Genomic DNA, 57,671 nt, shown 5'->3' on the forward strand with positions numbered 1-57,671 from the left:
GGGTAATCGTTCTGTACGTACACATCTTTGTACAGTTCCTCAACCTCAGGATAGGGGGATTCTTCAGCGAATTTGACACATTCATCAATGGTCTTTTTCACGCCGGCTTCCACCTCTGCAAACCAGTCCTCATCGGCATATTTCTTTTCAACGATGGCGGCCTTTGTGGTGATGAGCGGGTCGCGCCCTTTGTATTCTTCCAATTCTTCTTTGGTACGATACTTGGCCGGATCAGACATGGAATGGCCTTTATAGCGGTAGGTGCGCATTTCCAAAAAGGTAGGGCCTTCACCGCTGCGTGCACGTTGGACAGCTTCATCCATGGCATTATGTACAGCGATGACATCCATGCCGTCTACCGGTGCACTGGGCATGTCGAAGCCGAGGCCCATTTTATAGATATCGATCATGTTGGTGGTCCGCGCTACGGATGTGCCCATTGCATAGCCGTTGTTTTCGCAGACGAATATCACGGGCAGTTTCCACAACATAGCCATATTTAGGGCTTCATTGAACGCTCCTTGTCGCACAGCACCATCGCCCATGTAACAGATGCAGACATTATCTGTGCCGTTATATTTCTCGGCAAACGCAATGCCAGCACCAAGGGGGATTTGGCCGCCGACGATGCCGTGTCCACCCATAAATTTATGCTCCTTGCTAAAAAAGTGCATAGATCCCCCCTTACCTTTGGAGCACCCCGTCGCCTTACCGTAAAGCTCGGCCATCGCTTCGTTGGCTGATACGCCCTTGGCAATGGCATGCGCATGGTCGCGATAAGCAGTGATCATCGAATCTTCCGGACGCAGTACCGACATGGCTCCCGCTACAACAGCTTCTTGGCCGATATAAAGATGACAGAATCCCCTAATCTTTTGCTGCCCGTACAATTGTCCGGCCTTCTCTTCAAATTTACGCATGAGCAGCATAGACTTATACCACTCCAAGTAAGTCTCTTTCGTTATAGGTGTCGAACTCATTTCAAAGTTTTAAATAGCAAATTTTTGGAAGGCAAACTTAGATAAAATTGTTGTTATATGCAATTTACAGAAACCGCATATCTCATAAATATGTAAGTATTTAGATGAGATTGACCTTTTTCCGAAGGTTGGTTCTTGATATTCGTTACAATTTATTTTAACTTTATTTGTTTTTTGATTTTGACAGACCACAAATGAATTATCACAAACACTTGTTAAGCGCGAAGCGCTTTACTGCCTTAGCTGTGACTTTACTGTTTTTTTCTGCATTCGCTGCGGTCAACGATGATTTGTTTCTCATCAGTAAGAACCTGGATATTTTTTCTGCAGTATATCGGCAAATCAGCCTCAACTATGTGGACGAAACCGATCCCAATACGTTGATAAAGACAGCGGTAGATGCCATGCTGGGCGATCTTGATCCGTATACGGAATATGTGCAGGAAACCGATATTGAAGATTATCGGCTGAAATATGTGGATACACGATACGGGGGTATAGGAGCTGCCATTTTAGTGCGGGGCGGACATATTTATATCTCAGAGCTATACGCCGGGCAGCCAGCCGACCAAGCGGGTATACAGACCGGTGACGAATTGGTAAGCATTAATGGTGTACTGCTTAAAGGTAAAACCACAGCTGAAGTGAGCCATTTGTTGAGGGGGGCAGAGCATAGCAACATCCGGCTTCAGATACGGAAACCCGGGCAAGACAAACCCGAGGAACTCGCCATTACCCGTAGCGTCATACGGCAACCGAATGTAAGTCATATCGCCTTGTTGGATGGAGGGATTGGTTATATCAAACTGGATAAATTCCTCGAACAATCGGCTAATGAAGTGGAAAAGGCATTGCACGGATTGCAGCAAAAGGGAAAAATGAATGGGCTGATTATCGATTTACGCAACAACGGCGGCGGCATCTTACAGGAGGCTGTTAAGATAGTCAATCTGTTTGTGCCTGAAGGGGAGCTTGTGGTGAGCCAAAAAGGAAAGAACGCTTCTAAAACGTACAGCTATCGGACCATGGCCAAACCTGTAGCATCAGAAATTCCGTTGACGGTGCTTGTCAACGGCTATTCTGCTTCTGCAGCAGAGATTGTCGCCGGTGCATTGCAAGACTTGGACAGGGCGGTGATCGTGGGCGAACGGAGCTTTGGAAAGGGGCTAGTGCAGCAAACCTTCAATCTTCCTTATAACAATTTGGTGAAAGTCACTGTCGCGAAATACTATACCCCATCGGGAAGATGTATACAGGCGGTAGACTTTATCCATCGCGATAGTAATGGCGATTATACCCGGGTATCCGATTCGTTGATTAATGCTTTTTATACGAAAAAAGGAAGGGTGGTATACGACGGGAGTGGTATTTATCCCGATATTACGGTGGAGAAAATACCTTATAATGCTATTACGCAAACGTTGCTGAGCCGTTATTTAATTTTTGATTATGCAACGGCATTTAAGCAACAGCATCCACAAATACCCAATGCAAGCACGTATACAGTGAATGACGCCCAGTATAAAGATTTCATTCAATTTCTGGAAGGTAAAGACTATGATTATTTTACCGAAATCGAGGCACTGCTACAACAGCTGAAGATAAAGGCAGAAGTGGAAAAGAAGCCCGAAGAAATCCTTAATGAGTTAGCTTCACTGGCGCGTAAGGTGTATGTTGGCAAACAGCATGATCTGACCAACTATCAGGAAGAAATTAAGGAAGCATTGGGCAGCGAAATCGTTTCTCGGTATTACTATAAAGATGGGCGGACGACATTTTCATTGAAGTACGATGCCCAATTGCAGCGTGCCCGTTCCTTATTGATAGCGCCCACCAATGAGTATTACAGTATTCTCGCCGGTGAAGGGGAATACAAGACAATAGGAGGCCCTGAAACGCTTTTAGCCGTAGCGGAAATTAACCAATAAAAAGATCTCTCCGCATTTACTCGCCGATAGCATAATACTGGAACCCTAAATCCGGGAGCCTGTTTGCGGCGAGCAGTTTCCTTCCGTCGAAGAGGAAAGCGGGCTTCATCATGCCTTCCTTGATGCGTGGCCAGTCATAGGCTTTGAACTCGTCCCATTCGGTGAGCACGGCGACGGCGTGTGCGCTTCCGGTGGCTTCGTAGGGGTCGTTTACCACGGCCACCAGCCTGCGGTTTTCTTCCGGGCTTCGGGTGCCGAGGTAGTCCAGGTCGGCATAGACCTGCCCGGCGGACACCTTGGGGTCATAGACCACGATGCGGGCTTCCTCGCTGAGCAGGGCATCGGCCACGTAGATGGCGGCCGACTCGCGGGTATCGTTGGTGTCCTTCTTGAAGGCCCATCCCAGGAAGGCGATTTTCTTTCCGGAGACGGTGTTGTACATGGTCTGCACGATGTTGTCGGCGAATCGGCGCTTCTGGTGGTCGTTCATGGCGATGACCTGTTCCCAGTAGTGTGCCACCTCGTGCAGGCCATAGCTGCGCGCGATGTAGACCAGGTTGAGGATGTCCTTCTGGAAGCAGGAGCCGCCGAATCCGACGGAGGCCCTGAGGAACTTGCCGCCGATGCGGCTGTCGGTTCCGATGGCGCGTGCCACCTCGTCCACGTTTGCACCGGTGCGTTCGCAGAGCTCGGAGATGGCGTTGATGGACGACACGCGCTGGGCGAGGAAGGCGTTCGCGGTGAGCTTGGAAAGCTCGGAGGACCAGAGGTTGGTGGTGAGGATGCGCTCGCGGGGCACCCAGGAGGCATAGACGTCCACCAGCGCCTGCACGGCTTCGGGGTTTTCCCCGCCGATGAGCACGCGGTCGGGGTCATGGAGGTCCTGGATTGCGGTTCCCTCGGCGAGGAATTCGGGGTTGGAGAGGATATGGAAGCTGACGCCGTTTCCGGTGTTGTGCAGGATGCTCTTGAGGGCCTCGGCGGTGCGGACGGGGAGCGTTGATTTCTCCACGATAATCTTGTCGGAGTTGGCGGCGGCGGCAATCTGGCGTGCGCAGAGCTCGATGTACTTGAGGTCGGCGGCCATGCCCTTTCCCTTGCCGTAGGTCTTGGTGGGGGTGTTCACGGAGATGAAGACCATGTCGGCCTCGGCGATGGCGCCGTCCACGTCGGTGGAGAAGAAGAGGTTCCTTCCGCGTGCCTCGGTGACGACCTCGGCCAGCCCGGGTTCGTATACGGGCAGCCTGGCGGGGTCGGGGTCGTTCCAGGCGGCGATGCGTTTTTCGTTGATGTCTACGATGGTGACGGTGATGTGCGGGCATTTCTGGGCGATGACGGACATGGTGGGGCCACCGACGTATCCCGCACCGATACAGCAGATTTTAGAAATCTTCATTCGTAATTAAAAAATAAGATGATGAACGCAAATTTGTGGAGCAAATGTAATGAAACCATCATGATTTTGCAAAAGCTCACAGCAATGGATAAATCATGATAGCTTCATTGCCTTTAAAAAACAACTTATGCTAATGAAAATAATCATTTTTGAGGCAAAGTTTTGTAAGCGTTCATTTGGAAAATCGCAATATCTTCTTGTTACTTCTCCCTTATTCCTTAATTTTACCTTGCCAAAACAGATAGTGTGTGATTAAGCAAGAGGTTATCGATAAAATAATAGATGCTGCCCGGATTGAAGAGGTAGTGGGCGATTTCGTGGATTTGAAGAAGCGCGGTACGTCACTTATTGGTTTGTGCCCATTCCATAACGAGAAAACCCCGTCCTTCAATGTATCGGTGAGCAAAGGTATTTACAAATGTTTCGGCTGTGGAGCTGGGGGAGACTCCGTAAGGTTCGTCATGGAACACGAGAAGTACTCTTATCCGGAAGCCCTCAAGTACCTCGCGCAGAAATACCACATTGAAGTAGAAGAGTCCGAGCGGACGCCCGAGCAGCTTATCGCACAAAATAAGCGCGAAAGCCTGTTTATTGTGACCAATTGGGCGGGCAAGTTTTTTAAAGAGACCCTGTGGGATACGGAAGAAGGCCGGGCGATAGGCCTCAATTACTTCAAAGAGCGCGGCTATCGGGAAGATATTATCCAGAAGTTTGAACTCGGCTATTCGCCGGAAGCGTGGACGGCGCTCTATACCAAGGCCAGGGCGGAAGGATATAATGACGAATTTCTGGAGGCCACGGGATTGGTTATCCGCAAAGATGACGGCAGTGTATACGACCGTTTCCGTGGGCGGGTGATGTTTCCTATCCACAACCTCACAGGAAGGATTCTGGGTTTCGGTGGCCGTACCTTGAAGACCGATAAGAAAACCCCCAAATACGTCAACTCTCCCGAAAGTGAGGTCTATCACAAATCGGATGTGTTGTATGGCCTCTATTTCGCAAAAAAGCCGATTCTGGATGCCGATAATTGTTATTTGGTAGAAGGCTACGCCGATGTGCTATCCATGCACCAAGCCGGTGTGGAGAATGTCGTGGCATCGTCAGGCACCTCGCTCACCAGTGGCCAAATTCGGCTCATTGCCCGCTATACAAAAAATGTGACCATCCTTTACGATGGCGATGAAGCCGGCATTAAGGCGTCGCTGCGGGGTACCGATATGCTGCTGGAAGAAGGGCTCAATGTGAAGGTGCTGCTCTTTCCGGATGGCAATGATCCGGATTCCTATGTGCAGCGGTTTGGATCTGCTGCATTCAAAAATTATATCGCTGAGCACCAGCGGGATTTTATCTTTTACAAAACCCAAGTGCTCCTTCGTGACGCCGGCAACGACCCTGTAAAACGCGCGGCAGTCATCCATGACGTAGTTGATAGCATTGCATTGATTCCTGATGCCATCAAGGCATCGGTATTTGTGCGCGAGTGCAGTACACTGCTTGATATCGAGGAACGTATCCTGATAGCCGAGCTCAACAAAATCCGCATTAGTCAGGCACGGAAAGCCGACCGTAAACCCGAACCGCTGGCTACACCAGCGGATACTTCGGGGCCTTCTCCCAAGATGGCACCAATAGGCGAACCAGAAATGGGCGCTTCATCGGATGTATTGCAAGAACGAGAAATCATACGCATCCTACTCCACTATGGAGATAAACTGGCAGCCTGGGAAGTCGATAGCGACATCCCCATCGCTCCGCTGCTGCTTAGCGGGTTGAGCGATCTTTCTTTTGATGACCCCGTATGCCTGGCCGTCATCAACATCTATAAGGATTACATTGCACATAACGAACTTCCTGAAGAACGGGTGTTTGTGGGACATGCCGATCGGCGCATTGCAGACCTGGCTGTAGACCTGCTTGCTACCAAATATAGCCTTAGCCCCAATTGGAACGATGAAAAGCGCAAGATATATGTTTCGCATGAATCAGAGCGCTTGGAAGACTTGGTATACGGCGCGATTTACCGCATTAAAAAGCGGAAAGTGGAACAACAGATTTACCGGATCAGGGAAGAGCTGAAAATAGAAACCGACTCCGCCAATATGGAATTGATGTTGGCTAATTATCAAAAACTGAAAGATATTTCAAAATTGATAGCGGATAAATTAGGCACGATAGTCATCAAATAACATGCTGACCCACCTTCAGAAAGGAAAAAATGGAGAAGATATGGCCATCCAATTGCTGAAGCGGCGGGGCTATCGCATTCGCTGCCAAAACTGGCGTCATAAAAACCTTGAGGTGGATATTGTCGCCGAGGATGGCAACATTCTCGTTTTCGTGGAGGTCAAAACCCGTACAAGCCCCGCTTATGGGATGCCTTACGAGTTTGTCGATGTCGCGAAGCAGGCCAAACTCGTACGGGCAGCCAACCACTATATCGCCACTAATCAATACGGTGGTGAAATCCGGTTTGACGTGGTATCTATCCTGTACTCCGAAGAAAACAAAACGTATGATACACGGTTGATAAAGGACGCATTTTGGCCGGATTGAATGGAGATAAAATAATAACTAAGTTTGCAATTATGAACAAATTCATTTACTGCTCCATGGTGCTGTTCGCTTTTATCGCGTCGTGCAATACGCAGAAGCAAGCATCTAAATTCCGCTTTGCTATACCCGAAGCAGGCACTGTTGTCAAAATCGGGGAATCTGTTTCATTGAAGCTGGTGTTTCCTACTGAAGTTTCATCTTTTGATTCGGTCGTATATGCTATGGATGGCGAAGTACTGGCACGGAGGACAGACAGTATCCCGGTGACGCTTGATACGGAGAAAGCCGCGTTTGGTAGCCGCACGCTGAGTGCTAAACTCTACCATGGTGGCGAAGAGCAGGTGGCCTATAGCAATATCGTGGTGGTACCCCCTCCTCCTAAGCACTACAGCTTCAAGGTCATCAACGAATATCCCCATGATCCAAAAGCTTACACGCAAGGACTTGAGTTTGATGAAAACAATGCGCTGTATGAGAGTACCGGATATGAAAGTTCAGGCCAGAATGGCAAATCTTCATTACGGAAGGTCAATTACCAGAATGGCGAAATACTGCAGCGGATCGATTTGGATGAGCGTTATTTTGGCGAAGGGCTTACCCTTGCCGGAGACAAAATCGTTCAGCTGACCTGGCGCGAAAAGGTGGGCTTCGTGTACAATAAAAATACCTTTGCCAAAATCGGGGAGTTTTCATACGGGCAAAGCCCGGAGGGCTGGGGACTATGCTATGACGGCAAGCGCTTCATCAAGTCAGATGGAACCAGCCGCCTCTATTTCCTTAACAAAGACACTTACGCCGAGGAAGGTTTTATTGATGTATATAATGATAAAGGGCCTGTAGATAGTATCAATGAATTGGAGTATATCAATGGCAAGGTATATGCCAATGTATATACAAAGGACATTATCGTAATCATCGATCCGCAGACGGGAGGCATTGAAGGCGAAATCAACCTTATCGGTATCTACCCTGATAAAAAAGATTTTAATAACGAGCTCAATGGTATCGCTTACGATCGGCAGGGTGATCGGCTTTTTATTACCGGCAAGTTGTGGAGCAAGCTGTATCATATTGAGTTAGTAGAACGCTAACAATGGCGACATGCTAAGCAGTGTCAAGTACATTGTCAAATACCGGGAAAAAACGGTAGACCGGGTGATGTTGTATATCAGTTTGCTCTGTGCGCTGGCGGTACTTTTCCATTTGGGCTACAATACCGACAAGGCGACCGCCCAACAGTTTGCACGGATCACGACCTGGCTGTTTTATGGCTTGGCTGTATTAAGCGCCCTGCGTACAGCGTTATCCATTTGGGTAGCAAAGCGTATAGCGCCAGCACATTATGGCGGGGCTATCCTGCTGTTGTATTTTGTGGTGGTCGTGTTGGCAAGACAAACCGGGCTAGGCGTGTTGTCGTTTTTGCAACAAGCGGAATGGCTGTATTTTGGGATCTTGATTGTATTTCTCACCGAGCTATCCAAGAGCAGCCTCTTTTTTGACAATTTCTACTTCAATCCTACAATTCTCTTCGTCATCAGTTTCTTGGCGCTTATCTTTATCGGTGCACTGCTGCTCATGCTACCCCGCACCACGCCGGGCCAACCCTTGAATTTTGTTGATGCCTTATTTATGGCCACAAGCGGTGTGTGCATCACCGGGCTTTCGGTCATTGATGTCGCCACCAGGCTTACCGGGTTCGGGCAGATGGTGTTGCTGGTACTTATCCAATTGGGTGGATTGGGTATCATGACCTTTACCGGCTTCTTCGGCTATTTTTTTTCAGGTGGGTTTTCCTATAAAAACCAACTCATGTACAGTGAAATCCTTGGTGACAATAAGGTGGGGTCGGTCATTAATACGTTGTTCAAGATCATCTTTATCACACTTTTTTTTGAGGCCGTCGGTGCGGTATTGATTTATTTCAGCGTAGAAGCCAGTGATTTCAGGTCGCATGGGGATCGCCTGTTTTTTGCCGTATTTCATGCTGTATCTGCATTTTGTAATGCGGGGTTCTCCACGATGGCAGAGGGGATGTACCATCCGATCCTTCGGTTCAATTACAATTTGCAGCTCATCATCGCCCTGTTGTTTATCATGGGGGGTCTCGGCTTTGCCATTGTATTGAATACTTATACATTTATTAAGCGGTGGTCCATTAATGTCTTTAGGCGGATTTTTTATGGCCGGTCGTTTGTGTACCGGGCTTGGGTGATCAGTTTCAATTCGCGGTTGATTGCATGGGCCACCGGCATACTGATTGTCTTCGGTACGTTGGCCATTTTCCTGTTGGAGTATGACCATACACTTGCCGAGCATGAAGGCATATGGGCGAAATGGGTGTCGGCATTCTTTACCGCTACGTCTTCCCGAACTGCAGGATTTACGATTTCATCGATGCCGGGTTTTACGTTTCCTACCCTTATGCTTATCATGTTGCTGATGTGGATAGGCGCATCCCCGGGATCTACGGGCGGCGGTATCAAGACCACTACCTTTGCTATCGCATTCTTGAATATCATCAGCTTGGCGAGGGGGAAGGATGATTTGGAGCTTTTTAAACGGAAGATTTCAAACGATACGGTCAACAAAGCGTTTGCCATCATCATGTTATCTTTGTTGGCTATGGGAGTTTCCGTTTTTGCACTCACGATTACCGATGGCGACAAGAGTTTACTGGACATCGCCTTTGAGTGCTTTTCGGCGTATGCAACCTGTGGGCTTAGCCTGGGAATCACACCGCACCTTAGTGATGGCGGCAAAGTGATTATTACCTTTACGATGTTTATCGGACGGGTAGGGATGCTGACGTTGCTTGTGGCATTGATCAAGAACACTAAAAATAGAAACATTACCTATCCGCAGGAAAAGGTCTTGTTTTAGGGAGAAAGCTGCTGATTATGAAATACATTGTTATGGGCCTGGGAAATTTTGGCAAATCATTGGCCATCCGGCTTACCGAATTGGGGCATGAGGTCATCGGTGTAGACAACCACATGGCCAAAGTGGAGCAACTCAAGGAAAAAATCACGCACACCGTATGCATGGATAGCACCGATATCGACGCGGTGAGTGCCTTGCCATTGAAAGATGCCCATGCGGTGATCGTGGCCATTGGCGAAGATGAAGGGGCCTCGCTGTTGACTACGGCATTGCTGAAGCAACTGCCGGTGAAGCGCATCATTGGCCGGATCGTGTCAGACCTGCAGCGGACGGTGCTGGAGGCGATGGATATTGACGAATACATTATGCCGGAAGAAGAATCGGCCGATCGATTGGCTATGCGCCTGGACAACATTGACATCGTAGATTCTTTCAAAGTATCGGATAGATACAGCATTATTGAGACCAAGGTACCTAATAAGTATGTGGGGATGACCTTGAAAGAGGCCAACCTGACCAACAAATATAAGGTCATCGTACTGACGACCATTAAATCTACCGAGGCACTGAAAAACGGCAAACCCAAGATCAATAAAGAGGCGACGGGTATTGCTCATTCAGATACGGTATTGGAGGCAAATGACATCCTGGTACTATTCGGCGAGCTCAAGGATATCAACCGCTTGATCCAGAAGGGAGATTAGTGGGCTAGCCTAAACCCGCAACACCCCGCGAAACCCCCTGGCGGCGTAGTAAGAGTCTGCCCCATTATGGTACGTGAAAACCTGGTTGTAGCGGCGGTCACAGAAGATAGCCCCGCCGAGTTTTCTTACATTGGCGGGCGTTTTTATCCAGCTTGATGTCTTTGTGTCGAATTTGCCCAATTGCTGTAGGGTGCGGTATTGTTCTTCCGTTAGCAATTCGATGCCCATGTCTGCTGCCATATCCATGGCGCTATTGGCCGGTTTATGCATTTTGCGTGCATCCAGCGCTTCACGGTCATAGCAGATGCTTCTGCGGCCCTTAGGGCTTTCGGCAGCGCAATCAACGAAAAGATACTCCCCGGTCTTTTGGTCATAACCAACGACATCCGGTTCGCCCTCCGTTTTTTCCATTTCGCTGAGCGACCATAGTTTTTCAGCGTCTGTCTCCAGCTTTGCTTGTACATCCGCCCATTCAATACCTTGGTGGCGGGGTTTATTTTTCTCAAAACGCGCTTTCAACACGCCTAATAGCTCTTCGCGGTGTGCGGGCGGCAGTTCCTTTTTATTGTACTTCATATTGTTCATGTTTACCTCATTGCTATTGGATCACTGGGCGGGTTTTCCGGCTTTCCGGTCTGAAATACCACGATGCCACCGTCAGGGCCAGCAACAATGATGGACCGAATAGCTCGTTTGCCGGACTGCCCGATACGATATGCGAAAATATCGCTCCAGACATAGCAAGGAAAAAGCCTGCGTAAGCCCATTCTTTCAATAAGGCAAATTTAGGGATAAGTACCGCTACAACCCCCAAAATTTTCCACATACCGAGTATGGTCAGCAAGTAAGGTGGATAACCCAAATTTCTCATTACAGCCACCTCTTCATCCGTTTTTAGGAGCTGTACGATTCCCGTTGAAAGCATTCCCAATGCCAGCCAAACGGTAGCAATCCAATACGTGATTTTTCCTGCTCTGCCCACAGGTTGGTTTTGTGTTGTCGTCATGTCTGCATTCGTTTTAAAATGATTTTCTTTTCCGTATCGGTTTTTGCAAGGGCTAATGCACGTTGAAAATTTTCGGTTGCCTTTTTGTTATCCACATCTTTGTAAAGTTCGCCAAGTAAAACAAAGTAAAAATGATTGTTGGCAAGGTTTAGTTTCTTTGCTTCCCGTAATGCCTCTTCTTTTCCATTTGCTTTGTATAATGCATACGTGCGGTTGAGTGCGACGGCAGGCGAATAATTGACCAGGAGCAATTGATTATAGAGTTGCAGCACTTCTTCCCATTTTTCGTTGGTATCCGCTTTGGTGCAGTGGCAGTAGGCGATTTTAGCTTCAAGATGGTATGAAGTGATTTCATCCCCCGCTGCCGAACAATGGAGAAAATACATCCCTTGACGGATGAGGTCGTTGTCCCAATCGCTTTCATCCTGATTTTCATACAGCACAAAATCCGCTTCATCGGTTTGTCGTGCCTTGAACCGCGATGCATGAAAACACATCAGTGCCATGAGTGCATTTGTTTTAGGCATGTTGGTGTGTTCGTTTTCAATCAGTAAGACACCCAATCGCATGGCCTCATAGCACAATTCTTTCCGCAAAATTTGATTTTGCGTTTTGGAATAATATCCCTCGTTGAAAAGCAGGTAGATAATGTGCAGTGCATTGTCCAGGCGGTCGCTGATTTCGCTGTCAGGCGGAAACTCCATGTTGATTTTTTCCGTCCGCAATCTTTCTTTTGCCCTGAATAGCCTTTTGTTGATGGCTTCTTTATTAGTGAGAAATGCCTCGGCGATCTCCTCAATACGGAAACCACACAATATTCGCAATGCCAAGCTTATTTGTGCTTCGCTTGCAATGGCCGCATTGCAGACGGCAAAGAGCATTTGCAATTGGCTATCTTTGATGTGCCGCGTTGAAAAAGTTACGTCAGCCATTTCTATTGCAGTTTCCTGTCCGGTTTGCAACTGCGGGATGACCTTGTCTGTTAAGATTTTATTCCTTCGGAAGTGATGAAGTGTCTTTTGCTTGGCAACGGTATAAAGCCATGCAACGGGATTCGGCGGGATTCCTTTCTGATTCCAGGATTCAGTAGCCGTCAAAAATGTTTCGCTGACGATGTCTTCCGCCGTTTCTATGTATTGCAGGCCATACCGTTTGCTGATCACGGCAACCATTTTAGCGAATTCCTCGCGGAACAAGGTGGATATAATTCCGGCTTCGTTGCTCATCATCAAATGCGAAAACCCACTTGGAAGACCGTGGTTCTCAATTAATGTTGCGCATAGACCGGCCTGATTTCGACACTGCCACCTTGATCAATGGCTGGGCAGCCGTGGGCCAGCGTTGTGGCTTCTTCCAGGCTATCGGCCTTGATCCGCAAAAAGCCCCCCAGCATTTCACGCACTTCTACGAAGGGGCCATCGGTCACCACGCCACGTTGCTTCAGCACTTTGCCCGTGGATTCGAGCCGTGGCCCGGCGTTTACAACCTTTCCCTGCGCGGCGATATCGCCCACCCAGTCATTCCATTTTTTTCCCAGCTCCTGCATTTTTTCTGGGGTTACCTCACTGTCATCAACTTGATAAGGGAGGCGAAAAAGAAACATAAACTCTTTCATGGCTTTGATGTTAAGTTATTGAATTACGAATTACATGACTATAAGGATCGAGTCAGCCAACATTGGACAAGTTCGGAAAAATATTTTTTTTAAGTAGCACTTTCTTCCAGCAATGGTTTGAATGCAAAGGTTTATTATATTTGGTGGAATGCACATTAGGATGTTAAATTATTATTCAACCATATGAGATTATTTTTATTCTTCATCGTTTTTCTTTCCGTGCCGTTTGTTTTTTCATGCCGGGAAAGAAGTGCCAATCTACAGGAAGAAGCCGAGAAACGAAAAGCAGATTCATTGGAGCAAGTCCGGAAAGCCGAGGAAGAAGAACGGAAACGCCCGCGTACAGCCGCCGATATCAACCTTGCCAAAGATCTCACGTTTGACCAGTATACACTGGAGGATGAGTATCCCTACCAGGATACCACGCGTGTATTCCAATGGGATAAAATCAAAGAAAAGTTGGCATATATTGATAATTTCCAGCGTGAAAGCAAGCAATATGCGGTATTGCAGAATTACAAAAATAAAAACGGGGAAGCGCCCGTGGTGGCCAATTATGTACGAAATGCCTATAAACGGGTGTCAGACACGTTGGGCAATGAGCGTTATCAGTCTGCGCCATTGTACCAGGAAGGCAATGATGCCACCCCCATTATCTATGGCCGGGACGGCTCGTTGGTCGAATTACTGAGCAGTGATACGATTCCGATGGTCAAGGTAAGGGGGCTGTCGTTTGAAGGCACATGGGAAGTTCCGAAAAGGTATATAAAGACCATTGGTGATACCGTGGCGTTTAATCATGTCATTGTGGTAGACGTGACCAATCAAAACGTCTGCACCATTGAGCGTTTGGAAGAAACGTCTTGGCGGATACTGAGCATGAATCCGGCCACGACAGGGATGCATAAGCCCCCATATTCGATGGAGACGCCCATCGGCATTTTTGTGCTCCAGGAAAAGAAAGCCAAAATGTTGTACCTAAAAGATGGCACGCAAACCATCCAAGGCTACGCACCGCATGCCAACCGTTTTACCAACGGGGGGTATATCCATGGTGTACCTACCCAAAGCCCAAATGCCAGCATCATCGAATACAGCGCGACTTTGGGTACCGTCCCGCGGTCACACATGTGTGTGCGCAATGCTTCTTCGCATGCAAAATTCATTTACGACTGGGCAAAAACGTTGCAATCTTTGATTATCGTAATTGATTGACATTATTTAACACTTTGATATTCAATATTATTGCTAACTTTGCGGCCGAACGAAAAATGTGTGCCTATGAATAAGTTGCTGTTGGTGATGATATTTGCGGTTTTCGCAGGTTTAGGTTTCCGTCCATTCTATGCCAAAGAAGGGGACGACCAATCAGGAAAAACCAAGCAAATTGACTCCATTATCCCGTCCCCCGAACTATCCGAAACCCAAAGCCTTTATGATAGCTTGCAGCTCCAATCTTTGCTTAATTACGAAGCATTTGAACAGGCTATGATGGGTTATAAGACTATCTCTGTCAAAAATAAAGATATCCTTACGGTGATAGATTTTACGTTGCCTTCTACCGAAAAAAGGATGTATGTGTTGGATATGAAAAACAAAAAATTGCTGTTTCATACAATAGTCGCCCATGGCCGGAATAGTGGCGAGAAATATGCCACTAAATTCTCCAATAAACATGGCTCACTGCAAAGCTCATTAGGATTTTACCTGACCGATGCTACCTACCAAGGTGGAAACGGCTATTCCCTTCGATTAGCAGGTTTAGAACGCGGCATCAACGATCAGGCGATGGCCCGGGCAGTGGTCATTCATGGTGCTGATTATTGCAGCGAAAACGTAATTCGCACTACCGGGAGGCTCGGCCGAAGCTACGGCTGTCCGGCCTTACCCAGGGAATTAAATAAGCCGATCATTGACACCATCAAGAATGGATCGCTACTCTTCATCTATGCGGGCAGCAAAGCGTACATGGCCAGTAGCAAGGTGTTTAAAAATGCGGATGGCAAGCCTTCAAAGACAATGCTTGCACAGCGTGAAGAGCCAGCACATTCCGGCCAGACGGCAATGGGCCAATCCGTAAATTAAACGGTAGTTTTTTCGGGCAAGATCGGATCCGTTGGATCGTTATAGCTGGCGGTGTCATGAAACGGCAATATAAGGGAAAAGATGGAACCTTTCCCCAGCTCGCTTTCCAGTTGGATTTCCCCATTTAATCGGAACATAAGCTCCCGGCATAGAAACAGGTCCAGGCCTATTCCTTTTTCACTTCCGGTACCATATGCCGATTGGATACTGCCGTTAAAAATGCCTTTCACTTCTTCATCGGTCATACCAACGCCATCATCACGGACGGAAATCGTACATCGTTTGCTTACAGGATCCGCTGCCAGCGTGACGGCTATCCTGCCATTTTGGGGAGTAAACTTGAGGGCATTGTTCACCAGGTTCCGGATAATCAATTCCAGCATGTCAGCATCTGAACGTATTTTGATGTCTTTATTCATGTGCAATTGGATGATTATTCCTTTCTTCTCGGCAATGAATCCCTGCACAGCCAACGCGCGTTCGATGACAAGGTGAGGCTCCACCCAAGTCAGCAGCGGGCTGATACCTTTGATTTGTCCGGATACCCAGGAGAGCATATTATTGAGCAAATCGGATGTATTGTGGGCAGCGATCAACAAATCTTCCTTCAGTTTTTTCTGTTCATCGGCGGGGAGTTCTTCCTTCGCCAGGATTTCGAGGGCACCCGTAATGGCGTTCATCGGATTTCGCAGGTCATGGCCCAAGATGGATATCAACTCGATTTTTTCGCGATTGGCTTTCTGCAATAATTTATTCTGGGATCGGATGCGCTCATTTTGATCTTCGATTTGCTTTGCACGGATCTGGGCGGCTGTTCGTTCGCGCTCGTATGCTTTGCGGAGGTAGCTCGTCGTCGCAAAAATACAAATGACAATAATGGGAAACGACGTCATCAAGTCAATAAAGCGGGAGCTCCTGAAGCTGTAGCCAGCAATCAAGGCTGATGGATAGCTGTATTCCATCAACAACAGGCCGGCTGGTAATAGGAGGTGCAATACCGTCCAGCCCCATTGAAACCGTTGACTGGTGAATACGATTAAGAGTTGGTATGTCAGCAGAAAAAAATACAGCGCCGGTCCTGTGCTGCCGCCGTTATAAAGGTAGGTAAAGATGACCAGCACATAGCTGTATATTGCATATACGTTTAAGCCTGTACGGTACAAGCCTCGGTAACGCGATAAACAGAACATCGTGACGAGCATTACTTCGGTCACCATCAAAACGACCGCGATTTGCCATAGGCCAAGGTAAAAGTCTAGCGGGATCAAAATTGCCAACAGCACGATCATGTATAGTGATACCACGTTAAAGCCCCGGCTTTCGCGTGGTAATTCGTCCGGTTTTCCCACTAGTTCCCGCCAACGTGCCCTAAGCGACACAAAAATCAATTTGGTGCGTTTGCCTTTCAATAGTGATTTTTCAACGTATAAACACAATCTATAAACATAGCTGAAAACATTTAGGGCTGCTTGTCAACCGCTGAAGAGGATGGCCATCAATGCTTCCTTCCGTTGGGGCGACACCTCGATTTCCATGCCGTCTGCCAGCTCCAGGGTGCCGCCGTTGCCTTTGCGATACCGGTTGATGTAATGCAGGTTGACTACCGACGAACGATTGACACGCACGAAAGCGTCGCCAACCAGTACAGCCTCAAACGCTTTCAAAGTCTTGGACACCATGATCTTCCGCCCCCCTGCCAGGTAAAATGTGCAGTAGTTGCTCATGGCTTCGATGCGGATGATCTGATTTTTTTCGATGAAGTGTACGCCCTCGGCAGTAGACAGCGATAGCCGCATGCTGGCAAACGCATGAGCCGGTTTAGGTGCTATCGAAGCTTTTCGAGCTGTTCGTGCTTTAAGGCGGGCAATGGCTTCTTCCAGCTCTTCATCTCCAATGGGTTTGAGCAAATAGTCCACCGCACTGAGGCGGAGCGCTTCCAACGTATATGAATCATGTGCTGTGGTGAAAATAACCTCGAAATCAAACCCTCCCAAGCGCTCCAGAAACTGGAAACCGTTCATGCCCGGCATCTCCACATCCAAGAACAGCACGTCCAGCTGCTGTGCATTAATTTCGCACAGTGCTTGCGCTGGGTCACCAAACACAGCCACCACCTGGATGCCGGCGTCGATGTTCTGCAACTTGTGGCGCAGCAAACTGCTGCTGTGTGGTTCGTCATCCAAAATCACCGCCTTGAGCATTTTGTCAATGGGTTCTGTCAAACAAAGATAATTATCGTCCGGTACGATTTATATATTTTTTGTCCTTCTGCGTTTTTTTCCGTTTTTTTATCTGATTATTTAGCAGGCAAAAGAGGCATGAAACCAATCTACCTGGTATTGGCGGCCATGTTGGGCGTACCAGCACATTCCTTCGCTGCATTCGCCCAACAACACAAGTACGACTCGTTGCGCGTGCTGCTGGAAGAACATCCGGCTCCAGATGCCCGACGGGCGGCACTATTAAATGAACTTAGTTTTGCGCTCCATACCACCGATCCTGCCAAGGCCATGGCGTATGCCGAAGAGGCAATCTCTTTTGCAGGCAGCTTGGAGGACAAGCGATTGCTTGCGGGGGCGTACCTGCGCAAAGGGGTGGCGCTCGTGGTGATGTCCAAGTACGATGATGCGCTGGCATTGCTGGAAAAGGCGCTGGCGCTTGAACGAGTGAATAAGCATGAAGCGGGTATGGCCGCAGCAATCAGCAACATCGGATTGGTGCATCAGCACCAAAACAATTACCCCCTGGCCCTTAAAAACTATCAGGAAGCGGCGCAACTGTTTACCGATATCGGCAATCCGAATGCCCCGCTGATCTACAACAACATGGCTTCCATCTATGCCGAGCTCAAAAACTATGAGAAGGCTATCGAATATTTTGGCAAAGCGCATGAGGAGAGCATGAAGTACCAGCTGAAGCCATTGGAAGTCGTATCCGTGATGAATATTGGTGTCACTTACGTAGACCGCAAGGCGTACCACGATGGTGTCCGTTATTTGGATAGCGCCCTGCGGCTAAACGAGGCCATAAACGATCCCACAAATAGCGCCCGGATTTATGGCAACTTGGGAGTGGCATACTTTGGCTTAGAAGATTATCACCACGCGGAAGATTATGCACTGCGGGCATGGGCGCTCAATACGCAGCTCGGCAATGAACGCAGCTTGGCGTACAACGCCAATAACCTGGGCGAAAACTACCTGGCGCTGGGCAACCTGCCGGAAGCCTATCGGTATCTCGCGAGGGGTCTTGCCTTGGGGGCAAAACTGGAAGTACCCGTGATTCGCCGGGATATCGCCCAAAACCTGAGCGCGTATTTTGAGCAACGACAGGTGTATGACAGTGCACTTTACTACCAGAAGCTGTATACGGCATTGCAGGACAGCATAGGCGACGCGTCGAACCAAAAGGAGCTCACCCGACTGGAGCTACAGTATGACTTTGACCTCAAAGAACAGGGATACCTGCAACAGCAACAAGTACACAACTTGCAGATGCGGCAGCTGTGGCTTTACGGTGCCTTGGTGCTGGCATTGCTGGTGGCACTGGGTAGTTACCTGCTGAATCGTGCACGGCTGCGCACAGTACGGATGAAAAATGAGCTACGTGAGCAAGAACTATCGCAGCAAACGGAGGCTTTACTGCTCCAGCAGCAGCTATCGGAGAGTGAGCTGAAAGCGATACGTACGCAGATGAACCCACACTTTATCTTCAATGTGCTCAATTCCATTGAATTTTACATTTTGGAAAGCGACGCCCGGACGGCGAGTAAGCTCGTGCAGCGCTTTGCCAAGTTGACACGGCTGGTGCTGGAAAACTCCACGCATAGCCTGGTGAGCGCAGATCGCGAATGGGAAGCGATACGGCAATACATTGAGTTGGAGATGGTGCGCTTTGACCAAGCATTTGACTGCCACTTTGAGGTCGATTCGGCATTGGATCTCAGCAAAACCCTGCTGCCGCCGATGCTTATCCAGCCCCTTGTTGAGAATGCCATCCATCACGGCTTGCGCCATGTGAAAGGGTATAGGGGAGTGCTCAAGGTTTCCATCACCAGGCAGGAGTGCCAGCTGGTGATCTGTGTGGCTGACAATGGTGTGGGCCTGCACCATAGCCGCACACAGGCGGCGACTATACCCTTTAAGGAAAAGTCCATGGGTATCGCGGGTATCCGCGAACGGCTCGAAATTATCGGCCTCACCTATCCGGAATCCGCGCCGACGCTAAGCTATGCAACGCATAGCCATGACGGACAGCTGGGTACTGAAGCCCGCCTGACGCTGCCGTTGATGTGAGGCTTGGCGCACCGTAAAAACAATGCGGCGGGTTATTTAATATTCAATAATTTTGATTATCATTGGCATTGATTATCGAATAACTATGTGTTTCCGCTCAACCAACCTAGCCACCCTGCTGCTGTGCATATCGGCAGCGGCGTGGGCACAACAGCGGCCGCAATATACGCAGTATATTTTCAACGGTTTGCTGGCCAACCCCGCCGTAGCGGGTATTGAGCGCTATGTAGATGTAAAGTTGGGTGCCCGCAGTCAATGGCAGGGCGTAGAGGGAGCCCCGCAGACCGCTTACCTCTCGGCACACATGCCGATTGGCGCAAATCGCATACAGGATGGGGCCACGTCCTTCAGCGAAGGGGGACACAACCCCTACGGCCGCAACTTCAGCCGCCACTACCGGGCATCGGAACCGCATCATGGTGCGGGCGTTGTTTTGCAGCACGACCGTGCCGGGCAATTCACCCGTACAGATGCATTGCTGGCTTACGCCTATCACCTGCGTATCGCGGAAACGATAAACCTTGCAGCCGGGGTAAACGCTGGTGTTTCACAGGTGCGGCTGGATATCGCAGGGATAAATACCGGTGTGCCGGGCGATCCGGCGCTGGCAAACTATGCCGATAGCCGCCTTACACCCGATCTGGGATTCGGCCTGTGGCTTTATAGTGCGCGCTTTTTTGTGGGGCTCTCCGCCCAGCAATTATTGGGCAATCCACTGGCCTTCTCCAACAATGCGCAGCAAATTGGAGGCTACCAGCAGCTGTTCCTCATGGCGGGTTACAAGTTGCATGTGAGCAGCGACATGGCTGTGGTACCGTCTGTGCTGCTCAAACGGACGGCTGGGATGCCCATGGTGGGTGATTATAATGTCAAACTGGCCTTCCGCGACCGCTTGTGGCTCGGTGGTGGCTACCGCAACCACGAATCGTTTTCGGCCATGGCCGGATTCAATATCAGTGCCTTGTTTAACCTGAGCTACTCCTATGATTTCAGCACCGGACCGGTGCGCACGCTCGCCCACGGGAGTCATGAAATTGTGCTGGGCATCCTGCTCAACAACCGATTTAAGGTGTATTGTCCACAGGTGATGTTTTAGGTTTCGCATTTACATCAATAGCTTATTATTCCATCATAGACTTCGGTGGCATATGCCCGCCCATAGCCTCATTGTCCAGATCATCGAATAATAGCGAAGCGCTGATGAAGGCGAATGGAACCGCTGCAACCTATTGTTACGAGATTTTCGTAATTAAATTTGTTTCTTTCGTTAATCTACTATATTTTCGTAGAATTATTAAAAAATCGAATTTTATGAAAGTGAAATGTTTGTCTTTTCTGTTGCTGGCAGGATGTATATTCGTAACAACTTCCAAAGCCCAGCAAAGCGAACCAGCCTTGGCGCGTGTAATTTATGATTTTACCCATATCAATGATACGTTGCAGCCTGATAAGCCGCATAAGGAAGAAATGGTACTCTACATCGGTCAACGTACGTCATTGTACGGCACGTATGCCAGCGAGCGTGTAAACCAGCAAGTCAAAGCGCAAATGGAAGATCCGGCCTTTGATGGCAACCTGACCATCACGGGAAGTGGCCGCACTACGCAAGAATCGTACTACAGCAATGTGGCGGAACAGCAGTTTAAGCTGCTGAGCCGTGTGGCCGGTGAGCAGTATGTGGTTGATGAAGACTATCCGGCCATCGATTGGCAAATCGCCGAGGATACCCGGGAAATCGGAGGCTATATGGCTCAAAAAGCCACTGGCCACTTTAAGGGCCGTGATTATACGGCATGGTTTACCACGGATGTGCCGTTCCATGCCGGGCCGTGGAAACTTCAGGGGTTGCCGGGACTGGTGCTGGAAGCAACGGACAGCCGTAGCGAAGTGGCTTTTGGCTATGCGGGCTTTGAGACGTTGGAAGATGGTGCAGCGATGGTAGCCATAGCTGAAAACGCTATTCCCACTGATAAAAAGGCATTGGATAAACTCACCGAAGCATATCGCAAAAATCCACAGGCGGCGATGAATGCCAGGGCACGGACTGAGAGCGGCGGTACGAACGTAGTGGGATATAGTGGCACGCCAAGGGCAACGGTGAGTGTGGGGACGGGCGGTGGTGCGGGCGGCGCAGCGGCGCTTGATGCCTCTCGCATCAAGAGTATAAACGTGAAACGGGATGATTCGCAGACATCATCCGTAACTAATAATCCCTTGGAGCTGACTGAAAAATAAGCGGCCGCTAAACAATGAAGTGCCTGACTTTTTTGCTGTTGCTGTGCACGTGGGGTGCAATGGCCCAGCAGCGTACCATCCAAGGTACCCTGAAAACCAAAGGTGGCAAAGCGGTGCCGCATGCCAGCGTAACCATCCGCAATGTGCAAGGGCGTATCGTGGCTTTTAAAGCAAGCGATGCTTCGGGCAACTTTGTCCTTGCATTGCCTGCCACCACCGGGGCGGGTAGCTTGCACCTGTTCATCAACCACTTGGGCTACGCCAGGGTAGATTTACCGCTGACAACCGGCCGCATGCGCTATGACATCGTCATGGAGGAAAAGGCCATCGACCTCGCTGAAGTGGCGGTAAAAAGCCGCCCGCGCATTGACGTCCGCAATGATACACTGAGTTACGACGTGGGCTCCTTTGCCAAGGCTGAAGACCGCAGCATCGGCGATGTGTTGCGCCGCATGCCGGGCATGGAGGTGAGCGAAAGCGGGCAAATCAAATACAACGGGCAGCAAATCTCCAGCTTCTATATCGATGGTGATGACCTGCTCAATGACAAATACGCCATCGGTACAAAAACCATTCCCCATGCCATGGTGCAGAAACTGGAAGTACTCCAAAACCACCAACCCCTGAAGGTACTTAAAAACAAGACGCTCAGCGATCGGGTGGCCATCAACCTGGTCATCAAGGACGAAGCCCGCCTGAAACTCACCGGACAGGTGAAGGCAGGCGCGGGCCTGCCCCAGCAGTACGATGGTGAAGTGAATACTATCCTTTTCAACAAGAAATATAAGATGCTCAACGTGGCCAAGGGCAATAACGTAGGTGATGATCTGGCGGCAGATTTCGCGGCCTTCAACTTTGCGGATATGCTCGGCGGAGCAGGCAACTCCCGTCCTACGTCGTTGCTCTCAGCGGGCACGGTGGGCAGCCCGGGGCTTCCCAAGCAACGGTATTATTTCAACAATTCCGGGTCGCTCAACGCCAATACGCTCGTGAACCTGAAAAACGGCCTCCAACTCAAAGCTAATATCAACGGCCTGCTGGACAGGAATGATATGGCCTATCATAGCCGGACGGAACTTTATCTTGCTGGTGATACCATTCGTTATACGGAGCAGCAAGCCATCGACCGGGATCCGTTTCTGACAGAAATAAACCTCTCGGCGATGACCAATAAGGAGGATTATTACTTCAACAATATGCTGAAAATAGGTTATTCAGGCGAGACAGGTATGTCAGCCCTGTTGAGCAACGACATGGATATGAGCCAGCAGCTTCGTAGCCGTATCCGTGATTTTTCAAATACCTTGGAATACACTCCTGCATTAAAAAATGGCAACGTCATCAACCTCTATTGGTACGTCAATCACTATAATCAACCGCAGACCCTCCACATCACCCCGGGTATCAATGAGGAAGTGCTAAACGGTGGCGTGCCGTTTGCCAGCGTCAGCCAGTCCGGGGAGACACCCACGTGGTTTAACCGTGCTTCCATCGCCTATACACGCACGAGTGGCATCATCCGCCAGCGTTACCGCTTTGGACTGTTGAATGAATGGCAAATGCTGCGTTCCGCCCTAAGGCTTACCCAAGCTGACGGCCTTGAAACGGCCTATGGAGGCAGTGCCGACAACAACCTGCACTGGAGCCGTCACCAAGCTTTCATAGACGGTACTTATGAGTACAAGCGGGGAGCCTGGGAGGCGGCGCTCTTGCTACCGATCGCCGCACAGCTTATTAGCTATCGCGACACCATGTTTGCAATGGACGAATCGAAGCACAGGTTATTGTTCAACCCGTCGCTGCGGATGAAGCGTATGATGAATAGGGAAGATTACCTCTCGCTTAATTACAGCTACGCTAACCAGATGGGCAATATCAATGGCGTTTTCCGTGGGGCTGTACTGGCCAATTACCGGAGTATCCAGGCCAATGACGCGGCGTTGCAGGAACGCGATAGCCACACGGTGGCGTTGCGCTATAATTTCCAACGGGCCATCAGTATGCTTTTTATGAATATGGGAGCCACCTATGCGAAATCGACAGCCAATACCATCGCTTCCAGCGTCATGACCGACAACATTGCCCGTACCGTACTCCTGCCTTTTGACAATGATGTGAGTAGTTTCAGCATCAACGGCGGTGTCAGCAAATTCATCTTTGCCCTCGGTGCCACGGCCAGCCTCAAGGCTTCGTGGGGTACCAGCCGATTCAATCAATTGCTCAACGGTGAAACCCTGCCCTTCCATAACCGCTCTTTTACGCTGAATCCCGGCTTGGAAGCCCGGCTCTTCGGCAAAGTGAGCATCACCTATAATGGCACGGGTACATGGACAACCAGCCGACTCGTGCAGCAGGAAGCCACGGCTCAAGTAGATGGCCGCCAGATCCGCCAGCTAGACCAATCCGTTGGCCTGACGTATTCGCCTTTTAAAAATACATTTATACGGCTCAATGGGCGGCATCAATATGCTTCCCAGCAGCAGCTTACAGCTATTCGTTATTTCTTTGCCGATGCCAATACCCGCTACCGATTGGACAAATGGCGGACGGATGTGGAACTTGATCTCACTAACCTCGCGGATGTGACGGCTTATGAGACCTACTCGGTATCGTCCAATCAGCTGGGATACAGCTATTACCAACTGCGTGGACGTATGGCAGTATTGAAATGTACATTCAGTCTATAATGTACAATGTTTAAAATTATACCGAACGGTTTGATTTTGTTACCTTTGCCGCAAACTACAATGCTATGACAAGAGTGGTCATCACCGGAATGGGGGCCGTTACCCCCCTTGGCAACGACGTAAACACGTTTTGGCAAAACATCCTCCGTGGTACAAGCGGCGCCGGACCGATTACACGCTTTAACGCCGAACGCTTTCGCACACGGATAGCGTGTGAGGTGAAGGATTTTTCGCCGGAAAACTATTTGAACCGGAATGAAATCAAACGAAGTGACTTATTCACGCAATATGCGCTTTATGCTGCGTCACAAGCGATGGAAGATTCCGGCTTGGATCTAAGCACTATAGACCCATTTGACATTGGTGTCATTTGGGGGGTGGGACAGGGTGGTATGGAAACCTTCGAAGAAGAAGTGACCAATTATGTGACGGGTGAATACAATCCGCGCTTCAGCCCGTTTTTCGTGCCTCGGCTTATCGTCAACTTGGCTTCGGGCATGATATCGATGAAATTCGGTTTACAAGGTATCAATTATACGGCGGTGTCAGCCTGCGCAACTTCCAATACAGCGCTTATGGATGCATTCAATTATATCCGTATGGGCAAGGCGAAAGTATTCGTTTCCGGTGGTTCGGAAGCACCCATCACGCCAGCTTCCATCGGTGGGTTTTCGGCGATGAAGGCGATGTCTGTCCGCAATGATGACCCCTCGCATGCCAGCAGGCCATACGATAAAGATCGGGATGGCTTCGTGATGGGCGAAGGTGCCGGAGCGCTGATCTTGGAAGAATACGAACACGCCAGAAAACGGGGCGCACATATTTATGCGGAGCTCGTGGGCGCAGCGATGACGGCTGATGCCTACCACATGACCGCTCCGCATCCGGAGGGTATCGGCGCATCAAAGGCCATGCAATTGGCGCTGAAAGAAGCAAAAATAGCGGCTGGTGAGGTGGATTACCTCAATCCGCATGCGACCTCTACGCCGATCGGCGACATCAGCGAGTTGAAAGCCGTGGCTGCTGCCCTGCACGATACTGAAAACCTGAGCATCAGCGCCACAAAGTCCATGACCGGGCACCTGTTGGGGGCGGCTGGCGCCGTCGAAGCCATTATTGCGATAAAAGCGATTAATGACCAAGTGGTTCCGCCTACCATCAACGTCGCCAACCTGGATGATGCCATTCCGCAAGGCATCCATATCGTCACCCAAGAGGCCCTACCCCGGAAGGTCACCGTAGCCATGAGCAACGCTTTTGGGTTTGGCGGGCATAATGCCTGCGTGATCTTTAAGAAAGCCTGATTACGTACAGTTCTTATCCATTAATATTAATATTACGCGCGCGGATATCCTGAACGGCGACGGTAACCATCGCGATAAATCCACGGGCATTGCGCATTCCGAACGTATTCACGCCCGATGGAGATGAGCTCACCATCGTCAACCGCTGGGGCAACGAAGTATACCGCAATATCAACTACCGGAATGACCGGCGGGCGGCGATCTCAATGAGGGCAGGTATTATTATGAAGTGGTGACCCGCAAAGGGAATGAACAGCGGCAGTACCGGGGGTAGGTGTTGATTAAACGGTTGCAGCTGAATGCGGAGGATGCGCACCGCCTGAGCTTTGAGATTGGAGCCGGCGTCACACAATACAGTTTGGACGGCACACTTTTGCCACCCAATAGAATCAGCCGCTTTGTCCCGGATGGACGGAAACAACAGTGTATATTGAGTCCAAAGTTTTTTTAGTATTGATTTTTGGCTGTCATTTAGTTTTGTTTTTGGTGTTTTATTGTATTTGTTGTTGTTTTTGGTGGTTTTTTCGATTATATAATTAGGTCGTATCAGTTAAGTTACCAAAAAATTAGCACGATACCCATTGTTTTGTATGTAATTAATCCCTAATATTGCATTAGCTATTCAATTTTGGGAAACCTTATTAAGTTTTGGCGGTATTTTTTTTGTGGAAGATAATATTTTCAAGCCATGACCAAAACAATGACAAACAGAAGAACCTGGATTAAATCCAGCCTATTGGCTGCTGGCGGGTTAGCGCTGGCACCCTCCCTTTCACTGGGAAAAAACAACGCGGCTACGGCCCCTGCGTCACCGCAGGGCTTGCTGAGAGACATTACCTTACCCTGGGATGAGACGGCACCGGCGATGCAGGCCCGCCTTTCTGCCAACGAAAACCCGTATGGGCCATCGGAGTTGGTACGCAAAGCAGTGGCTGACGCGGTGGGGTTCGGCAACCGGTATGGGCACGAAGATGCGGCTCGCTTGATCGACATGATCGCGGAAAAAGAGGGTGTTACGCGTGACTATATCATGTTGGGGCCGGGATCAACGGACTTGCTGGAGAAAACCGCAATATCGCTTTTCCTTAAAGGCGGCAACATCGTCTCTGCGGATCCTTCTTACATGTCGATGATGAATACTACCCGTGCTATCGGTGGTACATGGAAACCAGTGCCGCTCACAGCCGATTATGCGCATGACGTAGATGCCATGGCGGCGGCAGTGGATAGCCAGACCCGGCTGATTTATGTATGCAACCCCAACAACCCATTAGGTTCGATCACGCCAGCGGCGGCACTAAAACAGTTTTGCTCAACCGTTTCGACAAAAGTACCTGTGTTCATCGATGAAGCTTACCTGGAGTTTTTACCCAATCCGCAGGAGAACACCATGGTGGGATTGGTGAAGCAAGGTAAGGACATCATTGTAGCACGTACATTTTCGAAAATACACTCCATGGCAGGATTGCGTATCGGCTATATCGTTGCTCAGCCTGAGCGGATCAAAGCCCTGGGCTCGATTGTGCGGGGTACGATGGGCTTGTGTGTCACGTCATTGAGCGGCGCTATCGCCAGCATGCAAGATAAGGCCTTTCAGGAAAACAGCCGCAAGCTCAATATGGAGTGTCGGGAATACTTGTGCGGCGAACTGAAAAACTTGGGATATGCTTATATCCCTTCGCTTACCAACTTTGTCATTTTCCCCATCAAGAGCGATGTGCAAGCATTTCAGGGTACACTACGCGAAGGCGGGGTAAGCATACGTATGTTTGACATTGGCGAGAAACCATGGTGCCGGGTGAGTATGGGTACGATGCCTGAAATGGAATTGTTTACCAGTGTATTGAAAAAGGCCACCGTATAACTGTGCACATTTCTACGGTAAATCCGGATTACATCGTGTGTTCGGAATCATATTGCATTTATGCGGCTTGTATGGCGGCCCCGTTGGCAACAGGGTTAAACGTCATGCAAGCTGCATCCAAGCTATCAAGACAGACTATCTACGAATGAATCCGGCTATAGCTAAAACCATATCGCTTTTATTGCTTATCGTGGTGGGTCTTTCACTACGCAAAGCCCTCCATAAAACCGAACATCATCAGGCACTCAAAATACTTATCTTGAATATCGCATTGCCAGCCATTATTTTTGTGGCGCTGATGAATACGCAGATGAGCGCCAGCCTCATTTGGTTGCCTTTATTGGCTATTGTCTTTAATTTCGCCCTTCTGGGCATCACTTGGATGGTCTTGCCGAGGCTGTACGGCATCCGCAGTGATGGCGCCGATATGCGTACCCTTTCATTGCTTATTCCTTCATTAGCACCGGGAATGTCATGTTTTCCCTTCCTGCTTGAATACGTGGGCAAAGAGGCGGTAGCGTTGGGGAGCATTGCCGATCTGGGTAATAAGGTGTATGTGCTTATCTTTTGTTACCTCTTGGCCATGCACTGGTATTTCAAGCAGGCGACCACGCCGAAAGTGCGCGGGCGCCAACGTCTGAAAGCGCTGTTGGTGACCCTGATGCGGGAGCCGGTAAACCTGGCCATTTTTGTGGCACTCCTTTTATTAGGCGTTGGCTGGCATTTTCAGGATCTCCCGGCATTCATGGGCGATCCCATCACGATGCTGAGTGCGTTGATGACCCCCATCATCCTGCTGTTTATCGGTATTACGGTTAAGTTTAAATGGGCGCAGTTCCGGGTGATTGTCAGCTTGCTCTTGTTTCGGGCGGGTATTACTTTCCTGTTGAGCGGGCTGTGTTTGCTATGGGCACCTAATCTATCGGCCACCATGGCGGTGGTAGCGATTGTATTTCCGCAAAGCGCGGTAAGCTTTTGGCCGTTGGCGCATATTTCCACCATATCGGCCATGGAGCAGCAGCAGGGGACAGCCATTTCGTCACCGACATTCAATCCGCAATTGGCGTTGAATGTACTGGCGCTGTCGCTCCCTTTTTCAGCAACCATCGTGTTGGCCGTGTTTAGTACGGACGGGTTCTTTATGAAAGTTCCCAATTTATTTGCTACAGGGGGATTGTTGCTGGCCATGGCTATCGTACCGGTGCTGTTGCACCGCATGCGTATGGCGAAATGGCGTCCCGAGGCACAGCACGAAGAGGCCTTGGATGCGCACCAGAAAGAACGCGTCGTACTTTAGTCGCCTTCGTCCAGCAAATTATTGTCAATCTGTTTGCTGGCCTTCGCGCCCAGTTTCTTGAGGTTTTCTATCTTCTTGATGACGTTGCCGGGGCCTGTGCCGAGCTTCTTGGTCGCTTCATCATGCGCGCGCACAGCACGGTTTAGTTGTTCGCCTATCCGATCCATGTCTTGCAGGAAGCCCACAAATTTGTCATAGAGCGCTCCGGCCTCCTTTGCAATTTCCAGCACATTGCGCGTCTGCCGTTCCTGTTTCCACATGCTGGCAATGGTGCGTAGCGTGGCCAGCAAAGTGGATGGACTTACGATGACTACCTTGCGGTCCCAAGCGTCGCTAAACAGGTCGGCCTTGTAAGTGATGGACATGCTAAAGGCCGATTCGATGGGCATAAACAAGAGGACAAAATCCGGAGAGTTGATATGGTAGAGATCGTGGTAATTTTTTGCCGAAAGCCCTTTTACATGGTTTTCAACAGATTGGATGTGCTGCTTGGCGAAGATATCGCGTTCTTCATCCGTCATCGCATTGACCCAACGCTCATAAGCCAGCAGCGATACCTTGGAATCCACAACCAGGTGTTTCTCGTCAGGCAGATCGATGATGGCATCGGGTTGGAGGCGGCGGCCTTCTTCATCGGTGATAGAGGCCTGTAGCCGGTATTCGCTATCTTTCACCAGTCCTGAGCGTTCCAGCACCCGCTCAAGGATGACCTCTCCCCAGTTGCCCTGCTTTTTGCTATCGCCCCGAAGCGCCCGGGTGAGGCTATTGGCTTCGTCCTTGATGCGCAGGCTTTGTTCCATCAGCTGTTCTACCACACCCTTGAGGGTATTCCGTTCGGCAGCCTCGGTTTGATATGTTTTTTCGACTTTTTCTTCGAATGTCTTGATTTTTTCTTTGAGTGGATTGAGGATCTGATCGAGGTTTTTACTGTTTGTTTCGGTAAATTTCTGGGTTTTCTCCTCTAAAATCCGATTAGCAATGACCTGGAATTCCGTGTTGAACTGTTGCTTGATGGTTTCGATTTCCGCTTTCTGCTCCTGTAATTTTTCCTGCTGGGATTTGTAATAAGCACGCGCGCTTTCCAGCGATCGCTCCGCTTGGGCCAGTCGCTCGCGTTCCTGTTGCAGTTCGCCAATCAAACGTTGCTGCTCCTCACGGAGCATGGTTGTGATGTGTTCTTTTTCGGAGATCAGGTTTTGCACCTGCTGTTCCGCACGGGCCAGTTGGAGGGCCAATGCTTCTTTTTCTTTTCGCAGCAGCTCCTGCTCTGGGCTATGGGTGGGGTGTTGCGGTCTTTTGATAAACAGCAAAACAGCAATAGCCAATATAACGACGGCAATAACAACGAGGTACAATTCCATGATGTGCAAAGATAACAAAAACCGATCACTGTCGCCGTTGCGGTCCTCTCTATATCAACTTCTGATGCGTCTTCCACCACAGATCGGGCATTTCGCCTGACACAGCTGTTTGGTAATCTTCATAACGGCAGGGAACAAGGTGGTAGCGTTCATTTACCGATTTGGAGCCCGAATAAGGCACTTGCATCCACCAACGATCGGATTTCTTGCTTTTGACGAACACCAGCTCATAGGCGTCGTTGTGCACGGTAGTCCGGTAGGTAATGTAAGCAGACTTGGGAATGAGCGGGGCATCGTGCTTCCGGTTGTAGAAACCGTCGATAAAATACCAAATCATCTGCGCGAGCAACATCCCCGTTTGTTCGCGGTTGTCAAGCGAGGGATTGTACTCATAGAAGCCAATGGAGGTGAGCTTGTCGTTCATTCCTGCGTATCGGCAGATGCGGCAAGCCTCATCGCCGAACAGGCCATTAGGCGTGGCATGGGCATTACCGGGTGCATCGGAAAACCGGATGGCATTCATATCGAAACTTAGCATGTCCGCAGCCCGGATGACGGGCTCCACATGCTCCACGGTATTGGCAATGAGGCCCAGGCGCATGGCCGTGAAGTAAAGCTTGTCATACATGGCAATGGCTTCTTTGCTTACAAAGTAGGTCTGGTACGCCAGGTTGCTGAGGTTGAAGAGGTAGTCCGGCTGGTGGAGGATGATATGGTTGAGGTATGTCAGCGAATTGAGGGGAGCATTTTCTGTATTTTCCCGGTCGAGGTCAAACCGCGAATCTACAAGCGCTACTTCAACCTTTTGTTCGAGCTTTTCGTAAGCGAGGTATTGAGCGTAAGTAATGTCCTGGCCGCCCCCGATGATAATGGGCGTAATGCCCGATGTTATCAATTCCGTGCATACGGCCTTTACTGCGGCATACGTGTCGGTTACTGTTTCGCCGGGCCTGATATTGCCCAAATCGGCCAACCGTAGCTTATATTCGCCTTGATTGAGTGTATAGAAATGTTTACGCATGGTATGGGCAGCTTCGGCGCAACCTAAGTTTCCGACAGCCATCCGATCATCCAGCACACCGAATAGTGCCAAGTCGGGTTTTTCTTCTTCTAAATCAGGAAACTCAAGGTGATGGAGGTATATAGATGCGCCCATCTGTGAACTGAAAAAGCCGGTCTCCGGAGTGAAATCCCGAGGATCAAGGGAAGAGAAAAAAACGGATAAGGACATGATTGTCGCGTGTTGTCTGGCAAATTATTGTTGCAAACTTACACAAAATGCGCATACCGCCAAAGCGCAATCGGCAAAGGGCGCACATGGTGGGGCAGCTAAGAATTAATAATTTATTTACGAATGATTTTTTCCATTTATTCCCTTATTTTTGGGGCACATCATCAACTACGCTAAGACGGTGATTCTAGTAACAGGCGGTACAGGTTTTCTTGGTGCTATACTCATTAAGCAATTGGTGGCTACGGGGGCCTATGTCCGTGCCACAAAACGGAAAACGTCCATTATTCCCCCCGAGTTAGCAGGCTTGCCCGGTGTGCAGTGGGTTGAGGCCGACATCACCGATTTTTTCGGGCTGGAAGATGCATTTGAAGGGGTGACACGAGTGTACCATTGCGCGGGGCTAATTTCCTATCATGCAGCAGACCGAAAGCGATTGATGGCGGTGAACGTAGCGGGTACAGCCAACGTGGTGACGCTTGCGCTGGAACACCGGATTCGGCTATTGCATGTCAGTTCCATCGCTGCGCTCGGCCGCGCCAAAGCCAACGGGGAAATTACCGAAAACGATCTTTGGGAATACGATTCCAGCCAATCCGGCTACGCGGTGGCCAAATACGAAGCGGAAATGGAAGTGTGGCGGGGTATTGCCGAAGGGTTGGATGCCGTTATCGTCAACCCGGCGCTCATTATCGGCCCGACGGCAAAAACGGAAGGCAACGGAACGAGCGGTGCTATTTTTGAGCGACTAAACGAGGGACTTCAATTTTACACGGATGGATCCGTAGGGCTTGTCGACGTGGAAGACGTGGCCAAAGCGATGGTGTTGCTGATGGAAAATACGACCGTGACCGGACAACGTTTCCTGCTGAGTAATGTAAACATGGCGCACAAAGAGCTGTTAGCGAGATGCAGTGTATATCTTAACAGGCCTGCGCCCACGCTGAAGGCCACGGCCTGGATGCTTAGCTTCGCCTGGCGTGCCGCCGGGATATGGGCGCTGCTTTCGGGCAGACGACCGCTGCTCACCCGCGAGATGGCCAAATCGGCAACCCAAAAAATGCGGTTTTCAAACCGGAAAATCGTGGATGCAACGGGTATTACCTTTAAGCCGATAGATGATACACTGCTTGAAATATGCACAAAACTGTTAAAAACAACATAAGTTGAATAGTTATTATATTATAGATTTCGATAGCACCTTTACGCAGGTGGAGGCGTTGGATGAGCTTGCCCGTATTTCGCTGGCTAATCATCCGGCCAAGGAACTGATTTACGAGGAAATCGAACGTTTGACCAACCTGTCCATGAATGGCCAGCTCTCCTTCCGGGAAAGCCTTTCAGCACGGGTGAAATTGCTGGAGGCTAATCGCGAGCATTTACAGAAGCTGATCGCTATTCTCAAAAAGCGGGTATCCCCGTCATTTTCCCGCAATCGTGAGTTTTTCAAGAAGCATAGCGACAGTGCATTGATCGTTTCCGGGGGGTTCAAGGAATTTATTGTGCCCGTGGTGAGCCCTTATCACATCAAACAGCACAATGTTTATGCAAATACATTCACGTTTGATGAGCAGGGCAACATTACGGGATATGACCAAGGCAACCCGCTGTCGGAAGAGGGGGGTAAAGTGAAACTACTGCGGCAGTTGAGCTTGTCGGGTAAGATATACGGTATTGGTGACGGTTACTCGGATTTTCAATTGAAAGAATCGGGTCTTATCGAACGGTTTTTTGCATTTACGGAGAATATCGAACGTAAGAGCGTATCGGAGAAAGCTGATCACGTGACACCCAGTTTTGACGAATTCCTATATGTAAATGACCTGCCGCGTGCCATTTCCTATCCGAAAAACCGCATTCTGTGCCTCATTGTGGGCGACGTGCCTGAAATTGCAGCACACATCCTCAAGCGCGATGGTTTTTCCATACGCGTAAAGGAGACATTTGAGGAAAAGTATGTAAAGGACGTGGGCATGCTCTTGCTGGGTAGGGGGGTAAAATTGGATGATAGCCAGCTGCTACAGGCCGATAAGTTAAAGACCATCGGTTACCTGGGCGATAGCAAGTATGTTGTAAACCGTGATATTTGCAACGATAAGGGAATTGTTCTTTTCGATGATAAAAAGGATAAAAGCCGCAATAGCGAGTTTATCCCCCGGCGTATGGCTGATTTTATCAACAAGGGAGATACGTATATGAGCCGCAATTTTCCAAACCTCATCTTGCCCAAGATTGAAAAGGCACACCGCTTGCTCCACATACATCGTAATGTGCCCGGTGTAATGGCCCAAATCAATCGTGTCTTTGCCGAAAACCAAATTAACATTGTCGCTCAGTTTTTGATGACCAAAGGAGATATCGGCTATGCGGTGACAGATGTGGATGTGCAGTATGACAAGCAACTGCTCAAGCAGCTAAGGCAGGTAGTCGATACCATAAAATTCAGGGTGCTTTATTAACGGCCCGCAGAAGAAGCATTAATAGCGCTTATCGCAAAAAAATAGAGAGGGATTTGGGAGTCCCTCTCTGAGCGATAGAATTGTTTTTTTATGTTACATAAAGACAGCACCACGGACAATTCTGGGAAACCGTGGGTGTTTTTTAGTGTGCTTTTATACTAGGTATGGATTTTAATCCAGTTAGTTGTGATTTTCGGCTCGAATTTCGTATTTTTAATTGGTAAATTATAAAATTATTGCATATTTTTTTATTGGTTTTGCAATATATAATTGATTTTGTTGAAAATATACCTGTACAAAGACGTGAACTGACGATTTTTGGTGTTTGTGATACAGTTAGCCTGCGAAATTCCATGAGGACAGGGGGGTGATACATTGGTCGAGCCTGATGTCCCAGGCATTGGTATCCTTGATTTCAGGTACCGGCTCAAATAATGACAATCCGATTTTGGCCGTGTCCGGGCGGCATACCCTCAAAAAGCGATCATAAAAGCCCTTGCCGTAGCCTACGCGGTGCCCTTGGCGATCAAAAGCAAGCAACGGTACAAAAACAGCATTGATTTCATCGGGAGGGATCGCTATACCGTTTTCGGGCTCCGGGATGCCCCAATCATTGGTGTTGAGCTCGGTTTTTTCATCCCACAAAAAATGTTGCATGCTCAGGGTGGTGCGGTCACTCCTGGACAAAGCTAGTCGGATAGTGGGATACTGCTGCCTTAGCCAGGTCGCAATGGCATAGGTGTCCGGTTCATGGTTGCCCTTGATGGGAAGGAATAGGTGAACAGTCAAAAACGCGGTGAAGTCCACCTGCTTCACCCGGCTAAGCAACTGCTGGTTCAATCGATGGAATTCATCGTCGGCAAGAAGCATCCGCTTCTCCCGGTATATTTTGCGCAATTCCTGCTTGGTAGTTGGATGCATAACCGATTTGACGTTTGCAGCAAATGTACGGCAATTGATTAAAGAAGAAACAATAAGAAAGGATATCGTGCCAAAAAAAATATCGGCCTTGAAGCGGGGAGCCCCAAGACCGAATAATCAACCTAAACCTAAAAATTTGAATCCTTTTATTTCACCCGTTCGATGTAATCACCTGAACGGGTATCAACTTTCACTTTGTCTCCCTGATTTACAAAGAGCGGTACTTTTATCTCTACACCAGTCTCCACCACAGCGCTTTTTAATGCGTTGGTAGAAGTATCCCCTTTTACGGCCGGCTCTGTGTAAGTAATCTCCAATTCTACTGTGCTAGGTGCTTGAGCCATAATGGGTTCTTCGCTTTCCATTGCTATAAGCACCTGCATACCTTCTTTCAAAAAGCGTGCCGAACTGCCAAATAGGTGTTTCGGAATATTGAATTGTTCGAAGGTATTATTGTCCATTACGACGAATGTATCCCCATCTTCGTATAAGTATTGGTAATCGCTGGTCTCAACACGGGCGATCTCGACTTCCTCATCCGTGCGGAAGCGGTATTCAACAAGCTTGCCGGTTTTTACATTGCGCATTCTGGCTTGGTAAAACGCCCGGAGGTTGCCGGGAGTCCGATGGATGTACTCTTCAACAGACACCAACTCACCGTTGAAACGCAAGATGTTGCCGCTTTTTACTTCTGAAGCTTTGGCCATTGATTTAAATTTAATACAGTTGTGCTTAATGTGGGTACAAAGATACTAAAGTGCCGTTTATTTACAAAAAACCACGTAAAAAGACCCGTCAGGCTTTATAATCAGTGATGTGGATGAAATGCTCACAAAACCCATATTCCTTTTCTTGATTGGAACAGACCAATAGCAGCCGATCGCCTTTCGTTTCGTCGATGAGATTGATATACCAGTCTATGCCTTGGTGATCCAAGTTGGTCGTGGGTTCATCCAGCAGTACAACCGGTGTATCCGCATAGCAAGCTAACGCCAATTTGACACGCTGTTTCATCCCCGAAGAAAAGTACCTGATTTGTTTATTTTTTGCATGTTGTAACCCCAGCCGTTCCATGAATAACTGTTCGTCCAAACCGTATTGGTACTTTTTATGAGTAAAATGAAACCGAATTTGTTCTACCAGTGTAAATTCTTCTATCAGTTCCATATAGGGGGCCACCAGTGAAATATGCCGATAAATATGGTCTGGTTCTATTGTATGTCCCCCGGTAGCATAGCGGATCTGGCCACTGGAAGGAGTAAGGCTGGACGCAATAACTTGAAGCAGCGTGGATTTACCCGATCCATTCGGACCTAAGACAGCATATCGATGCCCCGCCGTGAATTGGTAGTTTAGACGCCGGAATACCCAATCTTGGTTGAATCGCCTGCCGATATCCGCAAGGGTTATTTCCATGGATTATAAGATGCCTTTGCTTTGGCCAAAACCTTTCATCACGCCCCGGTTGGAATTGCGCACAAAGTCAAGTATTTCGTCGCGTATTTCCGTAGGCTTATATTCTGCCTCAATGATGTCCAATGCTTTCGTAAGGTTGTTGTTTTTGACAAACAGTACCCGATAGATATCCTGTATCTCGTTGATTTGGTTGGATGAAAATCCCCTTCTACGCAGGCCAACGGAATTGATGCCTACGTAGGACAGCGGTTCGCGTGCCGCCTTTACAAATGGAGGGACATCTTTGCGGACGAGCGACCCCCCGGCAATGAATGCATGGGAGCCAATGTGGCAAAATTGGTGTACAGCTACCATGCCAGCCAAGACCACGTAGTCGCCTACAATGATATGGCCAGCCAGCGTACTACTGTTAGAAAAAATACAATTGTCTCCCACGATACAATCGTGTGCGATGTGGCTGTAGGCCTGGATGAGGCAGTTCTTGCCAATCACGGTTTTCCATTTATCTTTTGTGCCGCGGTTTACCGTGACGCACTCCCTGATGGTCGTATTATCCCCGATTTCGACAGTGGTGTCTTCCCCATCGAATTTCAGATCTTGGGGGATGCCAGAGATAACGGCCCCGGGAAATATCCGGCAATTCTTGCCGATGCGTGCGCCATCCATGATGGTCACATTGGAACCTATCCATGTGCCTTCTTCGATCACCACATCTTTGTGGATGGTCACAAAAGGTTCAATCACCACATTGCCGGCAATTTTGGCCTGTGGGTGTATATATGCTAATGGTTGTATCATGACGCTTGGCTCTCTTTTACTTTTACAATCTGGGCCATCAACTCTGCTTCAACGACAATTTTTTCGCCGACCATCCCGATACCTTTCATTTGGGCGATGCCCCTACGGATCGGTTCCAACAAGTCGCAGCGAAAGATGATGGTGTCTCCTGGATTTACTTGAGCCTTGAACCGGGCATTTTCTATCTTAAGAAACAACGTGAGGTAATTTTCTGGATCGGCGACCGTGCTTAATACAAGGATGCCCCCAGTCTGTGCCATGGCCTCAATTTGCAATACGCCGGGGAAAACAGGTGCGCCAGGGAAATGCCCCATGAATAAATCCTCATTCATGGTGACGTTTTTCAGCCCCACTACGTGAGCCTTGGTGAGTTCCAAGATTTTATCGACCATCAGGAAAGGCTGCCGATGAGGCAGGATTTTCATGATTTGTACAGTATCGTACAAAGGCGGCATATTTGGATCATATATTTTGATATATTTCCGGCTCTTCTCTTTTTTGATTTGTGCCTTGATTTTCTTAGCAAAGGAGACATTGGCAGCATGCCCGGGCCGGGCAGCCATGATGTGGCCTTTAATGGGGCGGCCTACCAATGCGAGGTCACCAATCATATCGAGTAATTTATGCCGCGCGGGCTCGTTTTGGTGACGGAGCTCAATATTGTCCAGGATACCTTCTTTTGCGACATCGATGTCCTCCCGGTTAAAAAGCTTGGCCAGATGCCGCAATTCGTCTTTGCTCACCTCTTTATCGACCACCACGATGGCGTTATTGAGATCGCCGCCTTTGATGAGGTTGTTTTGCAGCAGCATTTCCAATTCATGTAGGAAACAGAAGGTTCTCGATGAAGCAATGTCTTTGGAAAACTCATCGATACCGCTAATGGAGGCATGTTGGCTTCCCAATACCGGTGAGTTGAAATCGATCATGCACGTAAAGCGATAACCATCCAACGGCATAGCTACCATCTCTACTTTTCTGTCTGGTTCGGTGTGGTGTATGTTATGGGGGATTTCGTAATAGTCGCGATCAGCACCCTGGTCTATATAGCCTGTTTGTTCGATGGCTTTTACAAATGGAGCCGAACTGCCATCCATGATGGGTACCTCGGGTCCGTCAATATCAATAAGTACATTGTCAATTTGTAGGCCTACTAAGGCGGCCATCAAATGTTCAATGGTACTCACGCTGGCGCCATTTTGAGAGATGGTGGTGCCTCGTGAGGTATCTGAAACATTATCAGCATCTACCAAGATAGTTGGTTGGTTTTCCAAGTCGACGCGTCTGAATCTATACCAATGGTGTTCCGGAGCGGGTTTTAAGGTCATCGTGACGGGTTTGCCGGTATGGAGGCCCACTCCTGAAATGATAATTGTTGATTTGATTGTTCGTTGTTTTACATTCATTGTTGTCATTGGCTTATCCTGTCAAAAGGAATCTTAAGCACTTGTTTTATTTCGATAGTTCTTTTGTTAATAATAGCTGCTCCAATTCTTCAAGCCGGCGTTCCAATTCCGGTAGGCGGGAATAGACTACCTGGGAACGCATCTGGGCATTATAAGGAGCAGCGGGGCTACCAGACCACTTTTTGCCCTCCTCGGCAATGGTACGGTTTACGCCGGATTGAGCCTGTATTTGGCTGCCACTGGCGATGTTGATATGGCCAACGATGCCGACCTGTCCGCCAATGACTGCTTTTTCGCCAACCTTGGTGCTCCCGGAGATGCCTGATTGAGCGGCAATAACCGTATTTTTCCCAATCTCCACATTATGCGCTATCTGAATCAGGTTGTCCAGCTTGACACCCTTGCGGATAATGGTAGAACCCATCGTAGCCCGATCGATGACGGTATTGGCGCCAATCTCTACGTCATCTTCAATGACCACATTGCCAATTTGGCTAATTTTATTGTAGGTGCCGTCTTCCTGGGGGGCAAAGCCAAAGCCATCGCTGCCCACTACCGTGCCCGAATGGATAATGACGCGTGAACCAATGACGCAGTCGAAGTAAACGGATACTCCAGCAAATAATGTCGTATTGTCGCCAATTTTGACATTGTCGCCGATGTACACGTGTGGATATATCTTGGCATGATCGCCGATGACTACATCCTTATCGATATACGCAAAAGCACCGATGTAGACGTTTTTCCCGATTTTGGCACTGGGATGGATAAATACGGGTTCTTCAATACCTGTTTTGTCCAAGCGCATCTTATTGTACAGTTCCAACAATAATGAAAATGCAGTATAGGCATTTTTCACCCGGATAAGGGTACTCGCTATGGGTTTATCCAGTTTCAGGTCTTCATTGATGATAATCACCGATGCCCGCGTTGTATAGAGGTATTGTTCGTATTTCGGATTGGACAAAAAAGACAGGCTACCCGTGGATGCTTCCTCGATTTTGGCCAGTTGCTCTACCATCACATCGGGATTTCCTTCAAGGGAACCATTTACGAGCGTAGCTATTTGATGTGCGGAAAATTGCATCTGCAAATGTATAAGTTTAAACGATATATATTCAAATTTTTACTGGTTATCAGCTTATTGATGGTGGATAGTAAGCAATTCCTTTGGAAATGAAACAGCAAATTTTTGAACTTTTTTTGATAAGGTGCCCAAATTGGACAAATCTGATGCTTCTGCAATATCTTGTATACTTCCGTCTTTCATTAAAATTTTGATTGTACTATTGTTCTGTTCGTAGGCGCTATTCTCAATGGATTGTACCCATACATAATAGGCCGTATCTGCAGCAGTTATCCCGAAATATTTTACAGCCCGTTCTTCGAGATCGACGATGACGTGATCCTGCGGGGCAGTGCTGTATAATTCGGTACGGTATAATGACCGGGCGATGAGCCGTGAACACAGCATGCGCAAGATGTGGTCGTCATGATACGCCCAAGTCTTTATCGCAGACCAGATGTCTGTGTCATCGAGACGAGAAAAATGAACCAAATGTGTCACATTTTCCGTAAAATTTTCCCGGGTAATCTTGTTGCGCAAAAAATGTTCCAACGATGGGGAGGCAAAGAGTAAAATGCCCTGCTCATAGAGTTCTTTCGCGCGTTGGAGGATCTTGAGCAACATTTGTTCGGCACCGAGGACGGTTTTGTGAAGATAAACTTGCCAGTACATCAAACGGCGCGCGATAAGAAACTTCTCTACCGAGTAAATCCCCTTCTGCTCAATGACCAGCTCGTTGTCAACGACATGCAGCATTTTGATGATGCGATCGAAGCTGATGACCCCTTCGGCTACTCCGGTAAAAAAGCTGTCGCGGCTGAGGTAGTCCATCCGGTCAATGTCAAGCTGCCCAGAAACCAACTGGTGGAGGAATTTTTTTGGGTAGCGGTTGTTAAAAATTGCGATAGCCTTATCAAGCTGTCCATTGAAGGTTGTATTGAGCTCATCCATCATGAGCGCCGAAAGCAGTTCGTGTGAAACGCCCTCGACCAAGGTGTGTTCCAGCGAATGGGAAAACGGACCATGGCCAATGTCATGCAGTAGAATCGCGGCCAGGACGGCTTCCTCCTCCTCGACGGTGATGGCGATACCTTTTCCGCGAAGTGTTTCAATGGCCAAAGCCATCAGGTGCATCGCTCCCAGCGCATGCTGGAAACGAGTGTGCAATGCTCCGGGGTAGACCAGGTGGGTCATGCTCACCTGCTTGATATAGCGCAGGCGCTGAAAATAGGGATGCTGTATCAGGTCAAATATGAAACCAGATGGGATGGAAATGAATCCATAAACGGGATCGTTGATTATCTTCTTTTTATTCACTCTCCGTAGGATTTACGGGGCAAAGATACGTTACGTGCCTGTTAATTTTTGTTAAAAAAGTCAGGTTAGGGCAAACTTTTCGTTATGTTCGCGATTATTTAAAGGATAATACAATCCATCTTTTATAGTTGAGGAAATACGGAATGCAAGAGACAAATATCCTATGGGCAGATGATGAGATTGATTTGTTGAAGCCCCACATCATGCTGTTGAATGAGAAGGGATACGGTGTGAAAACGGTAACGAATGGCAACGATGCGGTAGACGCCTTTAAAAAAGGGTTCTATGATTTGGTGTTTTTGGATGAAAATATGCCGGGGCTTACCGGATTAGAGACCCTTTTCGAATTGAAGAACATCAACCCAGCAATACCCATGGTATTGGTGACGAAGAACGAGGAAGAACACTTGATGGAAGATGCCATCGGCTCCAAAATCGATGATTACCTCATTAAGCCCGTCAATCCGAAGCAGATCCTGCTTACCATTAAGAAGCTGACCGAAAACAAACGATTGATCAGCGAAAAGACGTCCATGGCTTACCAGCAGGATTTCAGAACCCTGGGCATGATCCTCAATGACAATTTGGATTATGAGCAATGGACAGAAGTCTATAAGAAGTTAATTTATTGGGAACTATCACTTGAAAAGCTGGAAGATGCGGGTATGCACGAGGTGCTTACTTTGCAAAAGGCGGAAGCCAACATGCAGTTTTCCAAGTTTATGGAAAAAAATTACCTCCGTTGGGTGAAGGAGCCTGAAAGAGGTCCCATCATGTCACACCAATTGTTTCGCAAAAAGGTTTTTCCAACGTTGCAAGACAATAGGCCCACCTTCTTTTTCCTTATCGATAATTTACGGTACGATCAATGGCGGGTGGTCAACGAAGTCATCACCAACTATTTCCGGCTGGAAGAAGAGGATAGTTATTACAGCATACTCCCCACCGCTACGCAATATGCACGTAATGCCATATTCAGTGGGTTGATGCCCTTGGAGATGGAAAGGCAACACCCGGGCCTGTGGCAGAATGATGAAGATGAGGGCGGCAAAAACCTACATGAAGACAAGTTTCTCGCCGACCAGATCAAGCGGCTGTATCGGAAGGAATGCAAGCATTCGTATACCAAGGTACTTACCCTCGAACAGGGGCGCGATGTGGCTGAAAACCTGAGCAATTTGATGGGCAATGATCTGAATGTGCTGGTGTATAACTTCGTAGATATGCTCTCCCATGCGCGTACGGATATGGCCATGATCCGTGAATTGGCCAACGATGAGGCAGCTTACCGTTCGCTCACGTTATCGTGGTTTGAGCATTCACCGCTTTTGGATACGCTGAAGTGGCTTTCGCAAAAAGCGGTGCGCGTCATCATTACGACTGACCATGGGACTATCCGCGTGAAACACGCCAGCAAGGTAATCGGCGACCGGAATACGAACACCAATTTGCGGTACAAACAAGGTAAAAACCTCAATTTCATTGCTAAGGATGTATTCCATATCAAGAATCCACACGACGCGATGCTACCGAAACTCCATGTGAGTTCGAGTTTCATTTTTGCGAAGGAGGATACGTATTTTGTCTATCCGAACAACTACAACCATTTTGTCAACTATTTTAATGAAACCTTCCAACACGGCGGCATTTCTTTGGAAGAAATAATCATTCCGTTTGCAACGTACACGACTAAGTAGTAAAAAAGCGTATTTTTGCATGCATGGTCGTTGAGGTCGCAAACTTGGCGGATTTGCCCAACGCAGCTGCGCAGGTCGTAGCAGCAGGGGGTGGGCACCGTGTTTTTCTTTTTTATGGCGAAATGGGTGCAGGCAAGACTACGCTCATTAAAGCCATCTGTGATCAATTGGGCGTCACGGACCAGACGTCCAGTCCTACATTCGCCATTGTAAACGAATATAACACGACCGAGGAGCCTATTTACCATTTCGATTTTTACCGTATTAAGGCCGAGCAGGAGGCTTTTGATCTGGGCTATGAAGATTATTTCTATTCGGGCAGCTATTGCTTTGTGGAATGGCCGGAAAAGATAGCCGGGTTGTTGCCCGATGATGCCATCGAAGTGACCATCGCCGTCACGGGCAATGACAGTCGGCACATCACCGTCCAGCCGCGGCAATAGGCGATTGCGCCATTCCGCAAAAAAAATCATCCCACCAATGCAACCTTTTTACCCATCTTGTCATCCTTACGATAAACACACGCAAATTGGAGCAAACGGTTACAATAGATAGTTTGTATGAGGGCTGTAAAGCGGGTAGCCGCCAAGCGCAGCAGAAGCTATACCAAGCGGTAGCATCAAAAATGCTGGGTGTGTGTATGCGCTATGCAAGAAGTACATTCGAGGCGGAAGATATGCTGCAAACGGGATTTATGAAGGTCTTTGGCAGTATCGAAAGCTATCGTGGAGAAGGACCGTTTGAGGGGTGGATACGGCGTATTATCGTAAACACCGCCGTGGAAACGTACCGCAGGAATATGCGTAGCGGCCATCCGGTTGAGATCGACGATGTGCACGATGATGTACAGCACACGTTTTCGATGGACATGCTGGAGTGTGAAGATTTATTGCGGATTATCCAAGCACTTCCCGACGGCTACCGCATCGTGTTTAACATGTACGCTTTAGAAGGGTATTCGCATAAAGAAATTGCAGCGGCGCTTCACATCAGTGAAGGAGCATCCAAGTCGCAATTGTCCAGGGCAAGGGCTTGGCTTAAGGAAAGAATCATAAAATTGGAAGGAGGAAGATATGAATCCAGGTAAAAAGAACGAATTTGATCGGCAGTTGCGGGAGAAGTTCAGCGACTTCAAGCCCGAAGCCGCTGCTGATCTTTGGGATAAGATAGCGGCACAACTGGATGCACAGGAGCATGGTCGCGTGGTGGCTATGGCTACAAAAAAACGGCGATCGCCTACTTGGTGGATAAGTGTGGCTGCTGCCTTATTGGCGGTGTGTAGCGTGGTATATTGGTTCAATAGGCCGGTGTCTGTGACCTACCTGCAACGTCCTTTGGCGGATGCTGCTGTTGCCAAGCCAGCGGCACCGACGGTGGTGGAAGAATCAGCTGCCGAACCGCCCATTGAACGACTGGATATTGCGCGGCTAAAACGGGTGTTTGCGAGAAAAGATAAAAGATCAGATAGGAATATCGCCGTGCGGCCGCTGGATACCATGACGCAAAATAGCGGACAGCCCGTGCAAAACCGTGGAGACCAACGGCTGGCTACCCATAAAGTAGCCCCTCCCGAAACACCTACATTAGAAGCGAAGCGGGTTGCGGCAGTAACGCTTCCCGTGGAGCAACCGGAGGCCGTGGAGGAAGTACTTGCCAGCGTGCCGGACATTCAGCCGTTGGTCGTTTTGGAAGAAGAGGAGGAAACCATGCTTGCATCAGCGGAAGAAGGGAAACAACACTTTGGTATCAGCAATATCCTCAACTACGTGGTAGGCACCGTGGATCAACGCGAGGAGAAACTCGTGACCTTTTCCAACGATGGCGAGGGTTCGCTGAAATTAGACTTCAATTTTGGCCTGGCCAAAAACCGGAAGAAAAAAATAAGATAACGTAAAAAAATCAAATCCTAACAAACATAAATATGAAATACATAAGCCTTACAATGTTGTTTTGCACCGCCATACTGTCGGTTGCTGCACAGGAGAAAAAACGAGTGGATAGCCTTCGGAATGCCGTCAGAACACCTATCGATACCGTGATTATGGAAGATGTCGATACGGGGGAAAAGCGCAAGGTGCGCATCATTATACCGGGGAAAGATGAAGGGATGATCACCATTGAAAAGACGGACAAGAGCTATGAATATGAGTCCGGGGATAAGCATGAAAAAAAACAGATCAGTGTGGAAAACGATCATCCCAGAAAAGCGTATCCAATCTATGGAATTACCTTCTCACGGATAGACCTCGGATTGGTCAAGCTGGTGGACAATGGGAGCTTCACCTTGTCAGATGATAACCGTGATTTCAGGTATCGCCCCGGAAAAACCGTCAATTTTGGCTTTGACGTTTTGCAGGCTGGCTACCGCTTCAATGATAATTTCCGCTTGTTTCTGTCGGGTGGCTTTGATTGGACATACATCCGGCTAAGGGAAGATATTGACTTCATGGAGAATACCACGCCCCTGACCTGGGAACATACGGATGTAAGTTTTTCGAAAAATAGGCTCACATCCACCTACCTCCGCCTACCACTCTCGTTCGAATTCCGTACGAAGCGCTATAGCGGTATCGGACGCCTGAAGTTTGCATTTGGGCCGGAAGGGGGATTTTTGCTCAAGGGTACACAGGTGTTTAAAAGCAGTGAGCTGGGTAAACAGAAGTTTAAGGACGACTACAATTTTACCCAATTTCGCTACGGCGCATTTGCTCGGTTCGGGGTAGGCGACTTCGGGATCTATGCCAAGTATTATTTCAATGACATCTTTGAAAATAGCCCTAATCAAGCCGGCCTGCGGAACTTCACGTTTGGACTGATGTTTGGAATTTAAGTCGTTATCGATATATTTTGTAGTTTTGTGCTGTTCCGATGTTTTCGGAACAGCTTTTTTTATGGCATCAATCTCAATAAATCCCCCCTCCTGCTCGGTACCTAATGATGTACAGCATGTGGGCCTGCCGCTTATCCATGGCGAAAACCTGAGCCGTTCTTTTCAGGGCAAAGAACCGGTTGTGGCAGTCAGCAGCTTGTCTTTCGACATCAACGAGGGGGAAGTGACGGCCATCATCGGTGAAAGTGGAAGCGGCAAAAGTACCATGCTCCGGCTTATCTATGGATTGCTGGAACCTGACGGCGGTGAAGTGCGTTATCGGGGATGGCGGGTACCAAACCCGAGAGAGAAACTCATTCCCGGTCATGACGCCATGCGTATGGTATCCCAGGGTTTTGATGATCTCAATACCTACGCCAACGTGTGGGATAATGTGGCCTCGCAACTACCCAACACGGACTTGGAGGCCAAATTCAACAAGACGAATGCCATCTTGCATCGCTTGCGCATTGCGCACTTGACCAAGCAACGCATTGCAGACCTAAGTGGCGGGGAGAAACAGCGCGTGGCTATCGCGCGGGCATTGGTCAAGGAACCGGAAGTGCTCCTAATGGACGAGCCCTTTAACCAGGTAGACGCATCATTCCGGGAAACCCTACAACAGGATATCCTTCATATCGTTGAAGAAACCGGCCTCACTGTGGTGCTGGTATCACACGATCCGGCAGAGGTGCTCGCTATGGCGGATCAGCTGATCGTGTTGAGAGCGGGCCATTTGGTAGCTGCAAATGCGCCAGCGCTGCTGTATAGGCAGCCACCGGATAGTTATACGGCACGGTTGCTGGCCAAGAGCAATATCCTCAACCAAGCAGCAGCCTCGGCACTGGGTATTAAGACCGCTGCTTCGACAATCATCATTCACCCGGAATGGCTGTCGTTAAGGGAAAGCCCATCTGGAGATTTCCACATCGTGGATATCCAATTCAAAGGATTTTACCAAGTGGTTGCTATCCAGCATGCCAGCATAGGATTGCAGGTCATCGTGAGCTCGGCAATAGACCTACGGCAAGGTATGCAGGTTGGTGTGCGTGTCATTCGTTTCCACGAAATCGAAGTACAATAGGGTAATACCTGCTAAGTGTGGGTTAAAATATGGCTTAATGGCTGTCGTTTGATTCGCTATATTTGGAACTTACAACCTTTTTGAAAACATGCATAAGTCAATACGGATAGGATATGCCCTATGGGCAACAATCTTACTCAATGCCGCCACCTTGATGGCGCAAACGCCTGCACCTTTCAAACCCACACACGATGAAATCATAGCCCGTTATAAACACGCGGCGAAAATGGATAGCCTGACCAAAAACGCAGTGTTCGGGGATCAAGTGGTGCCGCATTGGAATGACGATGAACAGTCTTTTTGGTATGCGCATATGTTGCCGGATGGGACGAGTGAATACCTACTGGTGGACGTGAAGACAGGGAGGAAACGTCCGCTTGCCAATGGGGAGGAGATTGCGGCTGCTGCGCAGCAAGAACAATCGCGGCAACTCAGCTCGCGTGCGCGCGGCGGTATCGTAGATTTCCGTGGCGAACGTATCTCTCCCGATAAGCAATGGGAAGCATATATCGAAGAGGGCAATCTTTTTGCCAAGCAACGGAGCAATGGCGAGGTCATTCAGTTTACTTCAGATGGCACCAAAGAAACCCCCTATGGCGCGATGGCTTGGAGCCCGGATAGCAAGTACCTTGCTGGATACTTTATCCATCCCGTACAGGATTCGTTGGTGCATTATGTGTTGTCGGCCGTCCCCGAAACCACACGTGGTCAGTTGGTGTCCCGACCTTATAAACAACCGGGCGATCCTTTTACGACTTATGAACTGTTTCTCTTCCCGCTTGATAAGCGGGCGGCCATCAACGTGGATGCAGAAACTATCGATTTTCCCAATGCGGCGCCGCAACTGCGGTGGCGGGATGGAGATGCCCGATACTTCACGTACGAAAAGTTTGACCGGGGCCATCAGCGGTTTCGGGTGATTGAAGTGGATGCGCAGACGGGGGCTACGCGTAACGTCGTCGACGAACAAACGAAGACATTTATTTACCATGACCGCCAGTATACCCATTATCCGACAGGTAGCAACCTACTCATCCGATCATCCGAGAAAGATGGCTGGCGGCACCTCTACTTGGTTGATTTGGTCAGTGGCACGGAAAAACCCATCACGACAGGGGAATGGGTAGTGCGAGACGTTGTTGATGTAGACGCTGAGAAAAAACAGATTTGGTTTACTGCGGGCGGGGTGATCGCGGGAGAAGATCCTTACCATATCCACTATTATCGTATCGGTTTTGACGGGAAGGATCTCACCGCGTTGACACCGGATCAGGGTAATCACAGTGTGGTATTTTCGCCCGGCAAGTCGTACTATATCGATACCTATTCAACCGTCAACAAGCTTCCGGTGACTAAGCTGTATAGAGGTAGAGACGGCAAGGAAATAGCGGTGTTGGAAGAAGCCATGCTTAGTGATTCCTATCTGCAAAGCGGCGTCACGCCACCGGAGGTATTCGTAGCCAAGGGGCGCGATGGCGTCACGGATATCTGGGGAATAGTAAGCAAGCCGTCTAATTATGATCCAGCCAGGAAATATCCGGTGCTGGAGAATATCTATGCCGGGCCGCACGATTCGTTTGTGCCTAAATCTTTTGTGCCCTACAGCGAAATGCAGAGCCTCGCCGAGCTTGGTTTCATCGTGGTGATGATTGACGGCATGGGTACAACCAACCGCTCCAAGGCATTCCATGATGTTTGCTGGCAAAACATTGCAGATGCGGGGTTTCCAGATCGTATGTTGTGGATCAAAGCGTTGGCTGAGCAATGCCCTTTTGTGGATACTACCCGGGTGGGACTATACGGCACATCTGCTGGTGGGCAAAATACCGTTTCGGCCCTGATGTTCCAGCCGCAGTTCTATAAAGCGGGGGTAGCTGCCTGTGGCTGCTATGACAACCGCGTAGATAAGCAATGGTGGAATGAGCAGTGGATGGGCTACCCCGTAGGCCCGCATTACGAAGCCCAATCAAGTGCCACCGTGGCCAACGCACGTAAGCTGAGCGGCAATTTGCTGTTGATTGTGGGCGAAGCGGATACCAATGTACCGCCGGAATCCTCTTACCGTGTCGCCGATGCGCTGATAAAGGCGGGTAAGACGTTCGATTTTCTCTCTGTGCCCGGCATGGGCCATAGCGATGGTGGGCCTTTCGGACGGATGAAAAAGCGTGATTTCTTCGTCAAGCATCTGTTGGGCGTAGACCCACCCGACTGGAATGCTGGGGAATTGCCCTACAACCCGGATACCGGCAGGGAGCGCTGGTCATTTCAATAATCCAGCGCCATCTCTCCGTTGTAATAATCCACAATGCGCTGGCGGAGGTGCCATTGGTAGCGAGCGATAACGAGGCTGGCATTGGCATTGTCCATCTTGTTTTTAGCAATGAGAAAATCCACGGAATTGATGGCTCCGGCGTTGAAGCGCACTTCGGCCACGCGGAAGGATTCGGTATAATACTGTACCTGCTCCACTAAGTTCTTGTACCGTTCTTTGGCCGCTTCCAAGTTGAACAGCACCTGATTGGTGGTCTGTTGTAGTTCATTGCGGCGAGTCTGTGCGATGTTTTCGGCCTCCAGCAAATTGAGCTTGGCCAACGACACGTTGTTGCGTACTTGAAACCGGGATAAAATAGGTATTGACAGCGAGAAACTCAATGATCGGCCCAAGTTGTTCTGGATTTGATCGTAATAACTGCCCCTGCCATCCTTGGAATAGTTACTCGATAATCCCGCTCCTAACGATAACGTGGGAAAATAAGCCGATCGCATGGCCTTCAGCCCAAATTCCGCTTGTTTTTGGCGCTGGTCTGCCGCCTTGATGATGCCCAGGCGCTCAGCAGCCGTTTGGTACAGCGCATTGGCGTCTGATGCCTGTGCCGTGGACAAAGGCAATTCCTGAAGCGACGTCAAAGAAGTAGCCTCATTGTAAGGCAAATTCAATAGCCGAAAAAGTGCAATCATGGAACCGTTGAGCTCGTTTTTTGCGTCGTTCAACTGGTTGAGTTCGCTGGCGTATTGCCCTTTGAGGTCGTAATAGGTGCCCGGTGCAATATTCCCTTCTTGATGGAGCAACGTGTTGCGATTGACTTGTTGCCGCGTCACTTCCACCTGGTTTTCGATTTGGAATACAATATCCCGGGCGGTAAGTGCCTGGATGTAGGCGGACGTGACGTCCAGGGCAGTCTGTTCTTTAGCCAATTGCTCTTCCAATTGCGCGGCACGGTATGCATGGGCCTGCTGGGTAATATTTCTGAACATCCGCAATCCATCAAACAAGAGCAATGAACTATTAAGGCTTTGATTGCCGGACATGAAGTTTTCCTCGACATATTGGTTGGTCGTGGGATTGATAAACCGACCTTGGCTATAGCTATGGCCAAGGTTGGCACTTAGCGAAGGAAGGAGGTTGTGCTTCGCCTGCCGCAGGTATATACCTTCAGTCCCGGTGCGGATCTCGCTTTGCTGGACCTCCAGGTTGTTTTCAAGTGCCAGTTCGATGCAGCGTTCCAGGGTCAGCGTATCCTGTGCAGTGGCAGCTTGATTAGCCATTCCAAGGGTGATTCCCAAACAAATTATATAACGTATTCTCTCAAACATTTCGTTGCGCTATTTTTTGGCATAGGATACACATAGTTTGCGCCAAAATTATAACTGTAAGATTATAAACAGATTGGCGAAGACCTTTTTAGTTGGCCTTGTTCGATATCGTGCAGTGAGTGTTCGGAAACGAACAGTTTGAATTACGATTTAAGTTGTTTAATCGCGGTTATATAGGAAGAACCTATAGGCAGAATGCTGTCTCCCACGGTCAATTGATGTCGTTCGATTTTCTGTACCTTGTCAATGGCGGCGATAAAAGAGCGGTGTATACGGATAAAACGATGGGTAGGCAGCAATTCTTCGCACTCGGTGATGGTCATCCGGCTGAGTACATGGCGATCGCCCAGTACAAAATTGACATAGTTGCCGGTAGCTTCCAGGTAGTCGATATCCGTGAATGCTATCTTGACCTGGTCATATCCCGTCTTCACGAAGAGGTACTCCGGCTTGATGCCATTCGTGCCCCGCAGTTGCAGCCATTCCTGCGCCTTGTTGCATGCCTTGAGAAATCGGCTCAGCGAAAATGGTTTGAGCAGATAATCTACTGCATCGAGCTCGAAACCGGCTACGGCATGTTCGGAATAGGCTGTGGTGAAAACCACCAACGGTTTTTTGCTGAGGCTCCTAAAAAATTCAATGCCCGAAATGTCGGGCATTTTGATGTCCAGAAAGAGGAGATCAACGGGATGTTGCTGCAGGTAGTCCATTGCCTCAAAGGCATTGGTAAACGTAGCCTGTAACTCCAAGAAAGGCACCTTGGCGGCATGGCTGCTTACAACCTCAAGGGCTATGGGTTCGTCGTCTATGGCGATGGCGGTTATCAAGTTCCGTTCCTTAATATAAATTCGAGGAAATATACAGCCTAATTAGGATAATTGGAGGGTTAAATGCACAAAAAATTCTTGCGTGGTCTCGCGTATCACCAGCTCATGCCTGCCGGGATACAGCATGGCCAGTCGTTGTTTCACGTTTTCCAGTCCAATACCCGAATGACCTCGCTCCGGATCGGAGTCCGATTTCCGGTGGATGCTGTTGTGTACATCGAAAAACAGGTTGCCCTCAGCCTCATAGAGACTGATTTTTATCCACGATTTTTCCTGTAGGCTGATGCCGTGTTTGAAGGCGTTTTCAACAAATGGGATGAGCAGCATGGGAGCAATGTAGGTGCTTTCCAAGGCATCGTTAATGGTATGTTCTACAATAATGCCCGGTGAGGTGGCGGTACGCAGCAATTGGAGATCGATATAGTTGCGGAGATATTCCACTTCGCGGGCGAGTAAAATCTTGTCCTGGTTGTTTTCATGCAACATGAAGCGCATCAGATCGCCCAGCTTTTGGATGCCGGAAGCGGTACGTTCTGCCTTTTCCTGTAGCGCCATGCCGTATAGCGTGTTAAGAATGTTGAACAGGAAATGTGGGTTAATTTGGGAGCGAAGGAAACTGAGATCGGCTGAGGTCTGTCCAAGTTCCCTTTTGAGGCTGAACAATTGCGCTATGCGCGCTTTTTGACGATGATATAGGTAGTAGGAAAGTGGCAGCACGACCAACATGATACAGAACCATTCCAGAAAGAACAGCGGCTCATCGGATGAGGTGAAAGCAACGAAGAAAACCCCGAAAGGAATAAACAACGCAAAGGACAATGGCAGGGCCAGCAATAGGTATAAGCCGAAACGATACCTGCGTTTCTCACAGGTGGGAATCAGCCAATAGGTGTTCAGTGCGTAGAGGACGTATGTATAAAGTATACCAGAAAACCACAGTCCAGCCAAATCGCGGTGAATCGTCAGCAACAGGAAAAAGATAAATATACTACCTCCTAAAACCACGACGCTCTCCTGTGCGATCCGTGTAGCGAGCGTTTGCTGCTTGTTCTGGCCATATCGGATGAGGCGCTTAATGCCCTCGTAGGACAGGATAAGGGAAATGACCAACAGCGTGATTCCCAGCGTTTCTCCGCGGGGGAGGTAGTCCCAAAAGGTGTGCATACGAATGGTATGGTATTCCCTTACCCAGAAACAGAAGGACAGCCCAAACCACGTCGCGAAGAATAGTGCAAAGGTAAACGAGATACCTGCTTCCATATACCGTTTCTGGAAAAAGGCCGGCGAAATCCATTGGGTAAAGGTGACGAATGCACCATAAATGATGCTGATATAAGCTGATAGCGCTATCGCTTGCCGGATGGTTTGATGGGCCGCGTTGTTACTATTGATAAGTATCAGGATGAAGAGATAAATAGCCGTGGCCAAAATGATTTCAATACGATTCAATTTCATTGTTGAATAATTTTCCAGCAAAGAACGCCAATCCAGTATGGCAGGGCAATAAAATGGGATGAAAAAGACTATATAAGTGATGAAACCAGCGGTCTACAGGGTTTCGTCCTCCCATACCCGGGCCTTGCGCTTTTCAATTGCTTGTTGCACGTGGGTATCGTATAAACTATCGGTAATGGCTATCTCGGCGTCCCGGTTTTTACCCGAGCGATGAATATCCACGGTTTGCTGATCTCGCAGGGCGATATCGTAAGCATCCCGTACGCTCATCAGTTTTACAAACACCGGTAAGCATTCAAAGAAGATAAAGAGCAGCATAATAAAGGTGATGGACCAATAGTTGGCCTCGTTCAAGGTGCCGTCAGGATGATATTTCAGGTCGCCCAAAGCGGCATTGCGATCAGCAAACCCGGCCACGTTTACAGCACTGTCCAACTGGGCACCTGTAAGTAGCCGTTCATCAAGCAGCCCTTCGAATTGTTTACGTTGCTGGATAAAGGTTTCCTGCAGTTGAATGCGGCTACGGAGCGTATCCAGGTATTGCTCCTGTTTATCAAGCTCGGCCTGGCGTTGTTTGGCGTAGGGTCCATAGCCAACGATGCCGGATGTCTCCACGGTCTTTTCGCCGAACGTTTCCATTTTGAGCTTGACCCGATCGGACTTGATCGCGGCTTCGAGGGAATCCCGTTCTGTTTTTAGCTCGGTTACCCTGCCAAGCTCAATGGCATATTTGCTTTCAAACGCCTTGTTGAGCGTGTCAATGTTGGCCCGCTGCCTATCCAAATACGTCACCCGTAGCTGTTCGCGTATTTCCTTGTCAAATACCTTGAGTTCCAACGGGCGGGCGATGACAATACCGATGAGCACGGCCAGCAGAATGCGGGGGGTAGCCTGGAACAATTGCTTGAGGCCCGATGCGTTTTTGTTGATACTTAGTACGATATAGCGATCCATGTTGAAGATGGCCAAACCCCACAGTAGACCGAATAAAATAGCGTACAATGGCGCAAAGCTGCCTCCACTAAATACAAAATACAGCGCATATCCACCGGACAGTGCGGCAAACAGTCCGGTAAAAAAAATAGTAGCACCAATGCCCACATATTTATTGTGTTCGGCAGGGTATTTTGCTAAGGTTGCTTGGTGTGTGCCACTGCACCACCAAAAAAATCGCGTCAGTTTCTCCATCACGTTTGGATATCCATTTATAAGACGGATTGAAAGCCAAATTGTTACAGGCATTTCCGCCATGACCGCAAAAATAGGAGCTGTGGGATAGATGCCGTACAAACTGGGATGAAAGCGATAAAATATGGGACGAAAACGAGTGTGGCCAGTAATAACTGAGCGATTAGCCAGCGTGGAAAATCTCCAGCAGCTTCTTGGATAACGCGCCAATATCATTCCGATAATCATGGCTTCCCGGCAGCACGGCTACCGGCATCCCTGCCTCGATGAAGGATCGGGTAACTCCGGCATCTTCGTCTTTCCCGAATAAAAAATAACAGGGGCAAGTTTTCAGCTTGCGGCATTCCTCCACCACTGGATAGTGCTCGTTTCCCTTGGAATTGTTGAGCAATGTAGCTAAGGTAACTTCAAAGTCGGCAAAGCGCCCGGGCGAAATGCAGACGGCCATTCCCACCTTCGCCAGCAACTCGCTCGGGAGGCGGCTGAGCATGAAGGGGATCACACTTGCCCCAAACGAATAGCCGACAACGAAAACCTGTTGGGAGCGCGGATTTTGGAGGCGACCGGCGAGCAACGATGCCATGTCTGCTGCAAGTTGTTGCGGCGTCTTTGCTTTCCAGAAATAGTTCCGGGCATCCAGCACGAGTACACCGTAGCCCTTACTGCTTATTTCTGCAACGAGGCGTTGGCTGAACGTGTTGTATCCGCCATCGCCCGACAGGTAAAGGATAAGTGGGAGCGATTCGTTGGCCGCTTTTACCTCCATGACAGGCAGATCCTGTGGAGGTACCTTGGACAACATATCCGGACGCGCGCCTGCCGCATTGCAGAGGAATATGCATAAGGCACAAAAGAGGGTGTGGTGTGACCTGCTATTCATCATGTATATGTTCATGTATATGTTATTGCGTTGGTTTGACCACCTTAGCCAACGTCAAAGGTGCCTGCAATAAATCATAATGGTGATCAAACAGCAGGTACTTGGATTTCCACTCGGGATTGAATTTGTCTTTGAACTCCCGTAGCCCTTTATAGTGCCGGAAAAGTTGTAGCTTCTCATAGGCAAATTTGACAGTACGCTGCGGCAGATCGGCAGGCCGATCAATGCCGGAAAACGGAGCCAGCCCCATGTTCAACGTGGCCTGTCCGATTGATCGGCCATATTCGATCAATGCCACAATTAGCGCATCCATGCTTCCACCCGGTGCATCGGCCGTTTTCCGGATAAGGTCATAGGTCAGCTCACCAGCGGCATAGTCAGGAATGACGTTCAGGAATGCGACTACCTTTTCATCCGCATTTTCGAGGGTGATGATCGTCTGCTGTTTCAGCTCGGCCTCATCAAACATTCCTTGCGAAAAGACCAGCTCTTCCCGTTGCATGGATTCCAGCCAACTGTCAGACACATGCCTAAGTTTTTGCAACAGGCCGTCTTTGATGGGAGCGTGGTAAATTTGTACGCCATAACCTTTCTTTGCGACGCTGTTGAGCGCATTGCGTAGCGACTTCCGATCTTTGCCTTCCAGGCGGAACTCTTCGATGCCAACAAGGGCTTCCTGCCCGATGGGCATGGCTTTCCAACCAATGCTGTCATAAAACGGCAGGCGTTCCTCATCGATACGATAGTAAAACGCACGTAAGCTATTCTCCTTGCAAAATCGATTAAACGCTACCATCAGTTTGGTGCGTTCATCGTCGGTTGCGCAGACCGGTTCGTGCAGTACCACGGCGTAGTTATTGGCTACCCGGTAAGCGATCACCCCGTCAATGCCCTCGGCAAAGAAAAACAATTTGTCACGGGCCATCTTGAAATGGTCGCAGGCCGAATTACCATAGCGGCTGATGTACATCCGGGCGCGCTCCAGTTCCGCTTCGCCATGCCGGGTTTTCCAAATATATGGGCGAATAAAAGCGTAGAAAAGCAACGACAAGGTGAATATACCGAACAGATTGAGCGAATAGACAAAATACCGGGCAAATTCCGTCTGCGGCTGGAGGTAGTCGGTATCCAGCAGTACCAAACATGCCAACGCGTTGACCAGCGACTCGCCCCACGTAAAGTCATCGAGGAAGTGGTGGGTTTTAAGGTAATAAAAGCCGACCGTGCCATAGATGGCCACGGCAATGAGGAGCAGGAGAGCAGTACCTATACTGAAATAACGGATGTCCCTGTGCCGCTTAATGTAATATTGCCTATACGTAAATGCAAGCGTGATAATGGAAAATAGGGCGAGCAAGGCCTCTTCGTAGTCAATGGCCTTGGCCATGTGGCCGAAGAATGACAATACACTCAATCCCATGGCGATGTACCATGCATTGCGCAGGCCTTTCAGCAGGAAGGCAGAGCAGATGATGAGCAATACCCCCATCAATAGCACCATGTAGGTGGAGAAATGGATCGCATCGCCGGGGATAAACTGGCGCAGCAACCGCATGCGTTGGGCCATCACCGGTGTGAGCACGGATGCGATATTAACCACGCCAAGCAGGAAGAGCAGCACCGACGGAAAAATCCGCAGGAACACATTGCCCCGTTGGAAAATAAAGCTCATTACCCCGATAACCAACGGCAACCAAAATTCGAAAAAGCGGTAAAGAAACGCAGCCGATAGCGCTTGTGCGTCATCAAAGCCATAGTGGCGAAGGACCAATACCATGGAAATCTCCACGGCTCCCAACCCCCGCATGAAAGGTGATATGCATAAAAACAATGTAGCGATGACGTATCCGGCAACGGCTGCAGTGAGCGATGGTACGAGGCCGAGCGCCAGCATGGCGATGTATAGATGCAGTATGCCGATGGCCTCAATGGCCATGGAATATGCCAGCGTACGGTAAAGCCAGCCCAGCGCGAATGCCCCGGAATGGATTTCTTCGATAAGGTGCTCAAGTGATGGCATGTAACGCACCAGCAACCGGTAGGCCCACTGTTTGCGGTACAACGATACGCTGAGCCATGCGATCAGACCAACGAACAGGACGAGCAGCATGATGGCTTCCCATTCCCCATCGATATGGTGGTCGGTGAGCGCGAGGTAAACGATGACCGGGATCGCGACCAAGATAAGGGATGCAATGCCTACCAGCCCATAGATATAGGAAGCGAAGTTAATTTTGGTTTTGCTTACCCCTGTCTTTTCGATTTCCTTGGTAAAGAAAATCAACGAGGTAAAGCCCCCGCCCGGCAGGAATACGCTGATGAGGTTGCGCTTCAGGAAGAGGCTTAAGGCGAGATGGAAGCTCAGGCTTTTGCCCACAGTCTTGAAACTCGCCATGTACATCAGCGCTTGGAAGCCGATATAAGCAGCCACCAGCAGCAAACCAAGTGCCAACCAGGAATAGGAGCTCTGCACAATGGCGGTCTTTACTTCCGTAAATTCCTGGCCATGCTGCCGTAGGAAATAAATGCCCAGGATGATGAAGAAAAAGCCCAGGATTTCCTTGACATAATAGTGCTGCGCTTTGAGGTGCGAGACAACATGTTTCATTGACCAAAGAAACTAATTTATTCGCCACCGACAAAGTATCTGCAATGTTAATTCGCCCGGTTATGCCAACCCCAAATGCACCTTCACGACATGCCCATTGGAACGGCTCGATTTGAAGCGCGGATTATCCACCGCCTCCATCACGAACGTATACGAGCCGTTGAACCCTTTGCGGATTTCACTGATGCAATCCGTGTTGATGAGTATGCTGCGGTGTATACGCAGGAAATTGCCGGACAATAGGTTTTCCAAATCAGCAAGCGTGTAGTCGGTGAGGTGGCGTTTGCCGTCCTTCGTGTGAAGCATGACGTATTTGTCTTCGGCCTCGGCTGCTACGATATCGGCGGTCTTGATGAGCAGTATCCGATCACCCAGCTTTACGGTGAGGCTCAAGGGCTGTTTTTTTGCAGGTTGCAATCCGTCCAGCAACCGCTGTAGGTCAAAAAGTCCCGTAGCGGCCGCTTCGGCCTGCGTGATTTTCTGAATGGTTTTCTTCAGTCGCTCAGCTTCCACGGGCTTCAAGAGGTAGTCAATGGAATTTTCTTCGAAGGCTTTCAGCGCATATTGGTCATAAGCCGTCACAAAGACCACCCGTGGCTGCCGCTTCAATTGCCCGAGTAACTCAAACCCATTGAGCACGGGCATTTCGATATCCAGAAACA

At 49.0% G+C, this 57,671-nt stretch carries 49 protein-coding genes (2 of these 49 cut by a window edge); 25 read left to right on the forward strand and 24 right to left on the reverse strand.

Features of this window, described 5'->3' with window-relative positions:
• A protein-coding gene (gene pdhA / locus BMW65_RS15020) for a pyruvate dehydrogenase (acetyl-transferring) E1 component subunit alpha (RefSeq protein ID WP_090606587.1) crosses the window boundary here: on the reverse strand, nucleotides 1–980 show its 5' portion. Its footprint begins 16 nt before the window's first position; only the first 980 of its 996 coding nucleotides appear in the window; its start codon is at nucleotides 978–980; its stop codon lies off the left edge, out of view.
• 194 nt (nucleotides 981–1,174) lie between these two features.
• On the opposite strand from pdhA, the gene BMW65_RS15025 reads away from it, so the two are divergent.
• Nucleotides 1,175–2,908, forward strand: a complete 1,734-nt coding sequence (locus BMW65_RS15025) for a S41 family peptidase (protein WP_090606588.1) — start codon at nucleotides 1,175–1,177, stop codon at nucleotides 2,906–2,908.
• 16 nt (nucleotides 2,909–2,924) lie between these two features.
• Here BMW65_RS15025 and BMW65_RS15030 read toward each other — a convergent pair whose 3' ends face one another.
• Nucleotides 2,925–4,304 (reverse strand): nucleotide sugar dehydrogenase, encoded by a 1,380-nt coding sequence (locus BMW65_RS15030; RefSeq protein ID WP_090606590.1) that lies wholly within the window; start codon nucleotides 4,302–4,304, stop codon nucleotides 2,925–2,927.
• Nucleotides 4,305–4,552: 248 nt separating this feature from the next.
• Between BMW65_RS15030 and dnaG the strand changes: the two genes are divergently transcribed.
• From dnaG to BMW65_RS15055, 5 genes are read left to right on the forward strand one after another with little or no spacing between them, the layout of a single operon-like run.
• A complete protein-coding gene (dnaG, locus tag BMW65_RS15035; protein WP_090606592.1) occupies nucleotides 4,553–6,493 on the forward strand; it encodes a DNA primase in 1,941 nt (646 codons plus the stop codon).
• 1 nt (nucleotide 6,494) lies between these two features.
• A complete protein-coding gene (locus BMW65_RS15040) occupies nucleotides 6,495–6,860 on the forward strand; it encodes a YraN family protein (protein ID WP_090606593.1) in 366 nt (121 codons plus the stop codon).
• A 32-nt stretch (nucleotides 6,861–6,892) separates the two neighbouring features.
• A complete protein-coding gene (locus BMW65_RS15045) occupies nucleotides 6,893–7,951 on the forward strand; it encodes a glutaminyl-peptide cyclotransferase (protein WP_090606595.1) in 1,059 nt (352 codons plus the stop codon).
• A gap of 10 nt (nucleotides 7,952–7,961) precedes the next feature.
• Entirely contained in the window at nucleotides 7,962–9,740 is a 1,779-nt protein-coding gene (locus tag BMW65_RS15050; protein ID WP_090606597.1) for a TrkH family potassium uptake protein, read from the forward strand.
• A gap of 17 nt (nucleotides 9,741–9,757) precedes the next feature.
• Nucleotides 9,758–10,444 (forward strand): potassium channel family protein, encoded by a 687-nt coding sequence (locus BMW65_RS15055; RefSeq protein ID WP_090606598.1) that lies wholly within the window; start codon nucleotides 9,758–9,760, stop codon nucleotides 10,442–10,444.
• Nucleotides 10,445–10,453: 9 nt separating this feature from the next.
• Here BMW65_RS15055 and BMW65_RS15060 read toward each other — a convergent pair whose 3' ends face one another.
• Genes BMW65_RS15060 through BMW65_RS15075 form a run of 4 tightly spaced genes read right to left on the reverse strand, consistent with a single transcriptional unit; the run spans nucleotide 10,454 to nucleotide 13,065 of the window.
• Nucleotides 10,454–11,020 (reverse strand): DUF4256 domain-containing protein, encoded by a 567-nt coding sequence (locus tag BMW65_RS15060; protein WP_090606893.1) that lies wholly within the window; start codon nucleotides 11,018–11,020, stop codon nucleotides 10,454–10,456.
• A 22-nt stretch (nucleotides 11,021–11,042) separates the two neighbouring features.
• Nucleotides 11,043–11,450, reverse strand: a complete 408-nt coding sequence (locus tag BMW65_RS15065; protein WP_245747655.1) for a DoxX family protein — start codon at nucleotides 11,448–11,450, stop codon at nucleotides 11,043–11,045.
• The gene (locus BMW65_RS15070) at nucleotides 11,447–12,679 is read right to left on the reverse strand and encodes an RNA polymerase sigma factor (RefSeq protein ID WP_245747656.1); all 1,233 of its coding nucleotides are present in this window, start codon (nucleotides 12,677–12,679) and stop codon (nucleotides 11,447–11,449) included. The genes BMW65_RS15065 and BMW65_RS15070 overlap by 4 nt, the downstream gene beginning before the upstream one ends.
• A gap of 38 nt (nucleotides 12,680–12,717) precedes the next feature.
• Nucleotides 12,718–13,065 (reverse strand): YciI family protein, encoded by a 348-nt coding sequence (locus tag BMW65_RS15075; RefSeq protein WP_090606600.1) that lies wholly within the window; start codon nucleotides 13,063–13,065, stop codon nucleotides 12,718–12,720.
• Nucleotides 13,066–13,248: 183 nt separating this feature from the next.
• Between BMW65_RS15075 and BMW65_RS15080 the strand changes: the two genes are divergently transcribed.
• On the forward strand, nucleotides 13,249–14,280 hold the full coding sequence (locus tag BMW65_RS15080) for a L,D-transpeptidase (protein ID WP_090606601.1): 1,032 nt from the start codon (nucleotides 13,249–13,251) through the stop codon (nucleotides 14,278–14,280).
• A gap of 66 nt (nucleotides 14,281–14,346) precedes the next feature.
• Complete coding sequence (locus BMW65_RS15085; RefSeq protein ID WP_245747657.1) at nucleotides 14,347–15,150, forward strand: murein L,D-transpeptidase catalytic domain family protein; 804 nt, start codon at nucleotides 14,347–14,349, stop codon at nucleotides 15,148–15,150.
• On the opposite strand, the gene BMW65_RS15090 is transcribed toward BMW65_RS15085, so the two are convergent.
• Complete coding sequence (locus BMW65_RS15090) at nucleotides 15,147–16,559, reverse strand: sensor histidine kinase (RefSeq protein WP_090606603.1); 1,413 nt, start codon at nucleotides 16,557–16,559, stop codon at nucleotides 15,147–15,149. The genes BMW65_RS15085 and BMW65_RS15090 overlap by 4 nt on opposite strands.
• 63 nt (nucleotides 16,560–16,622) lie before the next feature.
• A complete protein-coding gene (locus BMW65_RS15095; protein ID WP_245747658.1) occupies nucleotides 16,623–17,372 on the reverse strand; it encodes a LytR/AlgR family response regulator transcription factor in 750 nt (249 codons plus the stop codon).
• Between the two features lie 96 nt (nucleotides 17,373–17,468).
• Here BMW65_RS15095 and BMW65_RS15100 point away from each other — a divergent pair, with 96 nt between their 5' ends.
• The 8 genes from BMW65_RS15100 (at nucleotide 17,469) to BMW65_RS15135 (ending at nucleotide 28,832) form a co-directional block, all read left to right on the forward strand.
• Nucleotides 17,469–19,445 (forward strand): tetratricopeptide repeat protein, encoded by a 1,977-nt coding sequence (locus BMW65_RS15100; protein WP_090606606.1) that lies wholly within the window; start codon nucleotides 17,469–17,471, stop codon nucleotides 19,443–19,445.
• 85 nt (nucleotides 19,446–19,530) lie between these two features.
• Nucleotides 19,531–20,541: a PorP/SprF family type IX secretion system membrane protein gene (locus BMW65_RS15105; RefSeq protein WP_090606608.1), complete on the forward strand. Its 1,011-nt coding sequence runs from the start codon at nucleotides 19,531–19,533 to the stop codon at nucleotides 20,539–20,541.
• Nucleotides 20,542–20,756: 215 nt separating this feature from the next.
• Complete coding sequence (locus BMW65_RS15110) at nucleotides 20,757–21,680, forward strand: GLPGLI family protein (RefSeq protein ID WP_177181147.1); 924 nt, start codon at nucleotides 20,757–20,759, stop codon at nucleotides 21,678–21,680.
• 14 nt (nucleotides 21,681–21,694) lie between these two features.
• The gene (locus tag BMW65_RS15115; protein ID WP_143053896.1) at nucleotides 21,695–24,367 is read left to right on the forward strand and encodes a carboxypeptidase-like regulatory domain-containing protein; all 2,673 of its coding nucleotides are present in this window, start codon (nucleotides 21,695–21,697) and stop codon (nucleotides 24,365–24,367) included.
• A gap of 65 nt (nucleotides 24,368–24,432) precedes the next feature.
• Entirely contained in the window at nucleotides 24,433–25,671 is a 1,239-nt protein-coding gene (fabF, locus tag BMW65_RS15120) for a beta-ketoacyl-ACP synthase II (protein WP_090606612.1), read from the forward strand.
• A gap of 89 nt (nucleotides 25,672–25,760) precedes the next feature.
• Complete coding sequence (locus BMW65_RS24235; RefSeq protein WP_177181148.1) at nucleotides 25,761–25,907, forward strand: T9SS type B sorting domain-containing protein; 147 nt, start codon at nucleotides 25,761–25,763, stop codon at nucleotides 25,905–25,907.
• A gap of 464 nt (nucleotides 25,908–26,371) precedes the next feature.
• Nucleotides 26,372–27,535: a pyridoxal phosphate-dependent aminotransferase gene (locus BMW65_RS15130; protein ID WP_218145427.1), complete on the forward strand. Its 1,164-nt coding sequence runs from the start codon at nucleotides 26,372–26,374 to the stop codon at nucleotides 27,533–27,535.
• Nucleotides 27,536–27,680: 145 nt separating this feature from the next.
• Nucleotides 27,681–28,832 (forward strand): AEC family transporter, encoded by a 1,152-nt coding sequence (locus BMW65_RS15135; RefSeq protein WP_177181149.1) that lies wholly within the window; start codon nucleotides 27,681–27,683, stop codon nucleotides 28,830–28,832.
• Here BMW65_RS15135 and rmuC read toward each other — a convergent pair.
• Together rmuC and BMW65_RS15145 are read right to left on the reverse strand one after the other, a co-directional pair.
• Nucleotides 28,829–30,193 carry a DNA recombination protein RmuC gene (gene rmuC, locus BMW65_RS15140; RefSeq protein WP_090606617.1) on the reverse strand — a complete coding sequence of 455 codons (1,365 nt, stop codon included), beginning with the start codon at nucleotides 30,191–30,193 and terminating at the stop codon, nucleotides 28,829–28,831. The two genes, BMW65_RS15135 and rmuC, sit on opposite strands and share 4 nt — an antisense overlap.
• Before the next feature lie 49 nt (nucleotides 30,194–30,242).
• Nucleotides 30,243–31,424, reverse strand: coding sequence for a formimidoylglutamase (locus BMW65_RS15145; protein ID WP_090606618.1), 1,182 nt, complete (start codon nucleotides 31,422–31,424; stop codon nucleotides 30,243–30,245).
• A gap of 181 nt (nucleotides 31,425–31,605) precedes the next feature.
• Between BMW65_RS15145 and BMW65_RS15150 the strand changes: the two genes are divergently transcribed.
• Together BMW65_RS15150 and BMW65_RS15155 are read left to right on the forward strand one after the other, a co-directional pair.
• Nucleotides 31,606–32,589, forward strand: coding sequence for an NAD-dependent epimerase/dehydratase family protein (locus tag BMW65_RS15150; RefSeq protein ID WP_090606899.1), 984 nt, complete (start codon nucleotides 31,606–31,608; stop codon nucleotides 32,587–32,589).
• Nucleotide 32,590: 1 nt separating this feature from the next.
• Entirely contained in the window at nucleotides 32,591–33,883 is a 1,293-nt protein-coding gene (locus tag BMW65_RS15155; RefSeq protein ID WP_090606620.1) for an HAD-IB family phosphatase, read from the forward strand.
• Nucleotides 33,884–34,219: 336 nt separating this feature from the next.
• Here the strand turns inward: BMW65_RS15155 and BMW65_RS15160 are convergent, their stop codons facing one another.
• From BMW65_RS15160 to BMW65_RS15190, 7 genes are all read right to left on the reverse strand, one after another.
• Entirely contained in the window at nucleotides 34,220–34,804 is a 585-nt protein-coding gene (locus BMW65_RS15160) for a 5-formyltetrahydrofolate cyclo-ligase (protein WP_090606622.1), read from the reverse strand.
• A gap of 146 nt (nucleotides 34,805–34,950) precedes the next feature.
• Nucleotides 34,951–35,511 (reverse strand): elongation factor P, encoded by a 561-nt coding sequence (gene efp, locus BMW65_RS15165; protein ID WP_090606623.1) that lies wholly within the window; start codon nucleotides 35,509–35,511, stop codon nucleotides 34,951–34,953.
• Nucleotides 35,512–35,599: 88 nt separating this feature from the next.
• Nucleotides 35,600–36,220, reverse strand: coding sequence for an ABC transporter ATP-binding protein (locus tag BMW65_RS15170; RefSeq protein ID WP_090606625.1), 621 nt, complete (start codon nucleotides 36,218–36,220; stop codon nucleotides 35,600–35,602).
• Between the two features lie 3 nt (nucleotides 36,221–36,223).
• The gene (gene lpxA / locus BMW65_RS15175; RefSeq protein ID WP_090606626.1) at nucleotides 36,224–37,018 is read right to left on the reverse strand and encodes an acyl-ACP--UDP-N-acetylglucosamine O-acyltransferase; all 795 of its coding nucleotides are present in this window, start codon (nucleotides 37,016–37,018) and stop codon (nucleotides 36,224–36,226) included.
• Nucleotides 37,015–38,424, reverse strand: a complete 1,410-nt coding sequence (locus tag BMW65_RS15180) for a bifunctional UDP-3-O-[3-hydroxymyristoyl] N-acetylglucosamine deacetylase/3-hydroxyacyl-ACP dehydratase (RefSeq protein WP_177181161.1) — start codon at nucleotides 38,422–38,424, stop codon at nucleotides 37,015–37,017. Before BMW65_RS15180 ends, lpxA begins: the two co-directional genes overlap by 4 nt.
• 46 nt (nucleotides 38,425–38,470) lie before the next feature.
• Entirely contained in the window at nucleotides 38,471–39,511 is a 1,041-nt protein-coding gene (gene lpxD / locus BMW65_RS15185) for a UDP-3-O-(3-hydroxymyristoyl)glucosamine N-acyltransferase (protein ID WP_090606629.1), read from the reverse strand.
• A gap of 54 nt (nucleotides 39,512–39,565) precedes the next feature.
• Nucleotides 39,566–40,807: an HD domain-containing protein gene (locus BMW65_RS15190; RefSeq protein ID WP_090606631.1), complete on the reverse strand. Its 1,242-nt coding sequence runs from the start codon at nucleotides 40,805–40,807 to the stop codon at nucleotides 39,566–39,568.
• A gap of 143 nt (nucleotides 40,808–40,950) precedes the next feature.
• Between BMW65_RS15190 and porX the strand changes: the two genes are divergently transcribed.
• The 7 genes from porX to BMW65_RS15225 all read left to right on the forward strand — a co-directional run bounded on the left by porX (nucleotide 40,951) and on the right by BMW65_RS15225 (nucleotide 48,729).
• Nucleotides 40,951–42,504, forward strand: a complete 1,554-nt coding sequence (porX, locus tag BMW65_RS15195) for a T9SS response regulator signal transducer PorX (protein WP_090606632.1) — start codon at nucleotides 40,951–40,953, stop codon at nucleotides 42,502–42,504.
• A 23-nt stretch (nucleotides 42,505–42,527) separates the two neighbouring features.
• Nucleotides 42,528–42,947 carry a tRNA (adenosine(37)-N6)-threonylcarbamoyltransferase complex ATPase subunit type 1 TsaE gene (tsaE, locus tag BMW65_RS15200; protein WP_090606634.1) on the forward strand — a complete coding sequence of 140 codons (420 nt, stop codon included), beginning with the start codon at nucleotides 42,528–42,530 and terminating at the stop codon, nucleotides 42,945–42,947.
• An 86-nt stretch (nucleotides 42,948–43,033) separates the two neighbouring features.
• Complete coding sequence (locus tag BMW65_RS15205; protein ID WP_090606635.1) at nucleotides 43,034–43,591, forward strand: RNA polymerase sigma factor; 558 nt, start codon at nucleotides 43,034–43,036, stop codon at nucleotides 43,589–43,591.
• Complete coding sequence (locus tag BMW65_RS15210; protein ID WP_090606637.1) at nucleotides 43,578–44,393, forward strand: hypothetical protein; 816 nt, start codon at nucleotides 43,578–43,580, stop codon at nucleotides 44,391–44,393. The genes BMW65_RS15205 and BMW65_RS15210 overlap by 14 nt, the downstream gene beginning before the upstream one ends.
• A gap of 32 nt (nucleotides 44,394–44,425) precedes the next feature.
• On the forward strand, nucleotides 44,426–45,334 hold the full coding sequence (locus BMW65_RS15215) for an outer membrane beta-barrel protein (protein ID WP_143053897.1): 909 nt from the start codon (nucleotides 44,426–44,428) through the stop codon (nucleotides 45,332–45,334).
• 61 nt (nucleotides 45,335–45,395) lie between these two features.
• Nucleotides 45,396–46,457: an ABC transporter ATP-binding protein gene (locus BMW65_RS15220; protein WP_090606640.1), complete on the forward strand. Its 1,062-nt coding sequence runs from the start codon at nucleotides 45,396–45,398 to the stop codon at nucleotides 46,455–46,457.
• 88 nt (nucleotides 46,458–46,545) lie between these two features.
• A complete protein-coding gene (locus tag BMW65_RS15225) occupies nucleotides 46,546–48,729 on the forward strand; it encodes a S9 family peptidase (RefSeq protein ID WP_090606642.1) in 2,184 nt (727 codons plus the stop codon).
• Here the strand turns inward: BMW65_RS15225 and BMW65_RS15230 are convergent.
• The 7 genes from BMW65_RS15230 to BMW65_RS15260 form a co-directional block, all read right to left on the reverse strand.
• Nucleotides 48,723–50,003 carry a TolC family protein gene (locus BMW65_RS15230; RefSeq protein WP_177181150.1) on the reverse strand — a complete coding sequence of 427 codons (1,281 nt, stop codon included), beginning with the start codon at nucleotides 50,001–50,003 and terminating at the stop codon, nucleotides 48,723–48,725. The genes BMW65_RS15225 and BMW65_RS15230 overlap by 7 nt on opposite strands.
• A gap of 191 nt (nucleotides 50,004–50,194) precedes the next feature.
• On the reverse strand, nucleotides 50,195–50,878 hold the full coding sequence (locus BMW65_RS15235; RefSeq protein WP_245747659.1) for a LytR/AlgR family response regulator transcription factor: 684 nt from the start codon (nucleotides 50,876–50,878) through the stop codon (nucleotides 50,195–50,197).
• 42 nt (nucleotides 50,879–50,920) lie between these two features.
• The gene (locus BMW65_RS15240; protein WP_090606645.1) at nucleotides 50,921–52,333 is read right to left on the reverse strand and encodes a sensor histidine kinase; all 1,413 of its coding nucleotides are present in this window, start codon (nucleotides 52,331–52,333) and stop codon (nucleotides 50,921–50,923) included.
• 93 nt (nucleotides 52,334–52,426) lie between these two features.
• The gene (locus BMW65_RS15245; protein WP_090606902.1) at nucleotides 52,427–53,521 is read right to left on the reverse strand and encodes a DUF4407 domain-containing protein; all 1,095 of its coding nucleotides are present in this window, start codon (nucleotides 53,519–53,521) and stop codon (nucleotides 52,427–52,429) included.
• Between the two features lie 163 nt (nucleotides 53,522–53,684).
• Nucleotides 53,685–54,416, reverse strand: a complete 732-nt coding sequence (locus BMW65_RS15250; RefSeq protein ID WP_090606647.1) for an AcvB/VirJ family lysyl-phosphatidylglycerol hydrolase — start codon at nucleotides 54,414–54,416, stop codon at nucleotides 53,685–53,687.
• Between the two features lie 7 nt (nucleotides 54,417–54,423).
• Nucleotides 54,424–57,009, reverse strand: a complete 2,586-nt coding sequence (locus tag BMW65_RS15255; protein WP_090606648.1) for a phosphatidylglycerol lysyltransferase domain-containing protein — start codon at nucleotides 57,007–57,009, stop codon at nucleotides 54,424–54,426.
• A 60-nt stretch (nucleotides 57,010–57,069) separates the two neighbouring features.
• Nucleotides 57,070–57,671, reverse strand: the 3' portion of a protein-coding gene (locus BMW65_RS15260) for a LytR/AlgR family response regulator transcription factor (protein ID WP_090606650.1). It continues 160 nt past the right edge of the window; 602 of the gene's 762 nt are visible here — the last part of the coding sequence; its start codon lies off the right edge, out of view — the gene reads right to left on this strand; its stop codon occupies nucleotides 57,070–57,072.

The organism is Parapedobacter koreensis, from assembly GCF_900109365.1.
Classification (GTDB): domain Bacteria; phylum Bacteroidota; class Bacteroidia; order Sphingobacteriales; family Sphingobacteriaceae; genus Parapedobacter; species Parapedobacter koreensis.

Excerpts from the sequence above, each read along its gene's own strand:
- BMW65_RS15025 (WP_090606588.1), top strand. The coding sequence starts at position 1,175 with ATGAATTATCACAAACACTTGTTAAGCGCGAAGCGCTTTACTGCCTTA.
- BMW65_RS15030 (WP_090606590.1), bottom strand. The coding sequence starts at position 4,304 with ATGAAGATTTCTAAAATCTGCTGTATCGGTGCGGGATACGTCGGTGGC.
- BMW65_RS15040 (WP_090606593.1), top strand. The coding sequence starts at position 6,495 with ATGCTGACCCACCTTCAGAAAGGAAAAAATGGAGAAGATATGGCCATC.
- BMW65_RS15045 (WP_090606595.1), top strand. The coding sequence starts at position 6,893 with ATGAACAAATTCATTTACTGCTCCATGGTGCTGTTCGCTTTTATCGCG.
- BMW65_RS15050 (WP_090606597.1), top strand. The coding sequence starts at position 7,962 with ATGCTAAGCAGTGTCAAGTACATTGTCAAATACCGGGAAAAAACGGTA.
- BMW65_RS15055 (WP_090606598.1), top strand. The coding sequence starts at position 9,758 with ATGAAATACATTGTTATGGGCCTGGGAAATTTTGGCAAATCATTGGCC.
- BMW65_RS15060 (WP_090606893.1), bottom strand. The coding sequence starts at position 11,020 with ATGAAGTACAATAAAAAGGAACTGCCGCCCGCACACCGCGAAGAGCTA.
- BMW65_RS15065 (WP_245747655.1), bottom strand. The coding sequence starts at position 11,450 with ATGACGACAACACAAAACCAACCTGTGGGCAGAGCAGGAAAAATCACG.
- BMW65_RS15070 (WP_245747656.1), bottom strand. The coding sequence starts at position 12,679 with ATGATGAGCAACGAAGCCGGAATTATATCCACCTTGTTCCGCGAGGAA.
- BMW65_RS15075 (WP_090606600.1), bottom strand. The coding sequence starts at position 13,065 with ATGAAAGAGTTTATGTTTCTTTTTCGCCTCCCTTATCAAGTTGATGAC.
- BMW65_RS15080 (WP_090606601.1), top strand. The coding sequence starts at position 13,249 with ATGAGATTATTTTTATTCTTCATCGTTTTTCTTTCCGTGCCGTTTGTT.
- BMW65_RS15085 (WP_245747657.1), top strand. The coding sequence starts at position 14,347 with ATGAATAAGTTGCTGTTGGTGATGATATTTGCGGTTTTCGCAGGTTTA.
- BMW65_RS15100 (WP_090606606.1), top strand. The coding sequence starts at position 17,469 with ATGAAACCAATCTACCTGGTATTGGCGGCCATGTTGGGCGTACCAGCA.
- BMW65_RS15105 (WP_090606608.1), top strand. The coding sequence starts at position 19,531 with ATGTGTTTCCGCTCAACCAACCTAGCCACCCTGCTGCTGTGCATATCG.
- BMW65_RS15110 (WP_177181147.1), top strand. The coding sequence starts at position 20,757 with ATGAAAGTGAAATGTTTGTCTTTTCTGTTGCTGGCAGGATGTATATTC.
- BMW65_RS15115 (WP_143053896.1), top strand. The coding sequence starts at position 21,695 with ATGAAGTGCCTGACTTTTTTGCTGTTGCTGTGCACGTGGGGTGCAATG.
- fabF (WP_090606612.1), top strand. The coding sequence starts at position 24,433 with ATGACAAGAGTGGTCATCACCGGAATGGGGGCCGTTACCCCCCTTGGC.
- BMW65_RS15130 (WP_218145427.1), top strand. The coding sequence starts at position 26,372 with ATGACAAACAGAAGAACCTGGATTAAATCCAGCCTATTGGCTGCTGGC.
- BMW65_RS15135 (WP_177181149.1), top strand. The coding sequence starts at position 27,681 with ATGAATCCGGCTATAGCTAAAACCATATCGCTTTTATTGCTTATCGTG.
- rmuC (WP_090606617.1), bottom strand. The coding sequence starts at position 30,193 with ATGGAATTGTACCTCGTTGTTATTGCCGTCGTTATATTGGCTATTGCT.
- BMW65_RS15145 (WP_090606618.1), bottom strand. The coding sequence starts at position 31,424 with ATGTCCTTATCCGTTTTTTTCTCTTCCCTTGATCCTCGGGATTTCACT.
- BMW65_RS15160 (WP_090606622.1), bottom strand. The coding sequence starts at position 34,804 with ATGCATCCAACTACCAAGCAGGAATTGCGCAAAATATACCGGGAGAAG.
- efp (WP_090606623.1), bottom strand. The coding sequence starts at position 35,511 with ATGGCCAAAGCTTCAGAAGTAAAAAGCGGCAACATCTTGCGTTTCAAC.
- BMW65_RS15170 (WP_090606625.1), bottom strand. The coding sequence starts at position 36,220 with ATGGAAATAACCCTTGCGGATATCGGCAGGCGATTCAACCAAGATTGG.
- lpxA (WP_090606626.1), bottom strand. The coding sequence starts at position 37,018 with ATGATACAACCATTAGCATATATACACCCACAGGCCAAAATTGCCGGC.
- BMW65_RS15180 (WP_177181161.1), bottom strand. The coding sequence starts at position 38,424 with ATGAATGTAAAACAACGAACAATCAAATCAACAATTATCATTTCAGGA.
- lpxD (WP_090606629.1), bottom strand. The coding sequence starts at position 39,511 with ATGCAATTTTCCGCACATCAAATAGCTACGCTCGTAAATGGTTCCCTT.
- porX (WP_090606632.1), top strand. The coding sequence starts at position 40,951 with ATGCAAGAGACAAATATCCTATGGGCAGATGATGAGATTGATTTGTTG.
- tsaE (WP_090606634.1), top strand. The coding sequence starts at position 42,528 with ATGGTCGTTGAGGTCGCAAACTTGGCGGATTTGCCCAACGCAGCTGCG.
- BMW65_RS15210 (WP_090606637.1), top strand. The coding sequence starts at position 43,578 with ATGAATCCAGGTAAAAAGAACGAATTTGATCGGCAGTTGCGGGAGAAG.
- BMW65_RS15215 (WP_143053897.1), top strand. The coding sequence starts at position 44,426 with ATGAAATACATAAGCCTTACAATGTTGTTTTGCACCGCCATACTGTCG.
- BMW65_RS15220 (WP_090606640.1), top strand. The coding sequence starts at position 45,396 with ATGGCATCAATCTCAATAAATCCCCCCTCCTGCTCGGTACCTAATGAT.
- BMW65_RS15225 (WP_090606642.1), top strand. The coding sequence starts at position 46,546 with ATGCATAAGTCAATACGGATAGGATATGCCCTATGGGCAACAATCTTA.
- BMW65_RS15230 (WP_177181150.1), bottom strand. The coding sequence starts at position 50,003 with ATGGCTAATCAAGCTGCCACTGCACAGGATACGCTGACCCTGGAACGC.
- BMW65_RS15240 (WP_090606645.1), bottom strand. The coding sequence starts at position 52,333 with ATGAAATTGAATCGTATTGAAATCATTTTGGCCACGGCTATTTATCTC.
- BMW65_RS15245 (WP_090606902.1), bottom strand. The coding sequence starts at position 53,521 with ATGGAGAAACTGACGCGATTTTTTTGGTGGTGCAGTGGCACACACCAA.
- BMW65_RS15250 (WP_090606647.1), bottom strand. The coding sequence starts at position 54,416 with ATGAACATATACATGATGAATAGCAGGTCACACCACACCCTCTTTTGT.
- BMW65_RS15255 (WP_090606648.1), bottom strand. The coding sequence starts at position 57,009 with ATGAAACATGTTGTCTCGCACCTCAAAGCGCAGCACTATTATGTCAAG.